Annotated in this window: 56 protein-coding genes (2 of these 56 only partly in view); 44 read left to right on the forward strand and 12 right to left on the reverse strand. The window is 70.1% G+C overall.

All coding sequences use genetic code 11. The features are described 5' to 3' along the window. Positions 1–152, forward strand: partial view of a proline--tRNA ligase gene (locus E2F48_RS07290; RefSeq protein ID WP_133403299.1) — the 3' end only. 1,648 nt of this gene lie to the left of the window's left edge; the window shows 152 of its 1,800 coding nt (coding positions 1,649–1,800); its start codon lies off the left edge, out of view; its stop codon occupies positions 150–152. 5 nt (positions 153–157) lie between these two features. Further along, complete coding sequence (locus tag E2F48_RS07295; RefSeq protein ID WP_133403300.1) at positions 158–967, forward strand: sulfite exporter TauE/SafE family protein; 810 nt, start codon at positions 158–160, stop codon at positions 965–967. Here E2F48_RS07295 and E2F48_RS07300 read toward each other — a convergent pair. Genes E2F48_RS07300 through E2F48_RS07310 form a run of 3 tightly spaced genes read right to left on the reverse strand, consistent with a single transcriptional unit; the run spans position 954 to position 3,790 of the window. Further along, positions 954–1,976 carry an aminoglycoside phosphotransferase family protein gene (locus E2F48_RS07300; RefSeq protein ID WP_133403301.1) on the reverse strand — a complete coding sequence of 341 codons (1,023 nt, stop codon included), beginning with the start codon at positions 1,974–1,976 and terminating at the stop codon, positions 954–956. The genes E2F48_RS07295 and E2F48_RS07300 overlap by 14 nt on opposite strands. A gap of 9 nt (positions 1,977–1,985) precedes the next feature. Continuing rightward, positions 1,986–2,708 carry a VIT1/CCC1 transporter family protein gene (locus tag E2F48_RS07305; RefSeq protein ID WP_133403302.1) on the reverse strand — a complete coding sequence of 241 codons (723 nt, stop codon included), beginning with the start codon at positions 2,706–2,708 and terminating at the stop codon, positions 1,986–1,988. After that, positions 2,705–3,790 (reverse strand): DUF4439 domain-containing protein, encoded by a 1,086-nt coding sequence (locus tag E2F48_RS07310; RefSeq protein ID WP_133403303.1) that lies wholly within the window; start codon positions 3,788–3,790, stop codon positions 2,705–2,707. The genes E2F48_RS07305 and E2F48_RS07310 overlap by 4 nt, the downstream gene beginning before the upstream one ends. A 72-nt stretch (positions 3,791–3,862) precedes the next feature. Here E2F48_RS07310 and E2F48_RS07315 point away from each other — a divergent pair, with 72 nt between their 5' ends. From E2F48_RS07315 to rbfA, 5 genes are all read left to right on the forward strand, one after another. Beyond that, positions 3,863–4,525, forward strand: a complete 663-nt coding sequence (locus tag E2F48_RS07315) for a ribosome maturation factor RimP (protein WP_246018564.1) — start codon at positions 3,863–3,865, stop codon at positions 4,523–4,525. Positions 4,526–4,536: 11 nt separating this feature from the next. Next, the gene (gene nusA, locus E2F48_RS07320; protein ID WP_133403304.1) at positions 4,537–5,517 is read left to right on the forward strand and encodes a transcription termination factor NusA; all 981 of its coding nucleotides are present in this window, start codon (positions 4,537–4,539) and stop codon (positions 5,515–5,517) included. Between the two features lie 154 nt (positions 5,518–5,671). Further along, on the forward strand, positions 5,672–5,929 hold the full coding sequence (locus E2F48_RS07325) for a YlxR family protein (protein ID WP_246018670.1): 258 nt from the start codon (positions 5,672–5,674) through the stop codon (positions 5,927–5,929). 152 nt (positions 5,930–6,081) lie between these two features. Further along, the gene (gene infB / locus E2F48_RS07330) at positions 6,082–9,054 is read left to right on the forward strand and encodes a translation initiation factor IF-2 (RefSeq protein WP_133403305.1); all 2,973 of its coding nucleotides are present in this window, start codon (positions 6,082–6,084) and stop codon (positions 9,052–9,054) included. A gap of 110 nt (positions 9,055–9,164) precedes the next feature. After that, the gene (rbfA, locus tag E2F48_RS07335) at positions 9,165–9,623 is read left to right on the forward strand and encodes a 30S ribosome-binding factor RbfA (RefSeq protein WP_133403306.1); all 459 of its coding nucleotides are present in this window, start codon (positions 9,165–9,167) and stop codon (positions 9,621–9,623) included. Positions 9,624–9,703: 80 nt separating this feature from the next. Here rbfA and E2F48_RS07340 read toward each other — a convergent pair whose 3' ends face one another. Next, positions 9,704–10,879 (reverse strand): pyridoxal phosphate-dependent aminotransferase, encoded by a 1,176-nt coding sequence (locus E2F48_RS07340; RefSeq protein WP_133403307.1) that lies wholly within the window; start codon positions 10,877–10,879, stop codon positions 9,704–9,706. Between the two features lie 85 nt (positions 10,880–10,964). On the opposite strand from E2F48_RS07340, the gene truB reads away from it, so the two are divergent. From truB to E2F48_RS07380, 8 genes are all read left to right on the forward strand, one after another. Continuing rightward, positions 10,965–11,867 (forward strand): tRNA pseudouridine(55) synthase TruB, encoded by a 903-nt coding sequence (truB, locus tag E2F48_RS07345; RefSeq protein ID WP_425455751.1) that lies wholly within the window; start codon positions 10,965–10,967, stop codon positions 11,865–11,867. Then, positions 11,867–12,235, forward strand: a complete 369-nt coding sequence (locus E2F48_RS07350) for a hypothetical protein (protein WP_133403309.1) — start codon at positions 11,867–11,869, stop codon at positions 12,233–12,235. Before truB ends, E2F48_RS07350 begins: the two co-directional genes overlap by 1 nt. Beyond that, positions 12,232–12,735 carry a hypothetical protein gene (locus E2F48_RS07355; protein WP_246018565.1) on the forward strand — a complete coding sequence of 168 codons (504 nt, stop codon included), beginning with the start codon at positions 12,232–12,234 and terminating at the stop codon, positions 12,733–12,735. Before E2F48_RS07350 ends, E2F48_RS07355 begins: the two co-directional genes overlap by 4 nt. Positions 12,736–12,876: 141 nt before the next feature. Beyond that, positions 12,877–13,572, forward strand: coding sequence for a DUF4345 domain-containing protein (locus E2F48_RS07360; RefSeq protein WP_133403310.1), 696 nt, complete (start codon positions 12,877–12,879; stop codon positions 13,570–13,572). Positions 13,573–13,714: 142 nt separating this feature from the next. Beyond that, on the forward strand, positions 13,715–14,710 hold the full coding sequence (locus tag E2F48_RS07365; protein WP_133403311.1) for a bifunctional riboflavin kinase/FAD synthetase: 996 nt from the start codon (positions 13,715–13,717) through the stop codon (positions 14,708–14,710). Between the two features lie 135 nt (positions 14,711–14,845). Continuing rightward, entirely contained in the window at positions 14,846–15,115 is a 270-nt protein-coding gene (gene rpsO / locus E2F48_RS07370; RefSeq protein WP_120166611.1) for a 30S ribosomal protein S15, read from the forward strand. Positions 15,116–15,383: 268 nt separating this feature from the next. Next, positions 15,384–17,642 carry a polyribonucleotide nucleotidyltransferase gene (locus E2F48_RS07375; protein WP_133403312.1) on the forward strand — a complete coding sequence of 753 codons (2,259 nt, stop codon included), beginning with the start codon at positions 15,384–15,386 and terminating at the stop codon, positions 17,640–17,642. Between the two features lie 101 nt (positions 17,643–17,743). After that, positions 17,744–19,114 (forward strand): M16 family metallopeptidase, encoded by a 1,371-nt coding sequence (locus E2F48_RS07380; RefSeq protein WP_133403313.1) that lies wholly within the window; start codon positions 17,744–17,746, stop codon positions 19,112–19,114. 70 nt (positions 19,115–19,184) lie between these two features. On the opposite strand, the gene E2F48_RS07385 is transcribed toward E2F48_RS07380, so the two are convergent. Together E2F48_RS07385 and moaA are read right to left on the reverse strand one after the other, a co-directional pair. Next, positions 19,185–19,439 (reverse strand): MoaD/ThiS family protein, encoded by a 255-nt coding sequence (locus tag E2F48_RS07385; protein ID WP_133403314.1) that lies wholly within the window; start codon positions 19,437–19,439, stop codon positions 19,185–19,187. Next, a complete protein-coding gene (moaA, locus tag E2F48_RS07390; protein WP_133403315.1) occupies positions 19,440–20,510 on the reverse strand; it encodes a GTP 3',8-cyclase MoaA in 1,071 nt (356 codons plus the stop codon). 172 nt (positions 20,511–20,682) lie between these two features. On the opposite strand from moaA, the gene E2F48_RS07395 reads away from it, so the two are divergent. The 6 genes from E2F48_RS07395 to E2F48_RS07420 are packed head-to-tail and all read left to right on the forward strand — an operon-like array spanning position 20,683 to position 24,643. Further along, the gene (locus tag E2F48_RS07395) at positions 20,683–22,014 is read left to right on the forward strand and encodes a molybdopterin molybdotransferase MoeA (RefSeq protein ID WP_133403316.1); all 1,332 of its coding nucleotides are present in this window, start codon (positions 20,683–20,685) and stop codon (positions 22,012–22,014) included. Then, entirely contained in the window at positions 22,011–22,502 is a 492-nt protein-coding gene (gene moaC, locus E2F48_RS07400; protein WP_133403317.1) for a cyclic pyranopterin monophosphate synthase MoaC, read from the forward strand. The genes E2F48_RS07395 and moaC overlap by 4 nt, the downstream gene beginning before the upstream one ends. After that, the gene (locus tag E2F48_RS07405; RefSeq protein ID WP_133403318.1) at positions 22,499–22,984 is read left to right on the forward strand and encodes a MogA/MoaB family molybdenum cofactor biosynthesis protein; all 486 of its coding nucleotides are present in this window, start codon (positions 22,499–22,501) and stop codon (positions 22,982–22,984) included. The genes moaC and E2F48_RS07405 overlap by 4 nt, the downstream gene beginning before the upstream one ends. Next, on the forward strand, positions 22,971–23,399 hold the full coding sequence (locus E2F48_RS07410) for a molybdenum cofactor biosynthesis protein MoaE (protein ID WP_133403319.1): 429 nt from the start codon (positions 22,971–22,973) through the stop codon (positions 23,397–23,399). The genes E2F48_RS07405 and E2F48_RS07410 overlap by 14 nt, the downstream gene beginning before the upstream one ends. A 19-nt stretch (positions 23,400–23,418) precedes the next feature. Continuing rightward, a complete protein-coding gene (dapB, locus tag E2F48_RS07415; protein WP_133403320.1) occupies positions 23,419–24,195 on the forward strand; it encodes a 4-hydroxy-tetrahydrodipicolinate reductase in 777 nt (258 codons plus the stop codon). Then, a complete protein-coding gene (locus tag E2F48_RS07420; RefSeq protein WP_120166591.1) occupies positions 24,188–24,643 on the forward strand; it encodes a tetratricopeptide repeat protein in 456 nt (151 codons plus the stop codon). The genes dapB and E2F48_RS07420 overlap by 8 nt, the downstream gene beginning before the upstream one ends. Positions 24,644–24,784: 141 nt before the next feature. On the opposite strand, the gene E2F48_RS07425 is transcribed toward E2F48_RS07420, so the two are convergent. Next, a complete protein-coding gene (locus tag E2F48_RS07425; RefSeq protein WP_133403321.1) occupies positions 24,785–25,978 on the reverse strand; it encodes a heparan-alpha-glucosaminide N-acetyltransferase domain-containing protein in 1,194 nt (397 codons plus the stop codon). 100 nt (positions 25,979–26,078) lie between these two features. On the opposite strand from E2F48_RS07425, the gene dapA reads away from it, so the two are divergent. The 6 genes from dapA (at position 26,079) to E2F48_RS07455 (ending at position 33,284) form a co-directional block, all read left to right on the forward strand. Further along, positions 26,079–27,020, forward strand: a complete 942-nt coding sequence (gene dapA / locus E2F48_RS07430; RefSeq protein ID WP_133403322.1) for a 4-hydroxy-tetrahydrodipicolinate synthase — start codon at positions 26,079–26,081, stop codon at positions 27,018–27,020. Continuing rightward, positions 27,017–28,702: a ribonuclease J gene (locus E2F48_RS07435; protein ID WP_133403323.1), complete on the forward strand. Its 1,686-nt coding sequence runs from the start codon at positions 27,017–27,019 to the stop codon at positions 28,700–28,702. Before dapA ends, E2F48_RS07435 begins: the two co-directional genes overlap by 4 nt. 106 nt (positions 28,703–28,808) lie before the next feature. Continuing rightward, a complete protein-coding gene (locus E2F48_RS07440; RefSeq protein WP_133403324.1) occupies positions 28,809–31,631 on the forward strand; it encodes an FtsK/SpoIIIE family DNA translocase in 2,823 nt (940 codons plus the stop codon). A 12-nt stretch (positions 31,632–31,643) separates the two neighbouring features. Next, positions 31,644–32,240: a CDP-diacylglycerol--glycerol-3-phosphate 3-phosphatidyltransferase gene (gene pgsA / locus E2F48_RS07445; protein WP_133403434.1), complete on the forward strand. Its 597-nt coding sequence runs from the start codon at positions 31,644–31,646 to the stop codon at positions 32,238–32,240. Further along, positions 32,237–32,710 carry a CinA family protein gene (locus E2F48_RS07450; protein ID WP_133403325.1) on the forward strand — a complete coding sequence of 158 codons (474 nt, stop codon included), beginning with the start codon at positions 32,237–32,239 and terminating at the stop codon, positions 32,708–32,710. The genes pgsA and E2F48_RS07450 overlap by 4 nt, the downstream gene beginning before the upstream one ends. 133 nt (positions 32,711–32,843) lie before the next feature. Beyond that, the gene (locus tag E2F48_RS07455; RefSeq protein ID WP_133403326.1) at positions 32,844–33,284 is read left to right on the forward strand and encodes a helix-turn-helix domain-containing protein; all 441 of its coding nucleotides are present in this window, start codon (positions 32,844–32,846) and stop codon (positions 33,282–33,284) included. 117 nt (positions 33,285–33,401) lie between these two features. Here the strand turns inward: E2F48_RS07455 and E2F48_RS07460 are convergent, their stop codons facing one another. Continuing rightward, positions 33,402–33,875: a MarR family winged helix-turn-helix transcriptional regulator gene (locus E2F48_RS07460; protein ID WP_133403327.1), complete on the reverse strand. Its 474-nt coding sequence runs from the start codon at positions 33,873–33,875 to the stop codon at positions 33,402–33,404. Positions 33,876–34,024: 149 nt separating this feature from the next. Between E2F48_RS07460 and E2F48_RS07465 the strand changes: the two genes are divergently transcribed. The 6 genes from E2F48_RS07465 (at position 34,025) to dapF (ending at position 40,310) form a co-directional block, all read left to right on the forward strand. Next, entirely contained in the window at positions 34,025–34,261 is a 237-nt protein-coding gene (locus E2F48_RS07465; RefSeq protein WP_120166575.1) for a DUF3046 domain-containing protein, read from the forward strand. A 195-nt stretch (positions 34,262–34,456) separates the two neighbouring features. Then, positions 34,457–35,506 (forward strand): recombinase RecA, encoded by a 1,050-nt coding sequence (recA, locus tag E2F48_RS07470; protein ID WP_133403328.1) that lies wholly within the window; start codon positions 34,457–34,459, stop codon positions 35,504–35,506. A gap of 728 nt (positions 35,507–36,234) precedes the next feature. Then, a complete protein-coding gene (locus E2F48_RS07475; protein WP_133403435.1) occupies positions 36,235–36,678 on the forward strand; it encodes a regulatory protein RecX in 444 nt (147 codons plus the stop codon). Positions 36,679–36,776: 98 nt separating this feature from the next. Next, on the forward strand, positions 36,777–38,336 hold the full coding sequence (gene miaB / locus E2F48_RS07480) for a tRNA (N6-isopentenyl adenosine(37)-C2)-methylthiotransferase MiaB (protein ID WP_133403329.1): 1,560 nt from the start codon (positions 36,777–36,779) through the stop codon (positions 38,334–38,336). A 104-nt stretch (positions 38,337–38,440) separates the two neighbouring features. Beyond that, positions 38,441–39,358 carry a tRNA (adenosine(37)-N6)-dimethylallyltransferase MiaA gene (gene miaA, locus E2F48_RS07485; RefSeq protein ID WP_246018566.1) on the forward strand — a complete coding sequence of 306 codons (918 nt, stop codon included), beginning with the start codon at positions 38,441–38,443 and terminating at the stop codon, positions 39,356–39,358. A gap of 4 nt (positions 39,359–39,362) precedes the next feature. Continuing rightward, complete coding sequence (dapF, locus tag E2F48_RS07490) at positions 39,363–40,310, forward strand: diaminopimelate epimerase (protein WP_133403330.1); 948 nt, start codon at positions 39,363–39,365, stop codon at positions 40,308–40,310. A 100-nt stretch (positions 40,311–40,410) separates the two neighbouring features. Here the strand turns inward: dapF and E2F48_RS07495 are convergent, their stop codons facing one another. Continuing rightward, positions 40,411–41,022 carry a class I SAM-dependent methyltransferase gene (locus E2F48_RS07495; RefSeq protein WP_133403331.1) on the reverse strand — a complete coding sequence of 204 codons (612 nt, stop codon included), beginning with the start codon at positions 41,020–41,022 and terminating at the stop codon, positions 40,411–40,413. A gap of 156 nt (positions 41,023–41,178) precedes the next feature. On the opposite strand from E2F48_RS07495, the gene hflX reads away from it, so the two are divergent. After that, positions 41,179–42,783 (forward strand): GTPase HflX, encoded by a 1,605-nt coding sequence (gene hflX, locus E2F48_RS07500; protein ID WP_425455753.1) that lies wholly within the window; start codon positions 41,179–41,181, stop codon positions 42,781–42,783. Then, positions 42,776–44,806, forward strand: a complete 2,031-nt coding sequence (locus tag E2F48_RS07505; RefSeq protein WP_133403332.1) for an ATP-dependent DNA helicase — start codon at positions 42,776–42,778, stop codon at positions 44,804–44,806. The genes hflX and E2F48_RS07505 overlap by 8 nt, the downstream gene beginning before the upstream one ends. Before the next feature lie 30 nt (positions 44,807–44,836). On the opposite strand, the gene E2F48_RS07510 is transcribed toward E2F48_RS07505, so the two are convergent. Further along, on the reverse strand, positions 44,837–45,982 hold the full coding sequence (locus tag E2F48_RS07510; protein ID WP_133403333.1) for a GGDEF domain-containing protein: 1,146 nt from the start codon (positions 45,980–45,982) through the stop codon (positions 44,837–44,839). Between the two features lie 199 nt (positions 45,983–46,181). Further along, on the reverse strand, positions 46,182–46,877 hold the full coding sequence (lexA, locus tag E2F48_RS07515) for a transcriptional repressor LexA (RefSeq protein WP_165968715.1): 696 nt from the start codon (positions 46,875–46,877) through the stop codon (positions 46,182–46,184). A 382-nt stretch (positions 46,878–47,259) separates the two neighbouring features. On the opposite strand from lexA, the gene E2F48_RS07520 reads away from it, so the two are divergent. The 8 genes from E2F48_RS07520 (at position 47,260) to E2F48_RS07550 (ending at position 53,425) form a co-directional block, all read left to right on the forward strand. Then, a complete protein-coding gene (locus E2F48_RS07520; protein WP_246018567.1) occupies positions 47,260–47,682 on the forward strand; it encodes a LysM peptidoglycan-binding domain-containing protein in 423 nt (140 codons plus the stop codon). Positions 47,683–47,760: 78 nt separating this feature from the next. Beyond that, positions 47,761–48,855, forward strand: coding sequence for a histidinol-phosphate transaminase (locus E2F48_RS07525; protein ID WP_133403334.1), 1,095 nt, complete (start codon positions 47,761–47,763; stop codon positions 48,853–48,855). Between the two features lie 92 nt (positions 48,856–48,947). Beyond that, a complete protein-coding gene (gene hisB / locus E2F48_RS07530) occupies positions 48,948–49,565 on the forward strand; it encodes an imidazoleglycerol-phosphate dehydratase HisB (protein WP_133403335.1) in 618 nt (205 codons plus the stop codon). After that, on the forward strand, positions 49,562–50,206 hold the full coding sequence (gene hisH, locus E2F48_RS07535; RefSeq protein ID WP_133403336.1) for an imidazole glycerol phosphate synthase subunit HisH: 645 nt from the start codon (positions 49,562–49,564) through the stop codon (positions 50,204–50,206). The genes hisB and hisH overlap by 4 nt, the downstream gene beginning before the upstream one ends. Continuing rightward, positions 50,203–50,358: a hypothetical protein gene (locus tag E2F48_RS17295; protein WP_165968711.1), complete on the forward strand. Its 156-nt coding sequence runs from the start codon at positions 50,203–50,205 to the stop codon at positions 50,356–50,358. The genes hisH and E2F48_RS17295 overlap by 4 nt, the downstream gene beginning before the upstream one ends. 134 nt (positions 50,359–50,492) lie before the next feature. Next, the gene (gene priA, locus E2F48_RS07540) at positions 50,493–51,251 is read left to right on the forward strand and encodes a bifunctional 1-(5-phosphoribosyl)-5-((5-phosphoribosylamino)methylideneamino)imidazole-4-carboxamide isomerase/phosphoribosylanthranilate isomerase PriA (protein ID WP_133403337.1); all 759 of its coding nucleotides are present in this window, start codon (positions 50,493–50,495) and stop codon (positions 51,249–51,251) included. After that, entirely contained in the window at positions 51,248–52,087 is an 840-nt protein-coding gene (locus E2F48_RS07545; protein ID WP_133403338.1) for an SseB family protein, read from the forward strand. The genes priA and E2F48_RS07545 overlap by 4 nt, the downstream gene beginning before the upstream one ends. Positions 52,088–52,117: 30 nt before the next feature. After that, entirely contained in the window at positions 52,118–53,425 is a 1,308-nt protein-coding gene (locus tag E2F48_RS07550) for an MFS transporter (RefSeq protein ID WP_133403339.1), read from the forward strand. 140 nt (positions 53,426–53,565) lie between these two features. Here E2F48_RS07550 and E2F48_RS07555 read toward each other — a convergent pair whose 3' ends face one another. Then, positions 53,566–54,021, reverse strand: a complete 456-nt coding sequence (locus E2F48_RS07555) for a DUF1844 domain-containing protein (protein WP_133403340.1) — start codon at positions 54,019–54,021, stop codon at positions 53,566–53,568. Between the two features lie 348 nt (positions 54,022–54,369). Here E2F48_RS07555 and infC point away from each other — a divergent pair, with 348 nt between their 5' ends. Next, positions 54,370–55,442 carry the 5' portion of a translation initiation factor IF-3 gene (gene infC / locus E2F48_RS07560; protein WP_246018568.1) on the forward strand. The gene runs 4 nt beyond the window's last position, so 1,073 of the gene's 1,077 nt are visible here — the first part of the coding sequence; its start codon is at positions 54,370–54,372; its stop codon lies beyond the right edge, outside the window.

Below are 55,442 nucleotides of genomic sequence, written 5' to 3' on the forward strand. Positions count from 1 at the left end.
ACGCCGAACTGATCGGCGTCCCCACGATCGTCGTAGTGGGCCGCGGCCTGGCCGACGGCGTGATCGAGGTGAAGGACCGGCGGACCGGAGAGGCCACAACGGTCGCCGTCGGCGAGGCGCTGGAGCACCTGCGCACCGTCCTGAACGGCTAGCCCAGGTGGTCTCAGGGCTCGAGGAGATCGAGCTGGCGACGGTCCTCCTGGTGCTCGTCGCCGGCCTGGCCGCCGGCTGGATCGACGCCGTTGTCGGCGGGGGAGGGCTGCTCCAACTGCCGGCGCTGCTCCTGGTGCCGGGCATCACGCCCGTCCAGGCGCTGGCGACGAACAAGATGGGCTCGATCTTCGGCACCACGACGAGCGCCATCACCTACTACCGCCGTGCCCACCCCGACCTGCGCACCGCCGTTCCCATGGCGCTGATCGCGCTGGCGGGCAGCTTCGGCGGGGCGGTGCTGGCGGCCTCGCTGCCCTCGTCGGTGTTCAAGCCGATCATCGTCGCGGCCCTGATCGCCGTCGCGGTCTTCACCGCCCTGCGGCCCACCGTCGGAACCCTGACGAAGCTTAAGTATTCGGGCCGGCGGCACTACGGAACCGCGGGGGCCATCGGCGGGGTAATCGGGTTCTATGACGGACTGATCGGCCCGGGCACCGGCTCCTTCCTCGTTATCGCGATGGTGACGCTGCTCGGCTACAGCTTCCTGGGCGCGAGCGCGAAGGCCAAGATCGTCAACATGGCCACCAACTTCGGCGCCCTGGTGTTCTTCCTGCCGCACGGCTCGATCCTGTGGGGCCTCGGGCTCCTGCTGGGGGCGGCCAATATGGTCGGCGGGTATCTCGGCTCCCGGATGGCCATCACCCAGGGGAGCCGGTTCATCCGCATCATTTTCCTCGTCGTGGTCGGCGCCCTGATCGTGAAGCTCGGCTACGACGTGTGGATCGAAAACGTCAGGCCGTTCACGGAGCGCTGAGCAGGTGCGCCGGCGGCAGGTCCGGCAGCGTCCGGCCCAGCAGCGAACTTGCCACCCACAGGGACCGCCTCGCGTCGCCCGGCGAGCCGGTCTCAAGGTAGTAGAGGGCGTTGCGCACTTCCCGCACCACTGCCCAGTCGCGGGCCAGTTCCGGATCCAGGCCGGCCGCTGCGGCCAGCGCGGCGCACCGCAGGCGCAGCTGCCCGGGCGCATCGGCGGCGGGGAGGTCACCGATCCGGTTCCACAGCATGGGTGCGACGGCGTACTCGGCGTCCCCGAGCAGGGGCTTGGGATCGATGGCCACGAAGCCGCCGGCCGACGGCTGCTCCGCTACATCCCCGGCCTCCGGCGTGGGGCGGGCCAGGATGTTCCCGTAGTGAAGGTCCGAATGCACCAGCACGTCCCGCGCCGAGCGCCGGCCCACGGCTCCACGCACCTGGCAGGTTTCGAGGGCGTGCTCGAGCAGCCACCGCGGGAACGGCCTGCCGGCGGCCTCCCAGTCCGCGGGCAGGGTATCGGTCCAGGTCTCGGCCTCGGGGGCGAGCGCGGGGATTTGTGCCCACTCGCTCCGCCCGTCCGGGCGCAGGGACAACCGCCGCACCAGCGCACCCCAGATGGCAGTGGTCTGCTCCAACGGGAGCGACCCGAGCGGGCGGCGCGCATCGAGGCGCTCCAGCAGCAGCACGGAGTCCGCGGCGTTGAAGGCGAGCAGCCGCACGGCCCCCGCGCCGTCCCACAGCGTGAGCGCCTCGGGCTCGGTACGGGACTCCTCGTGCGGGACGCCGATCTTCAGTGCGGCCTCTCCGCCGTTCGAGCTGCGTACGGGCAGGACCACCGAGCACTGTCCGGACCACGGCCGCCGGCCGGAGGGAAGGTCGAGGGTCAGCTCCCACGCTTCGAGGTACCGCTGGAGGATGCCGGGCCAGTTCCGCAGCCAGGCGCTTCCGCCGGGGAGCTGCCGCGCGGCGCGCTTCAGCCCCTCGGGGAGCTCGACTGCGAAACCTGTCATTCCAGCACGCTATACGAGATTCGTGGCCCCGAGCAGATTTCCGATCAGGAAGGTGGCCGAGAGGGCGAGGAACCCTCCGACAACGACCCTCAGCGCGGCGCGCAGCTTCGACCCGCCGCCCACCTGTGCTCCGAGGCCGCCGGTCAGGGCAAGGGCCACGAGGACGGCGGCGAAGGTGACAGGAACCCGCAGCCCGGTCGGGGGAAGCATGATGGCGATCAGCGGCAGCAGGGCTCCGACAGTGAAGGCCACGGCCGAGGCGAAGGCGGCGTGCCACGGGCTGACGACGTCGTCCTCTTCGATACCGAGCTCCGCCGAAAGGTGTGCGCCGAGCGCGTCCCTTTCGGTGAGTTCGACCGCCACCGTCATCGCGGTCTCAGCGCTGAGGCCCTTCGCCTGGTAGAGGCCGGCCAGCTCGAGCAGTTCCTCCTCCGGCTCCTCCTCAAGCTCACGGCGTTCCTTCTCGATCAGGGCCCGCTGGCTGTCACTCTGGCTGCTCACCGACACGTACTCGCCAAGGGCCATTGAGAGGGCTCCGCCGACGAGGGCCGCCACACCGGCGGTGAGGATGGGCCCGGAGGCGGTGGTCACCCCGGCGACTCCGACGACGACGGCGGCCACCGAGACGATGCCGTCGTTTGCCCCGAGGACTCCCGCCCGCAGGCGGTTCAGCCGTTGGGCGAGTGCGCCCCGGTGCGGTTCGCCGTCGTGGAAGGCATCATTTCCGCTCATGGTTTCCCAGTATCCTCCGCATTGGGTTCCTCGGTGCTTCCCGCCGTGGGCAGTGCCTGCTCCTCGACGGGAATGCCGGGGAAGGGCTCCGCGACGCCGTCCAGGGCGAAGCTGCGCTGGACGGCGGTGGTGAGCCGCCCGACCGCCCAGCCACGGAGCGCCGGCCCGCCCGCGCCGACCACCGAACCATAGAAGACGCTCAACTCCTGCTCCAGCCGCGCGATGCCTGCCGCGGGGTCGGCGAGGAACTCCGGGGCCAGTGCATACGCCGGGGGAAGCGGCGCCGGTGCGGCGCAGAGCGCGGCCAGTGCCGAGGAGGCCGCCGCGGCGACCGCCGCATGCTCCCGGGAGGCCGCCAGCAGCGGCTCCGGATCGGGCAGCCGTGCCGCGGCCACCTCATAGGCGTAGACGGCCCGGTCCTCGGTGCGGACGGCCGACAGTAGTGCGCGGCGCTGTCCGGCACTGCCCCGGGGTTCATCCGTGCACGCCGGACCGTCGGCTGCGTCAAGGCCGGCCGCAGCGGGAGCCTCGACCGGCAGGCCCAGCAGGGTGCGCAGGGAGGCCGCCTGCTGCCACTGGCTGCTGCCGACCGATGCGAGAAGCCTCGCGATTCCCGGCTCGGCCTTGACCGCGTCGGAGAGGTTATCACCGGCCGACGCCGCGAGGTCCTCCAGGAACCCTGCAGGTGTCACTGGCGTGGAGGTGCCCTCAGCGGCGGTCGCCTCCGGAGCGCCGGACCGGGTGCCGGAAGAGGAGCCCTGGGCGCTCTCCGGGCCGGCGGGGGCGAGGCCGTGCGCCTGCGCCGCAAGCAGCTCCGCGGCCTCGGCGTAACCGGCCGCGGGCGCGGAGCGGGCGAGTACGGCGGCGTCGGCGGCGAGGTCCCGGGCGCGGTCGGCGGCGGCCTGCTGGGCCCGTTCCGTGAAGGTCGGTTCCGGCCCGCCGCGCGGGGTCAGGGCGGTGACACCGGCGCCGGTCACCAGCAGGAAAACCAGCACCGGCACCAGGAGCCCGGCCATCCGGGAACCCACCGGAGGGGTGCCCTTTTTCCCGGTGCTGCGCTGGCGGGGCGGGGGTGTCGTCACAGGAAGAGATCATGTCATGATCGAGCCGGTTTGAGCCGCCGATACATCTGCGCCTGATGAAAGTCGGTACTCTTGGAGCACAACATCATCGAGTGGGAGGCAGCTATGGCGGTTCGGTCCGGCCAGGGAAATCCGTCGTCGCCGCGCAAAGCGGCCCGAGATGCCGAGCTGCAGGCGGAAGCGCAGAGACTCCGGGATCTGCTCCAGCCGGTCGTCGAGAAGCACGACCTCTACCTCGAGGACATCGACATCAAGACCGCCGGCGTGCAGCGCACCGTCCACGTCATCGTCGATCTCCCGGAGGACCGGCAGGGCGGCATCGGCCTCGACGTCATCTCGAGTGTCTCCCTGGACCTTTCCGAGGCGATGGACAACGACCCCCACGACGACGGCAGGCCGTACAGCCTCGAAATTTCCTCCCCCGGCGTTTCCCGGCCCCTGACCGAGCCGCGGCACTGGCGCAGGAACCTCGGCCGGCTCGTCGAGGTGACGCCGACCAGCGGCGACAACGTCGTGGGGCGGCTGCTTGAGGTCTCCGCCGACGGCATCCGGCTGCTTCCGCAGCTGCCCGTCAAGAAGGGGATGAAACCCCGCCAGGGCGAACCGATGACCCTTGAATTTTCCCGGATCCTCAAAGGCACGGTGCAGGTCGAATTTGCACACGCCGAGGATGAACACCACGAAGACAACGCTGCCGACGGTCCGGGCGACCCCGGTCCGGCGCACCCAGCATAAGGAGTCCCCCAATGGATATTGATATGAGCGCGCTGAGGCTGCTCGAGCGCGAACGGGAGATCCCGCTTGACCTGCTGATCCCCACGATCGAACAGGCATTGCTCGTGGCCTACCACCGCAGCCCCGGCGCCGTGGAGAAGGCGCGGGCCGAACTCGACCGCAAGAACGGGCACGTGACCATCTGGGCGACCGAGGTGGACGACGACGGCGAGCCTGTCGGCGAGTTCGATGACACGCCCAGCGGTTTCGGGCGCATCGCCGCGAGCACCGCCCGGCAGATCATCCTGCAGCGGCTGCGCGACGCCGAGGACGACAACATCCTCGGCGAGTTCCGCGGCAAGGAGGGCGAACTCGTCGCGGGCATGATCCAGCAGGGCAGCAACCCCCACATGATCCAGGTCAACCTCGGCTCGGTCGAGGCAGTGCTGCCGCCGCCCGAGCAGGTGCCGGGGGAGAAGTACCTTCACGGCACCCGGCTGCGTGCCTTCGTCGTCGACGTCCACCGCGGCATGAAGGGCCCCTCGATCACCCTGTCCCGCTCGCACCCGGGCCTGGTGCGGAAGCTCTTCGAACTCGAAGTTCCCGAGATCGCGGACAAGACCGTCGAGATTGTGGCACTTGCCCGCGAGGCAGGTCACCGCACGAAAATCGCCGTCAAGGCCAATGTCCCCGGCGTCAACGCCAAGGGCGCGTGCATCGGAGAGATGGGCTCGCGCGTGCGGGCGGTCATGAGTGAGCTCAACGACGAAAAGATCGACATCGTCGACTACAGCGACGATGCCGCCACCTTCATCGCCAGCTCGCTGTCGCCGTCGCGGGTGTCCTCGGTGACGATCACCGACGAGACGACCCGCTCAGCCCGCGTCGTCGTCCCCGACTACCAGCTCTCCCTTGCCATCGGCAAGGAGGGCCAGAACGCGCGCCTCGCCGCCAAGCTCACCGGTTGGCGCATCGACATCGTTTCGGACGCCGCCCAGCCCGCGAAGGCCTGAGCGGGGCGCGGGTAACAACATCGTTCGCGGAAGCGGTAGAATGAAAGGGACTGAGGATTTCATGCGCCTCGGCGGACCGGGCACGACGGACACGGGATTGCATCCCATCCGGACCTGCGTTGGCTGCCGGAAGCGCGGGAACCAGTCGGCACTAATGCGGGTGGTGGCCCAGGCAGGCGACGAAGGTAAGGTCGCCGTGCTCGACGCGCACCGCCGGCTGTCCGGTCGGGGCGCATGGCTGCACCCGGATCCGGCCTGTATGGAAACGGCTCTTCGACGCAAGGCATTTCACCGTGCTTTTCGGGGCGCTGTCGAGACCGGGCAACTGGCGCTTCAATTCCATGCAGTCACTGGGACCTCCAACGGCCCCAGGCAAGAAACCGTCCTCCCTGAAAGCGGGTCAGAAAACTGATGGAAACCCGATGAGTACCCAGCGATGAGTGCCCAACGATGAACAATCCGTTGAGCTCTGCATTCAGCTTCCCGGCTGCCCCGGCAGGCGGGTTCTGCAGTAGGAATTAGACGGTTCGTACCTGACTCGGTGCGGACCGAGACAGGAGAAATGTGGCCAAGGTCCGCGTACACGAACTCGCAAAAGAGCTCGGTATTACCTCGAAAGATGCAGTAGCAAAACTGCAGGAACTGGGCGAATTCGTCCGTTCCGCCTCCTCAACCATTGAGGCCCCCGTCGTGAAGAAACTTCGCGGCGCCTTCCCCGCCAACGGTGCATCCAAGACCGCCGCGGCCGCTTCGGCGCCCAAGGCTTCTGCGCCGGCACCAGCAGCGCCGGCCAGCGCGGAGCCAGCCCCGGCGGCTCCGTCACCGGAGCCCTCCACCCCCGCAGTTCCCGGCCCCGGCGCCCAGCCGAAGCCGGCAGACGCCGGGCAGGCCCCGGCACAGCAGGCCCAGGTTCCCGCGCAGGAGCAGGCTCCCGCTGCCAGCCCCTCACCGTTCTCCGAGCCGGCCGCCGCGCAGGCACCGGCCGGCGACGGCAGCCCGGCCGGAAACTCCCCGGCCGCCAAGCCCGGTGCCCGTCCGGCACCGCGCACCGCTGCAACCCCTCCTGCGGCAGGAGCGGCCCGTCCCGGCAGCACCCGCCCCGGTGGCGCACCGCGTCCGGGCAACAACCCTTTCGCCCCCTCACAGGGCATGGGCTCCCGGCGCGGCGACGGCGATCGTCCGGCCGACCGCACGGGCGACCGTCCCGGTGGTGGACCGCGTCCGGGCAACAACCCGTTCGCTCCCTCCCAGGGCATGCCCCGTCCGGGTGGACGCCGTGAGGACGAGCGCGGACCCCGCCCGGCGGCAGGTCCGGGCGGTCCCCGTCCGGCAGCAGGTGCAGGCGGACCCCGCCCGGCAGCAGGCGCCGGTGGACCCCGTCCGGGCGCTCCGCGTCCGGGTGCGCCCCGTCCCGCCGGTCCCGGCGGAAACCGTCCCACCCCCGGCATGATGCCGAACCGCACCGAGCGTCCCGCAGCCCCCGGCCGCGGCGCGCCCGGAGCGGGTGCAGGACCGCGTCGCGGTCCCGGTGGAGCCCCGGCCAGCCCCGGTGGAGCCCCCGCAGGCGGCGGTTTCGGCAAGGGCGGCCGCGGACGCGGCGGCACGGCCGGAGCCTTCGGTAAGGGAGGTGCCGGCCGCGGCAAGCAGCGCAAGTCGAAGCGTGCCAAGCGGCAGGAACTCGAGCAGATGTCGGCTCCCTCGCTGGGCGGCGTCAGCGTTCCCCGCGGCGACGGAAACACCGTCGTCCGCCTGCGCCGCGGTGCGTCGATCACCGACTTCGCCGACAAGATCGAGGCGAACCCGGCGGCCCTGGTCACCGTGCTCTTCCACCTCGGCGAAATGGCGACGGCAACCCAGTCACTCGACGAGGACACCTTCCAGGTGCTCGGAACCGAGCTGGGCTACCTGATCCAGGTCGTTTCCCCCGAGGACGAAGAGCGCGAGCTGCTCAGCAGCTTCGACATCGATTTCGATGCCGAGCTTGAGGCCGAAGGCGACGAGCAGCTTGAGGCCCGTCCTCCGGTCGTCACCGTCATGGGCCACGTCGACCACGGTAAGACGCGTCTCCTCGATGCCATCCGCAACACCAAGGTTGTCGAGGGCGAGCACGGCGGGATCACCCAGCACATCGGTGCCTACCAGATCCAGCACGAGATGGAGGACTCGGAACGCGCGATCACCTTCATCGACACCCCCGGTCACGAGGCGTTCACCGCCATGCGTGCCCGTGGTGCCAGCGTCACCGACATCGCGGTGCTGGTTGTCGCAGCGGACGACGGCGTCATGCCGCAGACCGTTGAGGCGCTCAACCACGCCCAGGCGGCCAACGTGCCGATCGTCGTCGCAGTGAACAAGATGGATAAGGAAGGCGCGAACCCCGACAAGGTCAAGGGTCAGCTGACCGAATACGGCCTGGTGCCCGAGGAGTACGGCGGCGACACCATGTTCGTCCACGTCTCGGCGCTCAAGGGCGACGGCATCGACGAGCTGCTCGAAGCGGTCCTGCTGACCGCTGACGCGGCGCTCGACATGCGGGCCAACCCGAACAAGGACGCCCGCGGCATCGCCATCGAGGCAAACCTCGACAAGGGCCGCGGTGCCGTTGCCACGGTGCTGGTCCAGTCGGGAACGCTGCGCGTCGGAGACACCATTGTCGCCGGAACGGCCCACGGACGCGTCCGTGCCATGTTCAATGAAAACGGCGATGTGGTCACTACGGCCGGACCGTCGCGGCCCGTCCAGGTGCTCGGTCTTTCCACAGTGCCCAGGGCAGGCGACACGTTCTTCGTCACCGACGACGAGCGCACCGCCCGCCAGATCGCCGAGAAGCGTGAGACCGCTGACCGCAACGCCGCCCTGGCGAAGCGCCGCAAGCGCATCAGCCTCGAGGACTTCGACCAGGCCGTGGCCGAGGGCAAGGTTGACACCCTCAACCTCATCCTCAAGGGTGACGTCTCCGGTGCTGTTGAGGCGCTCGAGGACTCGCTCCTCAAGATCGACGTCGGCGAAGGCGTGCAGCTGCGCGTCATCCACCGCGGCGTCGGCGCCATCACGCAGAACGACGTCAACCTGGCGACCGTGGACAACGCGATCATCATCGGCTTCAACGTCAAGCCCGCCGAGCGCGTGGCCGACCTGGCCGAGCGTGAAGGCGTGGACATGCGCTTCTACTCCGTCATCTATGCAGCCATCGATGACATTGAGCTCGCCCTCAAGGGCATGCTCAAGCCGGAGTACGAGGAGGTCCAGCTCGGCACCGCCGAAGTCCGCGAAGTCTTCCGTTCCTCGAAGTTCGGAAACATCGCAGGCTCGATCGTCCGCTCGGGGATCATCCGCCGCAACACCAAGGCCCGCGTCCTGCGCGAGGGCAAGGTTATCGGCGAGGGCCTCACCGTCGACTCGCTCAAGCGGTTCAAGGACGACGTCACCGAGGTCCGCACGGACTTCGAGTGCGGTATCGGCCTTGGGTCCTTCAACGACATCAAGGAAGGCGACACCATCGAGACCTTCGAAATGCGGGAGAAGCCCCGCGTCTAGCAGGTAGCACAGCACAGGCGCTCCGGGATCCGGGGCGCCTGTGCTGTCCGCCGGCCGTTCCGCGGCCGGCTCCACACTTTCAGCAGACCAGAGCAACAGGAGGAAGAGTAATGGCAGATCCGGCACGCGCTGCGCGGCTTGCACAGCGGATCAAGGTGATTGTCGCCGAGGCTCTCCGCCGCAGGGTCAAGGATCCACGGCTCGAAGCAGTGACCCTGACCGATGCACGCGTCACCAACGACCTCCAGCACGCCACCCTCTACTACACGGTGCTCGGTGACGAGGACGAGCAGCAGGCCACCCGGGCGGCCCTCGAATCCGCCCGCGGCATCCTGCGCGCCGAAGTCGGCAGGAACATCACGGCCCGGCTCACGCCGACGCTCGAGTTCGTTCCCGACGAGATTCCGGTGAACGCCGGCCACCTCGAGGAGCTCCTCCGGAAGGCGCGCGAACGCGACGCCGAGGTGGCGGCCATCGCCCAGGGCGCCGAGTTCGCCGGCGACGCCGACCCGTACCGCACCGCCGAGGAGCGCGACGAGGAGTCAAGCGAGGCTCCGCGCGGGCTTTAGGTTCGACTCCACCCGGCCGAACCGGTGCCCGCCTCCGGAGCACAGAAGGAACATGCGCAGAAGAAGCAGTTGACCGCTGGTCAGCTGCTTTTTCTGTGGGGGAGGCGGCTGAGGCCCTCAACGAGGGCGTCGGTATCGGTGCACAGGGCAATCCGGACCCAGCCCTCACCCCCGGAACCGAACGCCGTTCCCGGGGCCAGCGCCACCCCGCGGGTCTCCAGCAGGGAAGCGACCCACGCCCGGACATCGCCGCCGGAGGCGTGGGAGACATCGGCCCACAGGTAGAACGCCCCCTGCGCCGGCAGGTACGGAATATTGAGCTTCCGGAGCACCGCCGTGGCCGCGTCCCGGTTCTTCCGGTAGTGCGCCAGGGCATCGGTCACGTAGTCCTGCGGTCCGCTCAGCGCGGCGAGGGCGCCGTACTGGGACGGCGCAGAGACGCAGGAGACGGTGGCCTCCATGATGTTGTTCAGCAGCGGCTCCATGCCGGGCGGGGTGACCAGGGCGCCGATCCGCAGCCCCGTGAGGCCGTAGGTCTTCGACAGGGTCAGGGAGGTGAAGACCCTCGGGCTGCCGGCCTCCGCGGGGGCTCCGGGGCCGCCGGCGTCGAAGCGTGCCGGGCTCACATGCCCGACGTCGAAGGTGAACGCCTCGTAGCACTCATCGGAGAGGATCCACAGGTCCTGCCGCCGCGCGAGGTCCACCAGCGCCCGGGTCAGGTCGGCGTCGAACACGGCGCCGAGCGGGTTCGACGGCGAGTTGAGGACGAGCATCCGGGTGCGCGGGGTCACCAGCGCCTCGAGGTCTTCGATGCGCGGCTGGAAGCCGTTGTCCGGCAGCAGCGGGTAGGGGACGGCGACGGCGTGCACCAGCCCCGCCGTCATCGGATAGGTGGGATAGCCGGGGTTGGGGATGAGCACCTCGTCGCCGGGCCCGAGGAGGGTGCTCATCGCCAGGTGCAGCCCCTGCTGGGCGCCGGCGGTCACATAGACCTGCGAGGGGTCCACGGCCACGCCGTTGTGCTCAAGGAACCGGGCGGCAAAGGCTTCCCTCAGCGGGGCGATGCCCGCGTTGGGCGTGTAGTTCGTCTCGTCGCGGTCCAGCGCCGCCATCGAGGCCTCCAGGACGTGCCGGGCGACGGGGAACCCTGGCTCGCCGATGCTGAGCACGATGGAGTGCGGGGTGGCCCACGCGGCCTGGGTGATCTCGCGGATCTGGTTGACCGGAACTCGGCGGGCGTGGGCGGCGGGAAGCATAGGGGAATGCTATCGCCTGCCCCGCGCCGCGCGGGCGGCACCGGCCGGCGGGGAGCGCCCCGGGCTTCGCCCTATACTGGGAGGCGTGAATTCCGGGCAGGTCCACTCAGGGCTGATAATCGTGGACAAGCCCCAGGGCTGGACCAGCCATGACGTCGTCGGACGCATGCGCCGGCTGGCGGGCACCCGCAAGGTCGGCCACGCCGGCACCCTCGACCCGATGGCGACCGGAGTGCTGGTGATCGGCGTCAACCGCGCCACCCGGCTGCTCACCTACATCGTGGGCACCGACAAGACCTACACCGCCACCATCCGGCTGGGCCAGTCGACGATCACCGACGACGCCGAGGGAGAGATCACCGGAGGCAGCATCGCGGCCGCCGTCACCCCCGAAGACATCTCCGCCGGCGTGCGCGCCCTCACCGGGACGATCTCCCAGGTGCCCAGCAGCGTCAGCGCCATCAAGGTCAAGGGCCAGCGGGCCTACGCCCGGGTGCGCTCCGGGGAGGACGTCCAGCTCGAGGCCCGGTCCGTCACGATCTCCCGGTTCGAGGTCCACGACATCCGCCGCGTCAACGGCGGACGGCAGCAGGACGTCGACGTCACCGTCGAGTGCAGCTCCGGCACCTACATCCGGGCCCTCGCCCGGGACCTTGGGGAGGCCCTCGGGGTGGGCGGGCACCTCACCGCGCTGCGGCGCACCCGGGTGGGCCCCTACACCATCGAGGGGGCCTCCACCCTTGACCAGCTTGCCGAAAAGCTGACGCTGCTTGAGCTCGACGACGCCGGGCGCGCCCTGTTCCCGGTGCGGGAGCTCAGCGCCGCCGAGGCCGACGACGTCTCCCACGGCCGGAAGATCGCCGCCGGGCAGGAGGCCGGGCCGGTGGCGGCCTACTCGCCCGAAGGCACCCTTGTCGCCCTGCTCGAGAACCGCGGCCAGGATGCCCGGGCCCTCCTGGTCTTCGCGCCCGGAAACGGTCCGGCGTGATGGACGGATTCCTCCTGGCGGGCTCGGTGATCGGCATTGTCTCCGCCCTGCTGTGCATCGGGGCCGCGCTGCTGCGCCAGCCCCCGAACGACATCACCATCCTCTCCGTGGCCGCCGTCGAGCTGTTCCTGCTCGTCTATGCCGTGGTGGCCGGAGTGCGGCAGGCCGGGGGAGAGCCGGTACTTGGCGAGGCGTGGGAGTTCTGGGGCTACCTCCTGACGGCCCTCGTCCTCCCGGTCGGCGCCTTCTGGTGGGCCATCCTCGAGCGCAGCCGCTGGAGCAATCTCGTCCTGGCCGCCGCCGGGCTCGCCGTGTTTGTCATGCTGGTTCGAATGGAGCAGATCTGGGACGGAGTGGCAGGACTGTGAAGCACACCGGAGACGGCGGCGCCGGCGGCCCCGGCAACGCAGGCACACCCTCCGGCGGCGGGGCCAACCCAGCCGGCCGTTCCGACCGGGGAGGGGAGGCCCGGCGGACGCACGGCCCGGGCCGGCTGCTGATTGCCGTCTACGGGATCTTCGCCCTGGCCGCCTCCGCACGGGCCGCCTTCCAGATCGCCACCAAGTTCTCGGAGGCACCGCTGGCCTACCTGCTGACCGCCGGCGCGGCCGCCGTCTACGTCCTGGCGACCGTCTCGCTGGCCCGGCCCGGTGCCCGCTGGTATCGAATCTCCGTCGCCGCCGTCAGCGTCGAACTCATCGGCGTGCTGGGCGTGGGCAGCTTCAGCCTCCTCGACCCGCAGGCCTTCCCCGCCGACACCGTGTGGTCCGCCTTCGGCCAGGGCTACGGCTACGTCCCCCTGATCCTTCCGGTCCTCGGTCTGGCCTGGCTGTACCGCAACAGGCCTGCGGCCCCCGTCCCCGCCTAGAGTCCAGCGCCCTCTGCCCGGCCTCTGCCCGGCCCCGTGTGCCGCGGCCCGACCCGCCGGGCGCCCCAAGATCGCCCTTTCCGGTCCCTGTGCCGCGTGAGAGTATTGCGGCAGGAGCAGCAAGGACAGCGAGGAAGCGCCATGAGCACGAACATCCCGGACCCGCACGGCCGGCCAGGGACCAACACCCCGGGCTCGGCGGCTTCAGCATCCAGCACGGGATCGACCGGCAGCGGTCCCGTCAGCGGCGGAACCGGCATCGGCCAAGCCGGAACCCCACCCGCCGCCCGACCGCCCTCCACGCCTGCGCCGTCCCGCACAGCAGCCGGTCCGGCCACGGAGGGGACCACCAAGGACGGGACCACCAAGGGCCGGACCAAGGGCAGGGAGGGGACAAAATCCAGCGAGGGGATCGGCGGCAGCGACTGGAGCATGTTCCGCACCGTCGTCGTCCTCGTGGGCCTGATCCTCGCCGGCTTCGGCGCCTACTACCTGATCCTCGGCACCGCCGGCCTTCCCGACACCGACGCCCGGCCGGTCAACCCGACCCTTGAGAACCAGTTCCGCTTCTTCTCCGCCATGATGGTCGGCGTGGGCGCCGCCTTCGTCACCATCGCCGTGAAATTCCAGTGGGCCAACATGCTCTGGCTGGTCTGCCTCATGGTCTTCGCCGGCGGCATCGGCAGGGTGCTGTCCTGGGCGTTCTCGGGCACCCCCCACTACCTGCTGATCATCCTCATGGTCGTGGAGCTCGCCTTCCCGGCCGCCCTGCTGGTGTGGCACAAGTACATCACCAAGACCACCCAAATGCGGAAGGACTTCAGCTCCCGCAGCTGATGCCCCGCCGCGGTTTCTCCGAAGCTTTTCTCCGGCAAACGTGAAACGGCGGAGTGCGTATCGGCAATAATGGACAGTGGCGCTGCAGGGAACCGGACGCTCCGGCCCGCGCCGCGGAAAGCCGCAACGGCGAAGGAGATGCGTGTTCTACTGGAGAGACCTTGCCGATGTGCCCCACGATTTCGGCCCGTCGGTCCTCACGCTCGGAAACTTCGACGGTGTCCACCGGGGCCACCAGCGCGTGCTGGAGCACCTTGTGGAGGCAGCGCGGAAGCGCGACGCCGCAGCCGTCGCCATCTCCTTCGACCCGCACCCCGCCCAGGTCCACCGCCCCGACAGCGCACCTGCCCTGATCATGGGGCTCGAGGACCGGGTGCACACGCTGGCCGAGACCGGCATCGACGGCGTCCTGATGATGCACTACACCCTCGACCTCGCCTCCCACACCCCCGAGGAGTTCGTCGAGAAGGTCCTTGTGAACGCGCTCCACGCCTGCGCCGTCGTCATCGGCCATGACGTACGTTTTGGGCGCGGCAACAGCGGCGACCTCGAGACAATGCGCGCCCTCGGCCACCGGTTCGGCTTCGAGGTCCTCGCCATCGACGACTTCGCGGCGAGCGTCCCCCTGGCCACCGGTGACGGTGAGGCAACGCGCCGCTGTTCCTCGACCTGGGTGCGGGAATCACTTGAGGCCGGTGACGTGGAAACCGCGGCCCGGATCCTCGGACGCCCGCACCGGATGCGCGGCGAGGTCGTCCACGGGGCGAAACGGGGGCGCGAGATGGGCTTCCCGACGGCCAACCTCTCGAACGACGCCGAGGGCTACGTGCCGGCCGACGGCATCTATGCCGGCTGGCTCCTCGACGGATCGGGGACCCGGTGGCCCGCGGCCATCTCCGTCGGATCGAACCCGACCTTCGAAGGCGTCAGCCGGCAGGTCGAGGCGCACGTCATCAACCGTCCGGAGGAGGAGATTTCGGCCTTCAACCTGTACGGGCAGAGGATCGTCGTCGAGTTCGTCCAGCGGCTCCGGGGCCAGATCACCTACACCGGACCGGAAGCCCTGGCCGAGCAGATGTGGCTCGACGTGGACCGCTCGCGGCAGGTGCTTTCGACAGATCTGCAGGCCAGCGGCTAAACTGGAGGCTGAGATCCGGCTGCAGTCCGTGGTGGCTGGATTTTTGTGTGTCAGGCCTTCGTGCGGTCCGCTCCGGCGGACAGTCCGGCAGCCGGCCGAAACCTCTTATTCACGGTACAACTCTAGGAGTTACACGTGGCCCTTGACGCCGCTATCAAGCAGGAAATCATCAAAGAGTACGCCACCTCCGAGGGGGACACCGGTTCCCCCGAGGTGCAGATCGCGATGCTTTCCCGCCGCATCCTCGACCTGACCGAACACCTGAAGATGCACAAGCATGACCACCACACCCGTCGTGGCCTGCTTCTTCTGGTCGGACGCCGCCGTCGCCTGCTGGACTACCTGCGCGACACCGACATCACGCGTTACCGGACGCTCATCGAGCGCCTCGGCCTGCGCCGATAGGTTGCATGGAAGGCGGCGCCATCTCCTTAGGAGACGGAGCCGCCTTCCGCTTATGCCCGGTAGGTCCGGGTACACCACCGCAAGATAAACACTGGAGCCAGCAGGCACCGCGCATTCGCGGTCCTCGGTAGTGATCTCCGGGAGGCGGGCCGCAGAGGCTGCCGTCCCGTGGATCTCGATCGAAGACCGGGTGCACAGGCGGCCCACGAGGGGCCGCCCGACAATGGTGCCGACCGCCCCCACCACTAAGAAACGGAGGTGACTCTCTATGGAGGGTCCCGAAATCCAATTTGCTGAAGCCGTCATCGACAATGGCCGCTTCGGAACACGCACCGTCCGCTTCGAGACCGGCCGCCTTGCCCAGCAGGCCGCCGGTGCAGCGATGGTCTACATCGACGAAGACACCGCGCTCCTTTCGGCAACCACCGCCGGAAGCTCCCCGCGCGAGGGCTTCGACTTCTTCCCACTGACCGTCGACGTCGAAGAGCGCATGTACGGCGCCGGGCGCATCCCGGGCTCGTTCTTCCGCCGCGAGGGACGCCCCTCCACCGAGGCGATCCTCGCCTGCCGCCTGATGGACCGTCCGCTGCGGCCGGCCTTCGTCAAGGGCCTGCGCAATGAGGTCCAGATCGTCGTCACCGTGCTGGCGATCAACCCCGACGTCCGCTACGACGTCGTCGCCATCAATGCGGCCTCGATGTCCACCCAGCTCTCCGGGCTTCCCTTCTCCGGCCCGATCGGCGGCGTCCGCGTTGCGCTCGTCTCCGACGGCAGCGGAAGCGACCAGTGGATCGCCTTCCCGAAGCACTCGGAGCTCGAGAACTCCGTCTTCGACATGGTCGTTGCAGGCCGCGTCGTCGGTGACGACGTCGCCATCATGATGGTCGAGGCCGAAGCGACCGACAACTCCTGGAACCTCATCAAGGAAAACGGCGCCACGGCACCGACCGAGGAGATCGTCGCAGAGGGCCTGGAAGCGGCAAAGCCGTTCATCCGTGCCCTGTGCGAAGCGCAGTCGGACCTGGCCTCGCGTGCGGCCAAGCCGACCGTCGAGTTCCCCGTGTTCCTCGACTACCAGGACGACGTCTACGCCGCCGTCGAGTCGGCCGCCGCGCAGAAGCTCGCCGAGGTCTTCCAGATCGCCGACAAGCAGGAACGCAACACCGCCTCCGACGCCCTCAAGGCCGAGGTCCTCGAGTCCCTCGCCGGGTCCTTCGAGGGGCGCGAGAAAGAGCTTTCGGCAGCCTTCCGCTCGGTCACCAAGGCCGTCGTGCGCCAGCGCATCCTCAAGGACCAGGTCCGTATCGACGGCCGTGGCCTTTCCGACATCCGCAAGCTCACCGCCGAGGTCGAGGTCCTGCCCCGCGTCCACGGTTCGGCCATCTTCGAGCGCGGCGAGACCCAGATCCTGGGTGTCACCACGCTGAACATGCTCAAGATGGAACAGCAGATCGACTCGCTGTCCCCGGTGACGCGCAAGCGCTACATGCACCACTACAACTTCCCGCCGTACTCCACCGGTGAGACCGGCCGCGTGGGTTCGCCCAAGCGCCGTGAAATTGGCCACGGCGCCCTGGCCGAGCGTGCCATCGCCCCGGTCCTGCCGAGCCGTGAGGAATTCCCCTACGCGATCCGGCAGGTCTCCGAGGCGCTGAGCTCCAACGGCTCCACCTCGATGGGCTCGGTCTGCGCCTCGACGCTGTCCCTGCTCAACGCCGGTGTCCCGCTGCGGGCACCTGTCGCGGGCATCGCCATGGGCCTCGTTTCCGATGAGGTCGACGGTCAGACCCGCTATGCGGCGCTCACCGACATCCTTGGAGCCGAGGACGCCTTCGGTGACATGGACTTCAAGGTCGCCGGTACCTCCGAGTTCGTCACCGCCATCCAGCTCGACACCAAGCTCGACGGCATTCCCGCCTCCGTGCTGGCCGCCGCGCTGAAGCAGGCCCGCGAGGCCCGCCTCCACATCCTCGGCGTGCTCGAAGCCGCGATCGACGCCCCGGACGAGCTCTCCGAGTTCGCGCCGCGGATCATCTCGGTCAAGATCCCCGTTGACAAGATCGGCGAGGTCATCGGCCCCAAGGGCAAGATGATCAACCAGATCCAGGAGGACACCGGCGCCGACATCTCCATCGAGGATGACGGCACCGTGCTGATCGGCGCGACCGACGGCGGCTCGGCCGAGGCCGCCCGCGCGGCGGTCAACGCCATCGCAAACCCCCAGGTTCCCGAGATCGGCGAGCGCTACCTGGGCACCGTCGTCAAGACGACGACCTTCGGCGCGTTCGTCTCCCTCACCCCGGGCAAGGACGGCCTGCTTCACATCTCCGAGCTGCGCAAGCTCTCGGGAGGCAAGCGCGTCGACAACGTCGACGACGTCGTCGCGGTGGGCCAGAAGGTCCAGGTCGAGATCACCAAGATCGACGACCGCGGAAAGCTCTCGCTGTCGCCGGTGGTTGCCGAAGAGGCTTCCGACGACGCCGGCATCGAGCTCCCTGAGGTGCCCGCCGAGGACACCGTCAGCTAGGTGCCCGCAGTTCCGCCGCCGACGGCCCCGCCGTGGACTCCAGAGTCCACGGCGGGGCCGTTGGCCGTTTCCCGATCGACGCTCAACCCTGAGAGACCCCGATGTCACTGCCTTCAGCTGTTTCCCTTCCGCTGCTCCCCACGCCGCTTGCCGACGGTGAGAGCGGCGACCCGACGTTCGTAGCCGGCGACCCCGGCGGGGCCGTGGTCCGCCGCTCGGTGCTGCCCGGCGGCGTGCGCGTACTGACCGAGGCGATGCCCGGGCAGCGCTCGGCCACCATCGGGTTCTGGGTCGGGGTCGGCTCACGGGACGAGGCCGAGGGCGAGCACGGCTCCACCCACTTCCTTGAGCACCTGCTGTTCAAGGGCACCCGGAAGCGCTCCGCCCTGGAGATCGCCTCCGCCTTTGACGAGGTCGGGGGCGAATCAAACGCGGCGACGGCCAAGGAAAACACCTGCTACTACGCCCGGGTGCTCGACACGGACCTGCCCCTGGCCATCGACGTGATCGCCGATATGGTCACCTCGGCCGTCCTCGACCCCGAGGAACTCGAGCAGGAGCGCGACGTGATCCTCGAGGAAATTGCGATGGACAGCGATGACCCGGCCGACGTCGCGCACGAGGAGTTCGTCTCGGCCGTCCTCGGCGGCCACCCCCTGGGGCGCCCCATCGGCGGCACTCCCGAGGCCATCCGCGCCATCCCGCGCGACGCGGTGCTGGCACACTACCGCCGGTATTACACGCCCGCCGAACTCGTCGTCACCGCCGCCGGCGGCCTCGACCATGACACCGTCTGCCGGCAGGTGCAGGGGGCCCTCGAGGAGGCCGGCTGGGTCCTCGAGGAGGGCGCCGTGCCGGTGCCCCGGCGCCCGGGCAAGCCGGTCGAGATCTCCGGTGCGCCCGGGGTGCACGTGATCCGGCGCGCGGTCGAACAGGCCAACATCCTGATCGGCTGCCCCTCCCTGGTGGCCACGGACGAGCGCCGTTTCGTCATGAGCGTGCTGAACGCCGTGCTCGGCGGCGGCATGTCCTCGCGGCTGTTCCAGGAGATCCGGGAGAAGCGGGGCCTCGTGTACTCCACCTACTCCTTCTCGGCCTCCTACGCCGACGCCGGCTACTTCGCCATGTACGCGGGGTGCTCACCGGCCAAGACGGGACAGGTGATCGCCCTTCTGGGGGAGGAGCTTGACCGCCTTGCCCGCGACGGCATCAGCGAGGAGGAGCTGCGCAAGGCCGTGGGTCAGCTTTCCGGCGGCCTGGTGCTCGCCCTCGAGGACAGCAGCTCGCGGATGTCGCGCCTCGGCCGCTCCGAACTCGTCTCGGGGGAGTTCATCGACCTCGATGAGTCCCTCGCTCGGGTCCGTGCCGTCACCCCGGCCGAGGTCCAGGAACTGGCCGCGGAGCTTGCCGCCGCGCCGCGCACCACGATGGTCGTCGGACCCTTCGACGGTCCCGGGGACTTCGGGCTGTAGCCAGCCGGAGGCGATGCGCCCGGCGCGGGCGCGCTGGCCTGACCGCTGCGGCGGCCCGTGGAGCTGCCGGTCAGCCGCCGGCGAAGGGCGGCAGGACGTCGAGGATGTCCTGCTCGGCCAGGACCCGGCCGCGGTCGCGCAGCGCCACCTCGTTCAGCAGGAAGCTGCTGCGCCGCAGGACCTGCTCCATCGACGGGCTTTGGGTTCCGGCATAGCGGTCGCCGATAAGGGCCAGGATGTCGTCAACGGTGGCCCCGGCGCCGTCGAGGGTTTCCTCGGAGGTGCCCGCTGCCGCGCGGGCCGCACCGAAATAGCGGATCAGCATTCAGCCACCGATCGCGCTCATCGAGCGGTCGGGCTGGACGAAGCCCTCGGCACCGAGCCCGGTGCGGGCCATCCCATGCGCCTTGGGCTTGGCCCACATCGCCTCCTGCCACCGCCGGGCGATCGCGGCGTCGTCAGCGCCGGACCGCAGCAGTTCCCGCAGGTCCGTCTCCTCGCGGGAGAACAGGCAGCTCATCACCTTTCCCTCGGCGGTGATCCGGGTCCTGCGGCAGTCGGCGCAGAACGGCTCCGTGACCGAGGCGATGATGCCCACCGAGCCCACGACCGTCTCCGGTGCGCTGCGCCGCCGCACCTCCCACCGCTCGGCCGGTGCGCCGTCGCGGCTGCGAGGGTCGGCGGTCAGGACGAAGGCCGGTTCGAGCAGCGCGCGCATCTCGGCGGCCGTGATCATGCCGTCCCGGGTCCAGCCATGGTCGGCGTCAAGGGGCATCTGCTCGATGAACCGCAGCTCGAATCCGCGCGAGACGGCCCATTCGAGCAGGTCCGGGGCTTCGGAGTCATTGATGCCGCGCATCAGCACCGCATTGATCTTGACCAGACCCAGCCCCACCTCGGCAGCGGCCTCGATGCCGCGCAGCACCCGGTCGAGGAACGGACGCCGGGTCAGCTGGGCGAAGGTGTCGGGGTGCAGGGAGTCCATCGAGACGTTGATGCGGGTGAGTCCCGCCTCCTTCAGCCGGGCGGCCTTCTTGTCGAGCCCGAGCCCGTTGGTCGTCAGCGAAATCGGCAGACCGGGGTGGGCGGTGCGCAGGTCCGAGATGATCTCCACGAGGTCCGCCCGCACCAGGGGTTCCCCGCCGGTCAGGCGGAGCTCGCGCACCCCGAGGAGGTCGACGCCGATCCGCACCAGGCGCACGATTTCGGCGCGGGAGAGCACCTGGTCCTTCTGCAGCCAGTTGAGGCCCTCCGCCGGCATGCAGTAGGTGCAGCGCAGGTTGCACTTGTCGGTCAGCGACACCCGCAGATCGGTGGCGCGGCGCCCGAAGGTGTCGAGCAGGCCTCCGCCCGGATCCGTGGGTGCCGGGCCCGGCAGCCCGAGAGATATTCCCATAGTGAGAGGTTACGCCTTTTCCTATCCGCTCCAAGGGCGAATATGGAGCGCGGGGCGGAAGAGGCGAGTGGCTGGTCTTTCTTCAGGCCCGCCGGGAGGCCGGGGAGGCCCCCGGCGGACTAGGGTTGAAGCACCGCAGCACCCGCCCACCGGGCGCCGCCGAAAGGACGTCATGACCCGCAGCGTTTCCGAGCACCAGTTGGCGGTCGAACAGCTTCTTGGCGCCGGCGGCTACGCCCGCGCCGGGCGCGGAGGCGGTGCCGCGGAGTCCCTTCCGCTCACCGCGGCCCTCGGCCGGGTTCTGGCCGCGGACGTCCATGCACCGGTGGCCCTTCCTCCCTTCGATAACTCGCAGATGGACGGATACGCGGTGCATCTGCGCGATCTGGGGGACGGCCCGGCCGCGGCGGGAAATGGGGAGCCCGAGGGCCACCTGCGGCTGCACGTGGGGGCGCCCGTTCCCGCGGGCAGCTCCCCGCCGCCGCTCGAGCCCGGCACGGCCGTGCCGATCATGACCGGGGCGATGGTTCCCGCCGGCACCGGCGCCGTGGTGCCGATCGAGCGCGCAGACCCGCCGCGGTTCCCCGCCCTGTCCACGGGCGACGGCGGGCAACCCGTGGTGCAGCTGCCTGCCGGAACCCCTGCCGGCACTTTCATCCGGCGTGCCGGCAGCGACATCGCCGCCGGGGACCTGGCCCTGGAGGCCGGGACCCTGCTGGGCCCGGCGCAGCTGGGGTTGCTGGCTGCCTGCGGCCTGGCCGAGGTCGCCGTCCGCACGCCGTTCCGTGTCCTCCTGCTGTCCACCGGGGACGAAGTGACCGAGCCCGGCGGGCCGCTCGGGGACGGCCGGATCTACGACGCCAACACCACCCTGCTGGAGGCCGCCCTGCGGGACGCAGGCGCCGAGGTCCTCCGGACCCGGGTCCTCTCCGACGACCCGGAGAAGCTGCGCGAGGCACTCGACACCCCGCCCGCGGCGGAGATCCACCTGATCCTGACCTCCGGCGGCATCAGCCAGGGCGCCTACGAGGTGGTGAAGCAGGCCCTGTCCGGCAGCGGCGTCGAGTTCCCCGGAGTGGCGCTGCAGCCCGGCGGGCCGCAGGCCATCGGCACGCTCGGCGGGGTCCCGTTCCTCGGCTTTCCCGGCAACCCCGTCAGCGCCCTGGTGTCCTTCGAAATGTTCCTCCGCCCGGCACTGACGGCCCTGACCGGCGCACCCGCGCCGCGGGTTGCGCTTCCGGCGAGGCTCACTGCACCGGCGTCGTCCCCGGCCGCCAAGCACCAGGTCCGGCGCGGCCTGTACCGGGACGGGCGGGTCGAACTCATCGGAGGCCCCGGATCCCATCTGCTCAACGCCCTCGCCGGCTCCAACGCCCTCGTCCACTTCCCGGTCGGCCTCTCTGAGGCGGCCGCCGGTGACGAAGTGACCGTCTGGCTGATCGGCCCCGTCCCGCCGCCGGCACCCCCCGTGCCGGCCCCAACCCACCAGGAGCTGCCCTCATGACATCCAACGAACCCGCCGACGCGCCCGCGTTGTCCCATGTCCGGGCCGACGGCACCGCCCACATGGTCGATGTCTCCGCCAAGGCCGTGACGGCCCGCCAGGCGGTGGCGCAGTCGGTCCTTGAGACCAGCTCCCGGGTGGTCGCCATGATCACCGACGGGTCGCTGCCCAAGGGCGACGCCCTCGCCGTCGCCCGCGTCGCCGGGATTCTGGCCGCCAAGCAGACCTCCACCCTGATCCCGCTGTGCCACCCGCTGCCGATCAGCCGCGTCTCCGTCGACTTCACCGCCGACGCGGGGACCGTCACGGTGACGGCGCTGGTGAAGACGACCTCGGTGACCGGGGTCGAGATGGAGGCGCTGACCGCCGCCTCCATCGCCGCCCTGACCCTCTACGACATGATCAAGGCCGTCGACCCGCGCGCCGTGATCCGGGAGACGAAGGTGCTTTCGAAGACCGGTGGGAAGAGCGGAGACTGGAGCGTATGACCCCGCTGAGGAACGCCGCGGTGATTATCGCCTCGACCCGCGCCGCCGCCGGCACCTACCAGGACGAATGCGGCCCCCTCGTGGCCGGCTGGCTCCTCGAGCACGGCTTCGCCGTGCAGGACGCCGAGGTGGTGCCCGACGGGGAGGCCGTGGGCGCGGCGATCGGCCGGGCGCTGGCTGCCGGGCCGGCCGTGCTCATCACCAGCGGGGGCACCGGCCTGAGCGCCGACGACGCCACGCCGGAGCAGACCCTGCCCTACCTCGACCGGCAGCTGCCGGGCATCATGGAGGCGGCGCGCCGGGCGGGGGCCGACATGGTGCCCACCGCGGCCCTGAGCCGCGGGCTGGCCGGCACCGCGGGGCGCACCTTCGTGATCAACCTTCCTGGCTCACCCGGGGGAGTACGTGACGGCCTCGCCGTCCTCGAACCGCTCATCGGCCACATCTGTGCCCAGCTGGAAGGATTCCATGACCACCAGTGAAGTCGTCCGGGCCTACGTCTCGGACACGCCCATCACCCCCGAAGAGGCCCTGGCGGCCGTCGACTCCCCGCGGTGCGGCGCCGCGGTGTCCTTCAGCGGCGTCGTGAGGAACCACGACGGCGGGCGGGAGGTCACGTCGCTGAGCTACACCTCCCACCCCAGCGCCGAGCGGGTCATCGCCGAGGTCGCGGCCGAAATCGCCGCCCGGCACGACGGCGTCCGCCTCTGGGTGGCGCACCGGATCGGCCCGCTCGAAATCGGCGACCAGGCCCTCGTGGCTGCCGTCGCCGCCGCCCACCGCGGGGCGGCCTTCGCGGCCTGCTCGGAGCTCGTGGACGCCGTCAAGGAGCGCGTGCCGGTCTGGAAGGAACAGTTCTTCACCGACGGCACCGTGGAATGGGTCGGCGCCGGGTAGGAACAGTAGGCTGGGAGGCATGACGCAGGAACTCCCGGTTGCAGTGCTCGGCGCCTCGGGGCGCATGGGCTCCGAGGCGGTCGCCGCCATCCAGGCCGCGGAGGATCTCTCCCTCGTGGCGGCACTGGGCCGGGGGGATGACCTTGCCACCCTGGTCTCCTCCGGCGCCCGGGTGGTGCTCGACCTGACCGTGCCCGAAGCGACCTACGACAATGTCTGCTTCGCCGTCGAGCACGGCCTCCACGCCGTCGTCGGAACCACCGGCTGGACCCCCGAACGGCTCGACGGGCTGGGCGCCCTGCTCGAGCGCACCCCGTCCACCGGTGTGCTGATCGCCCCGAACTTCGCCCTTGGGTCGGTGCTGGCCACGGCGTTTGCCGCCCAGGCCGCCCGGTACTTCGAATCCGTCGAGATCATCGAACTCCACCACCCCGACAAGGTGGACGCCCCCTCGGGGACGGCCCTGCGCACCGCACAGCTCATCAGCGCCGCGCGCAGCGCGGCCGGAGTGCCCGCCGCCCCCGATGCGACCGCCGGCGGCCTCGCCGGGGCGCGGGGCGCGGACGCCGACGGCATCCCCGTCCACTCGGTGCGCCTGCGCGGGCTCACGGCCCACCAGGAGGTGCTGCTGGGCAGCCCGGGGGAGCAGCTGACCATCCGCCACGACTCCTTCGACCGCGCCTCCTTCATGCCGGGCGTCCTGCTCGGGCTTCGGAGCGTGGCCTCCCATCCCGGCCTCACGGTCGGCCTCGAGGGCTACCTCGACCTCGCAACCAACAAGGACCCCCATGCTTGAGACCTTCCGCCGTCACCGGGTAAAGATCGGCGTCGTTTTCGTCACCCTCCTGCTGGTGCTCTGGCTGGCCGTCACGTTCCAGCGCGGCGTCCTGCTGCTCGGCGACCCCTCACCGGTGGCTAAGGCCCTGGGCGCGGGGTACCTGTTCCTGCCGATCATCGGGGCCTGGGCCCTGATCCGCGAACTGCTCTTCGGCGCCCAGACGGAGCGCATGGCGAAGGTCCTCGAGGCCGAGGGCGGACTGCCCGTGGACGACCTGCCGCGCACCCCGGCCGGACGGATTGTCCGCGCCGCAGCCGACGAGCGCTTCCCGCAGTACCAGGCGGAGGTCGAGAACGACCCGGAGAACTGGCGCAGCTGGTTCCGGCTCTCCTGCGCCTACGATGCCGCCGGCGACCGCACGCGCGCCCGGAAGGCAATGCGCGACGCCGCCCGCCTGTTCCGCTGAGCCCGGGGGCCGGTCCGGCGCCGGGAAGGGGGGCAGGCCGGGCGACGCGCGCCCGGCGGCAACAGCACCTCCGGCGGCTTCGACGGGCCAGCGGCTGCCGGCCGCCCGGACCCCCCTTGACGCCCTGGGGCCCGCGGTGGGTCAGCGCCGGTCCGGACGCGACGCCGGATGCCCGCCGCTCCGGGCGGCCTGCGCTGCTCCCGAGGCGATCAGCTCGAGGGGGCCGCGGGCGTGGATCCGGTGGAACAGGATGCCCAGAGCCACGGCCACCAGTGCCTGGAACCAGAACACCGGAGCGGGATCAATCACGGGCTCCTGCTGATCGACCCAGCTCATGACGCAGATGTGGAGCGAATACAGGGTCAGGGTCATCGCCCCCGGCGCCGAGAGCGGAAGAAGCAGCTGCCGGTAGCGTCGGGTGACCAGCAGGCAGATCCCGGTCACCGCGGCGGCGGTCCCGGCCGTGTGCAGCAGGTCGAAGGGCGTCCCGGAATGCGGGGTGCTGACGGCCAGCCACCACCACGACCCGGTCTGGTCGAGGCGGCGCACACTTACCTGCAGCATCGCCTCAAGGGGATACCGGGCGCCATCCGGGGTCTGCAGCAGCGCGTCGAGGCCGCCGGCGGGGCCGAGCAGGTAACCGCTGGCCGCTTTCGCGGCAACGGCCGCGGCGGCCCCACCGAGGATCAACGCGGCCTGGACGCCCAGCCGGGCGAGGTCGAGGCGTCCGATCACCACGCCGATGAGGAGATAGCTCAGCCACTGCAGCGCCGGGTAGTACCCGGTGACGAAGACATCCGCCAGCAGGGCCGCCGGCTCAAGGAAGTGCTCCCAGACCGGATTCCCGTCGAGGGAGGGCGGATTGAGCGTCCCCTCGATCCAGGGGCGCAGGAGGAAGGCCGCGACGGGGGAGAGCAGCAGCCAGCCCGCCGCCCAGGCCGCAAGCACCGGCACCCGCAGGCCCAGGAAGGGAAGGGCCAGCAGGAACAGGATCCCGTAGTGGAAGAGGATGATGGCGATGTTCGTCTCCACGCCGCCGAGCACGAGCCCGACGCTGGCGATGATGAGGGCGCGCACGGCGATCCCGCGGCGGTCCTGCGAAAGGACCCCCGCCCGGTGCGGAGCGCTTCCGCCCGTCAGCAGGGCGAGCCCGATGCCGGCAACGACGGCGAACAGGGCGGAGGCCCGCCCGGTGAAGAGCAGCGCGATCCACGACGGTTCGGCCGTCCCGGGGACGTACAGGGGAAAGATGTGGGTACTCATCATTCCAAAAAGAGCAATGCCGCGGGCTGCATCGAGACCGGTCAGACGCCGTACGGCCGGGGAGGACACCATGCCACGATGGTCTCACAGCAGCCCGCCGCGTCGGGCATGCCTGCCGCGGCGGCGGGGGCCCGCCCTGCACCGCGCGGCCCGAGCAGGTAACGTTTTACCCATGGTTGAAACCCTCCCCTCAAACCCGTTCGGCACCCTGGTCACCGCAATGGTCACCCCGTTCACAGCCGATGGGGCGGTGGACCTCGACGGCGCCGCCGCCCTGGCATCGCGGCTCGTCGACGACGGCTGCGACGGCCTCGTCGTCTCCGGCACCACGGGAGAGACCTCAACCCTTGAGGACTCGGAGAAGGAGGACCTGTTCCGGGTCGTCGCCCAGGCCGTCGGCGGGCGGGCCCGGGTGATCGCCGGAACCGGCACCAACCACACTTCGCACTCGGTGGAGATGGCCCACCGCGCCGTCCGTGCCGGCGCCGACGCCCAGCTGGTCGTGACCCCTTATTACAACAAGCCGACCCAGGCCGGGGTCCTCGCGCACTTCACCGCCGTCGCCGACGCGACGGACCTGCCCATCATGGTCTACGACATCCCGGGCCGTTCCGGCATCCCCATTGCCACCGAGACGATGATCCGGCTGGCCGACCACCCGGCGGTCCTCGCACTTAAGGACGCCAAGGCCGACTTCGGCGAGGTGACGAGGGTGCTGGCCAACACGGACCTCGCCGTCTACTCGGGCGATGACGGCCTCACCCTGCCCTGGATGGTGGCCGGCGCCGTCGGCGTCGTCAGCGTCACCGCGCACGTGGCCACCGCGCAGTTTCGAGCGCTCGTGGACGCCGCCGCGGCCGGGGACTTCGCCACCGCCCGGCGGATTCACTTCGAGCTCGACCCGGTGATCCGCGCCGTGATGACCCACCTTCCCGGGGCGATCTCCGCCAAGGAGATCCTCCACCGCCAGGGCACCCTCGCGGGCACCGCCGTGCGCCTGCCGCTTGTGGCTCCGACTCAGGCGGAGCTTGAGCCGGTGTTCGCTGACCTCGCCGAGGCCGGGTGGGACCTCCCGCCGGCCGCGCCCTCGCAGGCCGCGGGAGCGCGCGCATGAGCCCCACCGCACCGCTGGTCCCGGTGCCCGCGCTGGCCGAGGGAACCCTCCGGATCGTCGCTCTCGGAGGCCTCGGGGAGATCGGCCGCAACATGACCGTGTTCGAACTGAACGGCAAGCTGCTCATCGTCGACTGCGGGGTGCTCTTCCCGGAGGAGCACCAGCCCGGCGTCGACCTGATCCTGCCGGACTTCTCCTACCTCGAGGGCCGGCTGGACGACGTCGTCGGCCTCGTCCTGACCCACGGCCACGAGGACCACATCGGGGCGGTGCCCTACCTGTTGCGGCTCAAGGAGGACATCCCGCTCATCGGGTCCCAGCTCACCCTGGCCCTGATCGAGGCGAAGCTGCAGGAACACCGCATCCGCCCCTACACCCTCACGGTGTCCGAGGGGCAGATCGAGCAGTTCGGCCCCTTCGAGTGCGAGTTCGTCGCGGTGAACCACTCAATCCCCGACGCGCTGGCAGTGTTCATCCGCACCGGGGCCGGGAACGTGCTTCACACCGGCGACTTCAAGATGGACCAGCTTCCCCTCGACGGGCGCATCACCGACCTGCGCGCCTTCTCCCGCCTGGGGGAGGAAGGCGTCGACCTGTTCCTCGTCGACTCGACCAACGCCGACGTGCCCGGATTCACCGCCGCTGAGCGGGAGATCGGGCCGGTCCTCGAGCGGCTGTTCGCCGACGTCCGCAAGCGGATCATCGTGGCCTCCTTCTCCTCCCACGTGCACCGGGTCCAGCAGGTCCTCGACGCCGCACAAGCCCACGGACGCTTCGTCTGCTTCGCCGGGCGCTCCATGGTGCGCAATATGGGCATCGCCGCCCGGCTGGGCTACCTCCGGGTGCCCGAGGGCATCCTCGTCGACCTCAAGGACGTCGATAACCTGCCCGACGACAAGGTGGTGCTGATGTCCACCGGATCCCAGGGCGAGCCCATGGCGGCCCTGTCCCGGATGGCCAACGGCGACCACCGCATCACAGTGGGCCCGGGCGACACGGTGATCCTTGCGTCCTCCCTCATTCCCGGCAACGAAAACGCGGTCTTCCGGGTCATCAACGGTTTGCTGAAACTCGGCGCGGACGTTGTCCACAAGGGCAACGCCCGGGTCCACGTCTCCGGCCACGCGGCGGCTGGTGAGCTGCTCTACTGCTACAACATCCTGAAGCCGCGCAACGTGATGCCGGTCCACGGGGAGACCCGCCACCTCATCGCCAACGGCCGGCTCGCCGAGCTGACCGGGGTGCCGGCGGAAAACGTCCTCCTGGCCGACAACGGCTCCGTCATCGACCTCGTCGATGGGAAGGCCCTCACGGTCGGCGCCGTGGAGTGCGGCTTTGTGTATGTCGACGGGTCCAGCGTCGGTGAGATCACCGACGCCGACCTCAAGGACCGCCGCATCCTCGGCGAGGAGGGGTTCATCTCCATCGTGGCCGTCGTCAACCGCACCACCGGCAAGATCGTCTCCGGCCCCGACATCCACGCCCGCGGCTTCGCCGAGGACGACTCGGTGTTCGACGAGATCACCGGCAAGCTCAACGCCGCCCTGGAAGAGGCGGTGCGCAGCAATATCGACCACACCACCTACCAGCTCCAGCAGGTGGTGCGCCGGGTCATCGGCACCTGGGTGAATCGCCGGTACCGCCGCCGCCCGATGATCATTCCGGTGGTTCTGGAGGCCTGACCCGGCGCAAGGTCCCGCTCCGCGGCCGCGGCGCCGGGGGTCCCTGCCTGACCCAAAAACCGCGTATATTCCGGGAAACGCGGGCCCCGTCCGGTACCGTAGCAGTATGGCGACTCGTACTTCCCCTGCCCCGCGGGGCCCCCAGCGGTCGCGCGGCAAGGCCGCACCCGCAGGACGCTCAACGTCGGGCCGGGGTTCCTCCAGCGCCAGGACGCAGACCACCAAGGCTCTCGCGGTACCGGAGGATGACCGGCCGCCGCTTCCCGTGCGCGCCGTGCGCGGGGCCTGGCTGGGCGTCGCCCGGATGACCGGCGCGGGCGTCCGGAAGTTCGGCCACGAGGTCCACCCGGAGCGCGAACTGCGCCGGGACGGCACCGGATTCTTCCTGCTCCTGCTGGCCGTGGCCGTCGCCGCCGTCGAGTGGTGGGCACTCAAGGGCCCGGTCGCTGACGTCATCCATGCCGTCGCCGGCGGAACCTTCGGCTGGATGGCGCTGCTGATCCCCTTCCTGCTCGGGATCGGCGCGGTGCGCCTTTTCCGCTACCCCGAGGCGCACCGGGCCAACAACCGGATCGCCATCGGCCTGCTGATCCTCCTGTTCGCCGGTTCGGGCATCTCCCACCTCGTCGGCGGACAGCCGGGCCTCTCCGCGGGCCTGCCGCTGCTCTGGCGTGCCGGGGGAGTCGTCGGCTTCCTGGTGGCCGGTCCGCTCAGCTCCGTGCTCACACCCTGGCCGGTGGGCGTCCTGCTTGGTTTCGCCGTCTTCGTGAGTCTGCTGATTATCACCGCCACGCCCTTCCGCCACATCCCCGACCGGCTCCGGAGCCTGTACGAGCACCTGATGGGCCAGGACCTGATCGACGCCGCCGACCGTGACGGCCACGACCAGAGTTACCTCTACGAGGCGCACGGCTCGACTGCCGTCAAGCCGAAATCGAAGCGCAAGGACCGCCAGACCAGGAACCGGGGCGACGATCCGGCCGACGATCCCTCCTCCGACGGATTCGTCGGCGACGAGGCGTTCGAGCGCGCCCTGATCGAGGACGAGGAACGCAAGGCCCGCGAGGCCGAGCGGCAGATCCCCGCCGGCGTGCGCCGCCCCACCCAGCAGGAACTCGCAACCGAAAAGATCAAGCGCGCCCAGGGCCTGGGAGACGAGCCCGCGGGCGAACCCGCCACCGAGGCGATCGACGTCGTGCCGGCCGCCAAGGCCCTGATCGTCCCCTCCACCCCCGTCCAGCCGCAGACCCCGCCCTCGCCGATCCCGCAGCGCACCGAGCAGCTCCAGCTGGCCGGGGACGTCGCCTACACCCTGCCCCCCTCGGACTACCTCCCGGCGGGCACCCCGCCCAAGGAGCGCTCGGAGGCCAACGACGCCGTCGTCGCCGCCCTGACGCACACCCTCGAGCAGTTCAACGTCGACGCGAAGGTCACCGGCTTCTCCCGCGGCCCCACGGTCACCCGGTACGAGATCGAACTCGCCTCGGGCACCAAGGTGGAGCGGGTGACCGCCCTGTCGAAGAACATCTCCTATGCCGTCGCCAGCTCGGACGTGCGCATCCTGTCGCCGATCCCCGGCAAGTCGGCGATCGGCATCGAGATCCCGAACACCGACCGCGAGACCGTCTCCCTCGGGGACGTGCTGCGCTCGGGAAACGCCCGCAAGACCGAACACCCGATGGTGATGGGCGTGGGCAAGGACGTCGAGGGCGGCTTCGTCGTCGCGAACCTCGCCAAGATGCCCCACCTGCTCGTCGCCGGCGCCACCGGCGCGGGCAAGTCCTCCTTCGTGAACTCCATGATCACCTCGATCCTGATGCGGGCCACCCCCGACGAGGTGCGCATGGTCATGGTCGACCCCAAACGCGTCGAGCTCACCGCCTACGAGGGCGTGCCGCACCTGATCACCCCGATCATCACCAACCCCAAGAAGGCCGCCGAGGCCCTGCAGTGGGTGGTCCGCGAGATGGACACCCGCTACGACGACCTCGCCAACTACGGGTTCAAGCACATCGACGACTTCAACAAGGCCGTCCGCAACGGCAAGGTCCTCCCGCCCGAGGGCTCCAAGCGCGTGGTGCGTCCCTACCCGTACCTGCTCGTGATCGTGGATGAGCTCGCCGACCTGATGATGGTCGCCCCGCGCGACGTCGAAGACTCAATCGTGCGCATCACCCAGCTGGCCCGCGCCGCCGGCATCCACCTGGTCCTCGCCACCCAGCGGCCCTCCGTCGACGTCGTCACCGGCCTGATCAAGGCGAACGTGCCGTCGAGGATGGCGTTCGCCACCTCCTCGGTCACCGACTCCCGCGTGGTGCTCGACCAGCCCGGCGCCGAGAAGCTCATCGGCCAGGGCGACGCCCTGTTCCTGCCGATGGGGGCCTCCAAGCCGATGCGCGTCCAGGGTGCCTGGGTGACGGAGTCCGAAATCCACCGCGTGGTGGAGCACGTCAAGGGCCAGCTCGGGGCGGTGTACCGGGAGGACGTCGCCGTCGAGGCGCCCAAGAAGCAGATCGACGACGACATCGGAGACGACCTCGAGGTGCTGCTGCAGGCCACCGAGCTGGTGGTGACGACCCAGTTCGGGTCGACCTCGATGCTCCAGCGCAAGCTGCGGGTCGGCTTCGCCAAGGCAGGCCGGCTCATGGATCTGCTCGAGTCCCGCGGCGTCGTGGGCCCCTCGGAGGGCTCCAAGGCCCGCGACGTGCTCGTCAAACCGGACGACCTCGCCCCGGTGCTCGCCGCCATGCGCGGCGATGAAGGCGCCGCCGTGCCGCAGGCGCCCGCTCCCGCTCCCGCACCGGCCGCGTCCCCCGTCGACCTCGTGGCCGACGACCTCGCAGCGCGCTCCCAGGCGGTCGAATGGAACGACGGAATCGACGATGCCGACGAGGACGGCGAAGACGCCTGGAGCCTCACGGGAAGGTAGCCTTATCGCGTGATGAACACCCCAGCCAAAGAAGTGCCCGTTCTGAATATCGCGAACATCCTCACCGTCGTGCGGATCGTGCTCGTCCCCTTCTTCGTCTGGTTCCTCGCCGCCGATGAAAGCACGGGCGGGCTGTTCCGCTGGCTTGCTGTGATCACCTTCGCCGTGGCGATCTACACCGACAAGCTCGACGGTGACCTCGCGCGCAGCCGCGGGCTGATCACCGACTTCGGGAAGATCGCCGACCCGATCGCCGACAAGCTGCTGATCGGCTCGGCGCTGATCATGCTCTCGATCCTCGGCGAGCTCTGGTGGTGGGTCACCATCGTGATCCTCGCCCGCGAAGTGGGCATCACCCTGCTGCGTTTCGCCGTGATCCGCTACGGCGTCATGCCGGCCTCGCGCGGGGGCAAGCTCAAGACCGTCGTCCAGACAGCGGCCATCCTGGTCTTCCTCCTCCCATTCGCCAGCACCCCCGGCGCCTGGGGCTGGTGGATCGCAGCGGCCTTCATGGCGGCGGCCCTGGTGATCACCGTGGTGACCGGCCTCGACTACATCCGGCAGGCCGTACAGCTGCGTGCCACGGCCCGCTCCAACGGTCAGCAGTGAACGCTGTCGACGTCGTCGCGGCCGCCCTGGCCGCCCGCGTCACCGTCGGGACCGCCGAGTCCCTGACCGCCGGGCAGGTGGCGGCGGCATTGGCCGACGTGCCGGGAGCGTCCGGAGCGCTGCGCGGCGGGATCGTCGCCTACGCCAACGGCGTCAAGCGGGACGTGCTCGGAGTCGATGCGGCGCTCCTTGAGTCCGTTGGCTCCGTGGATCCGGCCGTCGCCGCCCAGATGGCCGAGGGGGCCCGCCGGGTGCTCGACGTGGATGCCGCCGTCTCCACCACCGGAGTGGCGGGGCCCGCCCCGCACGACGGCCAGCCGGTGGGCACCGTTTTCATCGCCGTGGCTACCGCGGGCGGGACCGAGGTGCGACGGTTCGGCTTCCCCGGCGGGAGGGACTCCGTCCGGGCGGCGTCATGCGGGGCCGCCCTGGAACTGCTCGGCGGGGCCATCCTAAGGGAACAAATGTGAAGACACACTAGTTATCAATACAGCGAGCCGTTGATAAGGTTGACGACTCAGGCCCAAGAAGCTCGGGCCGGACCGACTATGCATTCTCCGCTTCCCGGCGGGTCCGCATTTATGAGGGAGCAAGGCGATACAGATGGTAAGACAACCCGTATCCGTAAACGGCGTGGTCCGTTGGCGCGATGTGGGGTTGGCAGATGACGCACAACGCAAGCCTAAGGAGCGCAAAATGGTCGTACTACGCCATGAGATCGGAGACGTCCTCCGGGACGTCCGCCAGCGCCAGGGCCGTACGCTGCGTGAAGTCTCCCACAGTGCGAGGGTTTCCCTGGGTTACCTGAGCGAAGTGGAGCGCGGCCAGAAGGAAGCGTCATCTGAACTCCTCTCATCAATCTGCAGCGCGCTGGACGTACCACTGTCCACGATGCTGCGGGAGGTCAGCGACCGGCTCGCGGAGGCGGAAGGTGTTTCGGTACCGGACACCGTCCCGCAGGAATTCTCCCGCGAGTTCGAGAACAACATCCCCGACGATTTCACCGAAAACTTCCGCAGGGGCCTGGCGGCGACGAACCGCTAGGCAGCAGCGATCCCCCCAAGGACCCGCCCACCGGCGGGTCCTGCTGCTTTTAAGGCGCGGTGGCAGTCCGCCGGAATGCGGCCCTTCCCGGGGCCGCGGCCGCCTGCGCGCAGGGACCTACCAGTTGTCCTTGGCGTAGGTCGCGTTGAGCTGGGCGATCAGATGGCCGAGCTGTTGAAGGTCCGAAACGTCCCAGTCGGCCATCAGCTCGTGGAAGGCCTGCTTGCGGGCGGTTTGGGCGTTCACCAGCTGCTGCGTGCCCGCCGGCGTCAGCGAAATGGCCTGCGCGCGGCCGTCGAGCGGATCCGCCTCCTTGTGCACGAGGCCGAGCTGTTCGAGCATGGCGATCTGCCGGCTGACCGACGGTTTGCCCACTCCGACGCTCGCGGCGATGTCGGTGAGCCGCATCGAGCCTTCCTGCTGCAGGATGACAAGGAGACCGTAGGCGGCCGGCTCCATCTCAGGGTGCACCCGGCGGGCCACCTTGTAGGAGTTGGACCGGGCGCGCCTCCAGAGCATACTGAGTTGCTGCTCAAGCGCCACGATGGCGGAATCCACTGCGGCGTCGGTACTGCTGAGGTCAGGGGTCATACCGCTTATTCTATGGTTCGCGGTCCCTCAAGCCGCCCCGCAGTGGGTAACGGATCGGAAACCTCCCGCTTCTGCACACCGGAAATCCGGATGCATCCGCCTGCCCGGTTGGGGCATCCTGTAGGAACAGCAACGACAAAGGATAGAAAATGCGGCTCAGCGACTTCTGGCGGCTGATGGACGACGAGTTCGGCGCCCACTACTCACGGAGCCTGGCGGGTGATCTCGTGATCGGCGAATTGGGGGACCGGACCGCCCTCGACGCACTGCGTGCGGGCATCGACCCCCGGCGGGTATGGGAGGCGGTCTGCACGGTGCAGGACGTACCGCGCGAGCGGTGGCTGGGGCGCGATCTCAAGCCTCGAGCCCGCAGCCGGGCCGAATAGGACACGCCGGCAGTCCACCCAATTCATTCGAATATCTGTTCGGATGGAGATATGCTTGGAGGACGGGTCCTGCCGGTTTTTTCACATACCGGGCGGCCTCCCAAGACTGTCAGAGCCGGCCGGTAGGGTCGGAACGAACATGCAAACAGCCCGCGGGGTTTCGCAAGCCCAGGGCACAATCAACCGAGGTGAACAATGGCTGCACCAGCCGATCGTGAGAAGGCCCTCCAGGCTGCCCTCGCGCAGATTGACAAGCAGTACGGCAAGGGCTCCGTCATGCGGCTTGGCGATGAGATCCGGGCGCCGATCGAAACGATTTCCACCAGCTCGATCGCCCTTGATGCCGCACTCGGCATCGGCGGACTGCCCCGCGGCCGCGTCGTCGAGATCTACGGGCCCGAGTCCTCGGGTAAGACCACGGTTGCCCTGCACGCGGTGGCCAGCGCCCAGCGCAACGGCGGCATCGCGGCCTTCATCGACGCCGAGCACGCCCTCGACCCCGAGTACGCGAAGAAGCTGGGGGTGGACACCGATGCACTCCTGGTGTCCCAGCCCGACACCGGCGAGCAGGCGCTCGAGATCATGGACATGCTCGTTGGATCCGGATCCATCGACATCGTGGTCATCGACTCCGTGGCGGCACTGGTTCCCCGCGCGGAAATCGAAGGCGAGATGGGCGACAGCCACGTGGGCCTCCAGGCCCGGCTCATGAGCCAGGCCCTCCGCAAGATCACGGGCCGGCTGAGCCAGACCAAGACCACCGCCATCTTCATCAACCAGCTCCGCGAGAAGATCGGCGTGTTCTTCGGCAGCCCCGAAACAACCACCGGCGGCAAGGCTCTGAAGTTCTACGCCTCGGTCCGCATCGATGTCCGCCGGATCGAAACCCTCAAGGAGGGCGTCAACCCCGTCGGTAACCGCACCCGCGCCAAGATCGTCAAGAACAAGATGGCCCCGCCCTTCAAGCAGGCCGAGTTCGACATTCTCTACGGACACGGCATCTCCCGTGAGGGCGGACTGATCGATGTGGGCGTCGAGAACGGGCTGGTCAAGAAGTCCGGCGCCTGGTTCACCTACGACGGCGACCAGCTGGGCCAGGGCAAGGAAAATGCCCGCAAGTTCCTTATCGACAATCCGGACCTCGCCGATGAGCTGGAGCGGAAGATCCGCGTCAAGCTCGGGATCGACGAGCAGCCCGAAGAGCATGAGGACGGACCCAAGCTGAAGGCCGTCGGCGGAGAGTAGCCGCCGTGGCAGGACGTGGATCCTGGGGGCGGCCGGCCGACGGTTCGCCGCCCTCAGGTGAGTCCTCGTTCGGGTCCTCGTCCGGTAGGTCCTCGTTGGGTAAGTCGTCATTTGGGTCTTCGTCGGGTAAGTCGTCGTTCGGGTCCTCCTCGGGTAAGTCGCCATTTAAGTCTTCGTCGGGTAGGTCGTCATTTGGGTCTTCGTCGGGCAAGTCGTCGTTCGGGTCTTCGTCGGGTAAGTCCTCGTTCGGGTCCTCCTCGGGTAAGTCCTCGTTCGGGTCCCCGACCGGCGAGCCGTCTTTCGGCGGGCAAGGGGCACGGCCGCGCCGCCGGCGGAAGGCTGAGCGGGAGGCCGAGGACGCGGCCTTCGGACCCGTCGTCGGCCGCTCCGCCGACCTCCCGCCCGAACCGGACGAACACACACCCGGCTCGTGGGACACCCCTGGTCCCGGGTACGCCGACGGCGCACCCGGTGAAGCCGGCGGGTCCAGAACCGGCAGAGCGGGGCCCGGCAGGGCCACCACCGGTGGCCGCGGACGTTCGCGGCGCCCCCGCACCGGAGGAGGCGCGGCCGGGGAGCCGTCATTCGACGACCCCGCGGTTGAACCGCCCTCGTCCGGGGAGTCCACGCCGGCAGAACCCGCGCCGGGGGAGAGCCGGTCCGGGCATTCTCCCGATGCGTCGGACCCGCTCGCCCTGGCACGCTCGATCGTGCTGCGCCAGCTCACCATGGGCCCCCGCAGCCGTCACCAGCTGGCCGTGAAGCTCGCCGAGCGGGGCGTGCCCGAGGAATCCGCCACCGCGGTCCTTGACCGCTTCGAAGAGGTCCAGCTCATCGACGACGCCGAGTTCGCCCGGATGTGGGTCCGCAGCCGCTCCGCCACCCGTTCACTGGCCCGATCCGCGCTGAAACGGGAACTCGCCGAGAAGGGAGTCGACCCGGCCCTCGCCGAGGACGCCCTCGCCCAGGTTAGTGACGACGACGAGCGCGACGCCGCACGCGAACTGATCCACCGGAAGATGCGGCAGGGAGTCGACCTCTCGGACCGCTCCGCGCGGGACAAGGAGGTCCGCAGGCTCGTCTCAATGCTCGCGCGGAAGGGCTACGCACCCGGCCTGGCCTTCGCCCTGGTCAAGGACGCCCTCGACGGGCAGGACACCGCCTTCGGATAACGCCGCCAGGGCGTCCTCCTGTGCCCCTCCCGCCGGGTGAACCCTGTCCGCCGGCGCGGGATTGTGGGCCGGCGGCGGGGCGGTCGTACCCTTAAGCCGTGAGTATTACAGTCCCCGCACCCTCCTCCGCTGAACCGTCGGCCACGCTGGCGCCGGCGGCTCCCGCCGGCACGCAGCGCACCTACGAGGTGCGCACCTTCGGATGCCAGATGAACGTCCACGACTCCGAGCGGATTTCGGGTCTGCTCGAGGGCGCGGGACTCGCCCCGGCCGCCGGAGGACAGGCCGACGTCGTCGTCTTCAACACCTGCGCCGTCCGGGAGAACGCCGACAACAAGCTCTACGGCAACCTTGGCATGCTCGCCCCGGTCAAGGAGGCCAACCCGGGCATGCAGATCGCCGTCGGCGGCTGCCTGGCGCAGAAGGACCGCGACACCATCCTGCGCAAGGCGCCCTGGGTCGACGCCGTCTTCGGCACCCACAACATCGGGGCGCTGCCGGCCCTGCTTGAACGCGCGCGGCACAACGACGAGGCCCAGCTCGAAATCCTCGAAGCCTTGGACGTCTTCCCCTCGACCCTGCCCACCAAGCGGGACTCGGTGTACGCCGGGTGGGTCTCCATCTCGGTCGGATGCAACAACACCTGCACGTTCTGCATCGTGCCCTCCCTCCGCGGGAAGGAGCGCGACCGCCGGCCAGGGGAGATCCTTGCCGAAATCGAGGCCCTCGTGGCCGACGGCGCCATCGAGGTGACGCTGCTCGGGCAGAACGTGAATTCCTACGGGGTCGAATTCGGCGACCGGGGCGCCTTCGCGAAACTGCTCCGGGCCTGCGGCAGCATTGAAGGACTTGAGCGGGTCCGTTTCACCAGTCCGCACCCGGCCGCATTCACCGACGACGTCATCGACGCCATGGCCGAGACCCCCAACGTCATGCCGCAGCTCCACATGCCGCTGCAGTCCGGCTCCGACCGCATCCTCAAGGCGATGCGCCGCTCGTACCGGTCGGCGAAGTTCCTGGGCATCCTCGACCGCGTGCGTGAGCGGATGCCGTCCGCCGCGATCTCCACCGACATCATCGTCGGCTTCCCCGGCGAGACCGAGGAGGACTTCCAGGCCACGCTCGACGTCGTCGAGAAGTCCCGCTTCGCCACGGCCTTCACCTTCCAGTACTCGCGACGGCCGGGAACCCCCGCAGCGGACCTCCCGGACCAGCTGCCCAAGCACGTGGTGCAGGAACGCTTCGAGCGCCTCACCGCGCTGCAGGACCGCATCGCCGAAGAGGAAAACGCCCGCCAGGTGGGCCGGTCCGTCGAGGTGATGGTCACGGCGAACCAGGGCCGGAAAGCCGGGGAGACCCACCGCCTGACCGGACGCGCGCAGGACCAGCGGCTGGTGCACTTCAGCGTCCCGGCCGGCGCCGAGGTGCCGCGGCCCGGCGACCTCGTCACCGTTCCGGTGACCCACGCCGCACCCTTCCACCTGCTGTCCGATCCCACCGCCGCGGAATACTCGGTGCGGCGCTCCCGTGCCGGGGACGCCTGGGACCGCAGCCAGGCCGACTCGTGCGGGGCGCCGGTTCCCGGCGGTCCCGGCGCCGCAGCTGCGGGCGTGTCCCTGGGCATGCCGTCGCTTCCCCCGCGCCGCTCCACCCCTTGATGCCGCCCGTCGGGCGCACGGGACCCGTCAGCGGAGCCGCTACAGGCGGAACGGGTCCGGGCGAGCAGGATCCCGGGCCGGAAGCGGCCACGGGCGGGCCCGCGGTGAGCGTCCAGCCGCCCATTGTTGCGGTCGTCGGTCCCACCGGCACGGGCAAGTCCGACCTCGCCATCGCCCTCGCCCTCGAACTCGGTGGTGAGGTCATCAACGCCGACGCGCTCCAGTTCTACCGCGGGATGGACATCGGGACGGCCAAGATCCCGCCCGAAGAGCGGCGCGGCGTTCCGCACCACCTGCTCGACATCCTCGACATCCGCGAGGAGGCGAGCGTCGCCGCCTACCAGGCCGAGGCCCGGCAGGCCATCGATGCCGTCCGGGCCCGCGGCAGGGTCCCCGTGCTCGTCGGCGGGTCGGGGCTCTATGTCCGTGCCGTCCTCGACCGGCTCGAGTTTCCCGGCACCGATCCGGCCCTCCGGGAACGCCTCGAGGCCGAACTCGCTGCCGGAGGGTCGGCCGCCCTCCGCGTCCGGCTCGCCGCGGTGGATCCGGTGTCGGCGGCCCGGATTGCCGATGACAGACGGCTGGTCCGGGCACTCGAAGTGGCCGAGCTCACCGGGCGCCCGTTCAGCTCCTTCATGCCCGACCGGCAGTACTACGCGCCGGCGGTCCAGATCGGTCTTGCCGTCAACCCGGATGAGCTCCAGACGCGGCTCGCGGAGCGGGTGCACACGATGGTCCGCAGCGGCCTGCTCGAGGAGGTCCGGTCCCTCGACGCCCGCGGCCTCCGCGACGGCCGCACCGCCTCGCGCGCCCTGGGCTACTCCCAGTTCCTTTCGGTCCTCGACGGCACCCTCAGTGAGTCCGCGGCCATCGAGGACACCGTCACCGCGACCCGGCAGTTCGCCAAGCGCCAGCGCACCTGGTTCCGCGGCGACCCGCGGGTGCAGTGGCTGCCCTGGCGGGCCCCGGACCTGATCGACCGCGCACTCCTCCTCGCCCGCGGCTCCGGGCCCCTATCCTAGAAGGGTGAGCACAGCACCCGCCCGGCAGGTCCCGACCGTATCGCCCCTCACCGGCGTGCCCTTCACCAAGGGCCATGGCACGGGCAACGACTTTCTCCTCCTCCTCGACCCCGAGGCGGCGCTCGACCTTCGCGCCGACGCCGTCGCCGCCGCGTGCGACCGCCATCTCGGCGTCGGCGCCGACGGACTGATCCGCGCTGTGCGCTCGGAGCACCTCCCCGAGGGGCGTGAGCTGCTCGCCGGACACCCGGAGGCCGAGTGGTTCATGGACTACCGCAACGCCGACGGATCCGTCTCCGAGATGTGCGGCAACGGCGTTCGGGTCTTCGTGCACTACCTGATCAGCCGGGGCGTGCTCGCCCTCGCCGAGGGAACCTCGGTGTCAGTGGCCACCCGCGCCGGCGTGAAGGTGGTCTCACGGTCGGCCGACGGGTACTCGGTGGACATGGGCCCCTGGGAGTTCATCCATCCGGAGGACGCCGCCGCCCGGGCGACGGACTCGACGGTGGAGGCGGCGGGCCTCGGCGTGCCGCGCCCGGGCCTCTCGGTGAGCATGGGCAACCCGCACACCGTCGTCGCGCTTGCGGGGCTCGACGAGCTCGCCGCGCCCCCGCTGGCCGAGGCCCCGGTGGTCATGCCCGTGCCGCCGTACGGAACCAATGTCGAATTCGTCGTCCCGGCCGAGCCCCTCGTGGAGGGCGGCGTCGGCAGGCTCACCATGCGGGTCCACGAGCGCGGGGTGGGAGAGACCTGGTCCTGCGGCACCGGGGCGTGCGCCGCGGCCGTCGCCACCCGCTACTGGGCCGGCCCGGAGTCTCCCTCGCGCTGGGCGGTCCAGGTGCCCGGGGGCGTGCTTGGCGTTGTCTTCCGCACCGGCGCGGACGGGCGTGAGCACGTCGACCTCAGCGGGCCGGCGGTGCTCGTCGCTGAAGGGACCCTGCTCGGGGCCTGAACAGAATCCCGGTCCGGCGGACCGGGCCGGCGGTCTGCGGAACGCCCGCGCCGGTCGGGGCGGGCCCGTCGGGCGCCACGGCGCTGCCGGGCGCGCGCCGTCAGTCCGCCGGGCGGGTGATGTGGAGAATCCGGAAGGACTTCGCGCTGTCAGCGCGGCGCACGGTGAAGCCGGGGGGAAGGGAAGCGGTGAGCCAGCGCTGAAGTGAATCGGCGCCGAGGTTCTTCTGCACCACCAGCCAGGCCTCCCCACCCGGGGCGAGCCGCGGCAGCCAGCGCAGCAGCAGGGCGTGAAGCTCCGCCTTGCCGATCCGGATCGGAGGATTCGACCAGATGGTGTCGAACTCCAGCGAGGGGTCGACGTCGTCCGGCGTCCCGGCAGAGACATTCGCCAGGCCGAGGCGGGCCGCGTTGTCCCGGGTCAGGGCGATGCACCGCTCATTGACGTCCACGGCGTACACCTGGGCGGCCGGGGCCTTCAGCGCAAGGGTCAGGGCCAGCGGACCCCACCCGCTGCCCACGTCGAGCAGGCGGGTGCCTCGCGGCTCGGGAACGGAGCCGAGCAGGATCGCCGTGCCCTTGTCGATTCCATCGGGGCTGAACAGGCCCGACGACGTCACGAGGTCGCGCTGCTCCCCGTCGAGGACAACCGACAGCGGCCGCCGGACGCCCGGGCCTGCGGGCTGGGAGCTGAAGTAGTGCTGGGATTCCATAACCGTCAAGCCTAGTGCCCCGCCGGGCGGCCACCGGGCGTGGACCCCCGGTGGCCGGTGCGCCAGGAGGGCCGGCCGGGCGGGCGCAAGCCCTGTTGCGCGGAGAGTGAATTCGCTGTGCTGGTGGTTTTCGTGCTACTAGCATTGAAGGACGCAATGACAAAGGAGAACATGACCACGAACCACGAAGGATCGACCGGAGCCGAGATGGGACCCGCGGAGATCCAGGCTGTCATCGACCGGATTCTCGCCCACGACGAGGCGGTCGAGTCCAAATCGGCGGCAGCCAAGCCCCCGGCCGGCGATGGATCGACCGGCGGTGCCCCGGCGACATGGCGCTCACGCGCCCAGGCACTTTCCGCTTCCGCACAGGAGCACTCGGAATTCGACGGTGACCAGGAGGACCTCGCCGAGCGGCACGCGCTGCGCCGCGTCGCGGGCCTCTCGACCGAGCTTGAGGACGTCACCGAGGTCGAGTACCGGCAGCTGCGCCTTGAGCGCGTCGTCCTCGCCGGCCTGTGGAGCGACGGCACGGCGCAGGACGCCGAGAACTCGCTCCAGGAGCTCGCCGCCCTCGCTGAGACAGCCGGCTCGGAGGTACTCGATGGAATGGTCCAGCGGCGCCTGAAGCCGGACCCGGCCACCTTCCTCGGCTCCGGCAAGGCCCAGGAACTCAAGGACGTGGTGGCGGCCGTCGGCGCCGACACCGTCATCGTCGACAGTGAGCTTTCCCCCTCCCAGCGCAGGGGCCTCGAGGACATTGTGAAGGTCAAGGTCATCGACCGGACCGCCCTGATCCTCGACATTTTCGCCCAGCACGCCCAGTCCCGCGAGGGCAAGGCCCAGGTTGAACTTGCCCAGCTCGAATACCTCCTGCCGCGGCTTCGCGGCTGGGGCGAATCGATGTCACGGCAGGCCGGTGGCCAGGTCGGCAGCGCCGGTGCAGGAATGGGCTCCCGCGGTCCGGGTGAGACGAAGATCGAACTCGACCGCCGGAAGATCCGCACCCGCATGGCGAAGCTCCGCCGCGAGATCGCCGGCATGAAGCCGGCCCGGGAGACCAAGCGCTCGAACCGGCGCCGCAACCAGGTGCCGTCGGTGGCCATTGCCGGCTACACCAATGCCGGGAAGTCATCGCTGCTGAACCGGCTCACCGACGCAGGGGTGCTGGTGGAGAACGCCCTGTTCGCGACCCTCGACCCGACGGTGCGCCGGGCCGAGACAACCGACGGCCTCGGATACACCCTCGTGGACACCGTCGGCTTCGTCCGGTCCCTGCCCACCCAGCTCGTCGAGGCCTTCCGGTCAACCCTCGAGGAAGTGGCGGACGCCGACCTGATCCTCCACGTCGTCGACGCCTCCCACCCCGACCCCGAAGGGCAGATCGCCGCCGTGCGCACGGTCCTCGCGGAGGTCGACGCACGGAACATCCCCGAGATCATCGTGCTCAACAAGGCCGACGCCGCCGACCCGTTCGTCCTGGAACGGCTCCGCCAGCGGGAGCCGCGCCACGTCGTCGTCTCGGCCCGCACCGGCCAGGGCATCGACGAACTGCGCATGCAGATCAGCACCTCCATCCCGAGGCCCGGGGTGCGGATGTCCCTGCTGGTTCCCTACGACCACGGGGAGATCATCAGCCGGCTCCACGAGGAGGACGCGGAGATCCTCTCCCTCGATCACGCCGAGGAGGGAACCCTGCTCGAGGTGATGGTGAGGGAGGGCCTCGCCGCGGAGCTCGAGCCGTACCTGAGGCATGAGTAAAGGGCAGGAGCCCGACGCGCTGAACCTGCTGGACGCCGCCGTTGCGGCAATGGGCGGTGAAAGCCGCGCCGGTCAGCATGAGATGACGCGCCGGGTGAGCGAGGCCATCGACACCGGGGAGCACCTTCTCGTCCAGGCCGGTACCGGAACGGGAAAGTCTCTGGCCTACCTGCTGCCGCTGATCGCGCACGCCATGGAGAGCGAGAAGCCCTCGATCGTGTCGACGGCGACCCTGGCCCTGCAGGCGCAGATCGTGGGCCGGGACCTTCCCCGGCTGCTGACGGCCGTTCAGCCGCACCTTCCCCGGCCCGTCGACGTCGCCCTCCTCAAGGGGCGGTCGAACTATGTGTGCCTGCACAAGACCGCGGGCGGATTCCCGGAGGAGGACGCCCCCGACGCCCTGTTCAGCCTCGGCGAGGACGCCGTCCAGCACCCCGGCGCGCCACCGGCCGCGCCGGGCAGCGCGCTCGGGCGCGAGGTGGTGCGCCTGCGCGAATGGGCCGAGGACACCGAGACTGGTGACCGCGACGAACTGCTGCCGGGGGTCAGCGACCGGGCCTGGCGCCAGGTGTCGGTCAGCAGCCTCGAGTGCCTCGGCGCCCAGCGGTGCCCGGTGGCCAAGGAGTGCTTCAGCGAACGTGCCCGGGAGGCCGCCGCGACCGCCGACATCGTGATCACGAACCACGCGATGCTCGCCATCAGCGCCTTCGAGGGCCTGGCCGTGCTCCCGGACTACGACGTCGTCGTCATCGACGAGGCCCACGAACTCCATGACCGGGTCACCGGGGCCGTGTCGGGGCAGCTATCGGCGGCAATGGTTTCCGCCGCCGCGACCGCTGTGCGCCGGCACGCCTCGCTGCGCACCGACGCACTCGACTCCGCGGGCAAGGCACTCGAGGAGGCCTGCGCGCTCCTGCCGTCGGGGCTGATGCCCGGGCGGCTTCCCGAGGAGCTCGAATCCGCCCTTGAACAGGTCCGCGACGCCTCGCGTGCGGCCCTCTCGGACACCAAGACCGATGGCAAGGCCGACGGCCCGGGGGACGCCGACGGCGGCCGGCAGCAGGCGCGCGGGCGGCTCGGGCTGGTCTTCGAGGTGGCCGAGCGGCTCCTCGCCGCCGGTGAGGCCAGCGAGGTGGTCTGGACCTCCCGGCCCAGCACCTTCACCCCGGGTGCCGGCTACTCAATGGCCGACGAGAGCGCTCCGGCCATCCTGAACGTGGCACCGCTGTCCGTTGCCGGGCGGCTCCGCGAGGGATTGTTCGAAGACCACACGGTCGTCCTGACCTCGGCGACCCTCGCGATCGGGGCCGAATTCGGCCCCGTCGCCGGATCGCTCGGGCTGACCGGGGCGGGCGCACCGTCCTGGACCGGGGTCGACGTCGGAAGTCCCTTCGACTACCCGCGCCAGGGGGTGCTGTATGTGGCCAAGGACCTCCCCAAACCGGAACGGGGAACCTCCGAGGCCCAACTGGCCGAGCTCGCCGCACTCCTGAAGGCCTCCCGCGGCGGCGCCCTCGGACTGTTCTCCTCCCGCCGGGCGGCGGAGGAGGCAGCCGAGGCGCTGCGGCCGCTCGTCGACTTCGAGATCCTGTGCCAGGGCGAGGCGTCGCTTCCCTCGCTCGTGCAGCAGTTCGCCGAGGATCCGGACACCTGCCTGTTCGGGACGATGTCCCTGTGGCAGGGAGTCGATGTGCCCGGGCAGTCCTGCCGGCTCGTGGTGATCGACCGGATCCCCTTTCCCCGCCCGGACGATCCGCTGATGACCGCCCGGACCCGGGCGGTGGCCCGCGCCGGCGGCAACGGGTTCATGAGTGTCTCAGCCACGCACGCCGCAGTGCGGCTGGCCCAGGGGGCGGGGCGCCTGATCCGGGCCTCCGGCGACCGCGGAGTCGTCGCGGTCCTCGACTCGCGTCTGGCCACTGCGCGCTATGGGTCGTTCCTGCGGGCCGCCCTGCCGCCGTTCTGGCATACGACCGATCGAACGACGGTGCTGGGCATCCTCGAGCGGGTCGCCGCCGGGTAGGAGCCGGGGGAGCAGCCGGCTGGCAGCGGGCTACACGGCGGCCCGGACCGCCCGGTTCCGGCCCTGCGACTTCGCTGCGTACAGCGCGGCGTCGGCCGCGGCGATGACCGCCTCCAGACCGCGGCCCGCCGCCCCGGCCTCGGCGATGCCATAGCTGACCGTGGGCAGTGGAAATCCCTGCGCCGTCGGTGTTCCCTGCAGCACCCGGCTGATCTCCGCGCTGACCGCCTCGGCGCGCCCCCCGTCGGCGCCGCTGAGCAGGATGATGAACTCCTCCCCGCCGTAGCGTCCCACCAGGTCGGTGGAGCGCACAGACCGCGAGCACGCCTCCGCGAACGCCCGCAGCGCCGTATCGCCCGCTGCATGGCCGTAGGTGTCGTTGACCTGCTTGAAGCGGTCAAGGTCAGCAAGGATCAGCGCGCCCGGGATGCCGGCTGCGGTGAGGCGCATGAGCTCGCGGTCCGCCCGGTCGAGGAACCCGGAGCGGTTGAGCAGCCCGGTCAGCCCGTCCCGTGCTGCCCGGTGCCGCAGGTCCCGGGTGACCTGGTCGTTGCTCAGGGCGGCCATGGTGAAGGAGACCACGACGAGCAGGGTCAGGGTGATCAGGGTGGTCACCGCCGACCCGAAGTAGGTGGTGAAAACGAACCCGTCGACGCCGTCAACGACGAACGCGACGCCGCGGCCGAGGTAGAAGAGCGAGAGCAACCAAGAGGCGACGGCCAGCGGGACCTGGGTCCGCACCCGGTGGGGTACGGGCCGCCACACCTCGCGGGCGGCGAGGCCGAACAGCAGGGACATCATCCCCAGGAACACCGGCCCGCCCGACCAGGCGTTGACTCCGGGGTTATCGGCGGCCGAGGCGAGAGCCGTGAGCAGGGGCGGTGCGGCGAGCTGCGCCACGCGCGGGCGCCCCCGGTGGAGCGAACGGGCCGCCGCCCAGACGGCCGCGGAACCGGCCACGAGCAGGGTGTTCCCCAGCGGGTTGGCCCAGACCTGGTGGGAGGTGCCGTCGAGGAGGAACGCCGCGGAGCCGGCAAGGAACAGGCCGATGGCTGCGCACCACCAGGCGCTGTAGGCCGACCGGGTGCGGCGGAAGGTCACAAGGTAGAACAGCACGAGCTGGATGAGCGCGACGACGCCGAAGGCGACCCTCAGGGTAGAGGTATCAAGCGGCATCCGGCGAACCGTCCCTTCCGAGCGACATGCCGCCAGTATTGCATCGGGCACCGACTTTTGCGTCCGCGCCCCGCGTCTGGCGTGGCCGGCACGGCCGGTCCCGTTATCCACAACCGACGCGGCCGGCCCGCTGGCGTGACGCCCACGATCCATGCAGCGGGTCCGCCGGCGCGTCCCGAACTGGCGGCGGGCCGGGAGCCTACAGGGCGCGCATCACCGAGACAACCTTGCCCATGATGCTCGCGTGGTCGCCCAGAATCGGTTCGTACCGGGTGTTCTGCGGAAGCAGCCAGGTATGTCCGTCACGCTGCCGGAAGGTCTTGACGGTCGCTTCGTCATCGAGGAGCGCGGCGACGATGTCACCGTTCTGGGCGCTCTGCTGGCGCCGGACCACCACCCAGTCACCGTCGCAGATGGCGGCGTCGATCATCGAGTCTCCTGAAACCCGAAGCATGAAGAGCTCGCCGTGGCCGACGAGCTGCCGCGGCAGCGGCATGACGTCCTCAACGACCTGATCGGCCAGGATCGGACCGCCCGCGGCAATCCGCCCGACCATGGGCACCATTGCAGTGTCCACGGCGCCGCTGAGTTCGTGGGCGGGGCCCGTACCCGACCGGCCCTGCTCGGGCGCCGGGGCGTCCGCCAGGGTCAGCGGCAGCAAGATCTCCATCGCCCGCGGCCGCTTGGGGTCCCTGCGGATATACCCGAGCCGTTCCAGCTGGGACAGCTGGTGGGTGACACTTGAGAGGCTCGCGAGCCCCACCGTGTCTCCGATCTCACGCATCGACGGGGGGTACCCGTTGGCGCCGATCGACCGTTGGATCGTCTCGAGGATCTTCATCTGCCGCGCGGTGAGCCCCTTGGGAACGCTCCGGCCCCGCGGACGCCCACGCATGGGTGCGCTGGCGGACACCACTGCGGCTGCCTCTCCCACCGGGACGGCCGGAACCGCCCGAGCCTCTTCCGCTGCCCGCTCTGCCACTGGTTTGTCCCTTCGCTGCGCCGCCACCTGCGCCGGACCCGTCCGCGGATCGTTTTGTCGGTGGCAGATGGTGTTGTCAGGTTGTCGCCGTCCGGTAGTGAATCCCCGGAACCCGCGCCTTCCTCTGAATCCAACGGTAGGCGAGCGCGGGAGTGTTTTCAAACATATGTTCGAGCGAGTCTCGACAAAGCTCGATAACAGATGCTAAGAATAAGCAGGACGAAATAGAAAACATGTTCGAATATCGTGTTCGAACGGGTTGAACTTATTCGAAACTCCAGAAGAGGTACACGTCATGACCGCAATGCCAGGCCCGCTCAGTGCCACCGCAGGTTCCGCCGTGGCGGGTGGTCTCCGGTCCTCCGGTCCGAAGGGTAGCCGTCTTCCCAGTCAGCGGGATGCGGATCTGCCTCCGCTGCGGCTCACACGGCGCGGGCGGGTGCTGCTGGTCGGCGTGCCGCTGGTGCTGCTGGTGGCCGCCCTGGTGTTCCTTGCCGCCTCCACGACCGCGCCGGCCCGGGCCGGCGGCGACGCGGTCGGGCCGACCGAGACTCTGGACGTCAATGTGGCACCGGGGGAGACCCTCTGGTCCCTGGCGGGCGAATTCGCTCCCGAGCGGGATCCGCGCGAGGTGGTCTCGGAGATCGTCGAGCTCAATGGGCTGGGGTCATCGACGGTGCAGGCGGGCCAGGTCGTCGCGATCCCCGTCTCCCGGTAACCTTTACACGCCTGTGCTGGTTGGCCGTTGTCCCGCCTCGATTCCGCGCCCGGACGGACTGTCGCTTAAGCTCGAGAGGTGAGGAACCGCCTTGAGTCCCTGTCCCGCCTTCCGCTGCGTGAGAACCTTGTGGGGCTATCTCCCTACGGTGCACCGCAGATTGACGTACCGATCCTGCTCAACGTCAATGAGAACACCCATGGGGTGCCCGCCGAGGTTCACCGGGCCATCGTGGACGCGGTGCAGGCAGCAGCCCTGGGCCTGAACCGGTATCCCGACCGCGAATTCACCGAACTGCGGGGAAACCTGGCCCGCTACCTCGGCGGAGGGGTCACCGCCGATCAGGTGTGGGCCGCCAACGGCTCCAACGAGGTGCTCCAGCAGATCCTGCAGGCCTTCGGCGGCCCGGGGCGCACCGCGATCGGATTCCCGCCCACCTATTCCATGTATCCGCTGCTGGCCAGCGCCACGGACACCCGCTATGTCACTGCTCCGCGGGACGCCTCGTTCCGGCTCGAGGCCGGGTACGTCGCCGAGGAGGTGTCCTCCTCTGGAGCCAACATCGTCTTCCTCTGCTCGCCGAACAATCCGACGGGGACCGCGTTGGGGCTCGACGTCGTTGAAGCCGCCTACGAGGCCGGTGCTGCGGCCCGCGCCATCATCATCGTCGACGAGGCCTACGCGGAGTTCTCGCACGCTGGAACGCCCAGCGCAATCACCCTGCTGCCGGGCCGGGAACGGCTCATCGTCTCGCGCACCATGAGCAAGGCCTTCGCCCTGGCCGGCGCCCGGCTGGGGTACCTCGCGGCGGCCCCGGAGGTCGCCGACGCACTCCGTCTGGTCCGCCTGCCGTACCACCTTTCGGCCATCACCCAGGCCGCCGCCAACGCCGCACTGACCCACTCCGCCACACTTCTGGCGAACGTCGAGGCGATCAAGGTCCAGCGCGACCGCATTGTCACCGAGCTCGCGGCACTGGGCCTGAACCCGGCCCCTTCCGATGCCAACTTCGTCCTGTTCGGCGGGCTGGCGGATCCGCAGCGGGTCTGGCGGGGCCTGCTCGAGGCCGGCGTGTTGATCCGCGACGTTGGAATTCCCGGCCATCTGCGCGTGACGGCCGGCACGGAGAGCGAAACCACAGTGTTCCTTGAGTCACTGAAGCGCCTCCTCTGACCGGCGTCTTCTAGACTGGAGGGGAACGTGCGCCGCCCCTGAACCTCCGGATGCAGGCAGCACCGACGCGAAGCCCCTAGCGAAGGACACCAATGACCGTGGAGATCTCCGCCGTCCGCACTGCGCGGATCGAGCGGACCACCAGCGAATCCAGCGTGTACCTCGAGGTCAACCTCGACGGCACGGGTATTTCGGACATCAGCACCTCCGTGCCGTTCTATGACCATATGCTCACCGCTCTCTCCAAGCATTCGCTGATCGACCTGACGGTTCGGGCCACGGGTGATACGCACATCGATGTCCACCACACCGTCGAAGACACAGCGATCGCCTTCGGGGAGGCCCTCCGCGAGGCGCTCGGCACCAAGGCCGGCATCCGGCGCTTCGGCGAGGCGACCGTTCCCCTCGACGAGGCCCTTGCCAATGCCGTGGTCGACATCTCCGGACGCCCCTTCCTCGTTCACGGCGGCGAACCGGCAGGTCAGGAGTACCACCTCATCGGCGGACACTTCACCGGCTCGCTGACCCGCCACGTCTTCGAAGCCATCGCGCTTCACGCCGGGATCTGCCTGCACCTGAACGTGCTCGCCGGCCGCGATCCCCACCACATTGTCGAGGCGCAGTTCAAGGCCTTCGCACGGGCCCTCCGTGCCGCCGTCGAGTCCGACCCGCGGGTCGAAGGCATCCCGTCGACGAAGGGGGCGCTGTGAGCGCGCCGAAGGTGACCGTGCTCGACTACGGATCGGGCAACGTCCGCTCCGTGGTGCGGGCCCTTGAGCACGTCGGCGCCGAGGTCACCCTGAGCGCCAAGTCGCAGGACGTCCTCAACGCCGATGGGCTGGTGGTGCCCGGCGTGGGTGCCTTCGCGGCCGTCATGAAGGGCCTGAAGGATGTCGATGCGCTGCGCCTGATCGGACGCCGCGTGGCCGGGGGCCGTCCCGTCCTCGGCATCTGCGTGGGCCTGCAGATCCTCTTCGACGAAGGGGTCGAGCACGGCGTGCGCACCGCCGGGATGGGGGAGTGGCCCGGCAAGGTCGAGCGCCTCCAGGCCGAAGTGGTGCCCCACATGGGATGGAACACGGTAAGCCCGCCCGAGGACTCGGTGCTGTTCAACGGCATCGAGGACGAGCGGTTCTACTTCGTCCACTCCTACGGAGTGCAGCACTGGGACTTCGACGTCAGCCAGCCCATGATGAAACCCCCTCAGGTGACCTGGTCCGACCACGGCGGGCGGTTCATCGCCGCCGTCGAGAACGGACCGCTCTCGGCCACCCAGTTCCACCCGGAAAAATCAGGCGACGCCGGAGCCCAGCTCCTGCGCAACTGGATCGGCAGGCTGGGAAAACCATGATCAGCGTCATCCTGATGGGGGTTGCCGGCCTGCTGATCGGCGGGGCGTTGTCCTTCCGCTCGCAGGGGTTTCCCAAGGCGCTGATCATCAGTTTCTGGATCCTCGCCGGCATGGCCCTGCTCGGGGCGTACCTCTTCACCCTGGACGCCTAGGCAGGCGCAGCACGGCACGACGGGGACACCTTCCACCACCGTCCCGCTCCCGCCCTGCCCTCCAGCCTTGCACCCCCGCCAACTGCGCACCCATTCCCGCGGCCCCTCCGGCCCACGTCGACCGAAAGAAGCCCATGAGCCCGTTCACCGACTCTCCCAACCTGGAACTCCTCCCCGCCGTGGACGTCGCCGACGGCCAGGCCGTCCGCCTCGTCCAGGGGGCCGCCGGCAGCGAAACCAGCTACGGCGACCCCGTCGACGCGGCGCTGGCCTGGCAGGAGGACGGCGCGGAGTGGGTCCACCTCGTCGACCTCGATGCCGCGTTCGGCCGCGGGTCGAACCGGCCGCTCCTCGAAAAAGTCGTCCGGAAGCTCGACATCAAGGTCGAGCTCTCCGGCGGGATCCGCGACGACGAATCACTCGACGCCGCCCTCTCGCTCGGGGCCACCCGGGTGAACCTTGGAACGGCCGCCCTCGAGAACCCCGAGTGGACCGCCAGCGCCATCGCCCGCTACGGCGACGCGATCGCCGTCGGCCTCGATGTCCGCGGCACCACCCTGGCCGCCCGGGGGTGGACCCAGGAGGGCGGGGACCTTTGGGAGGTGCTGCAGCGCCTCGAGGACGCCGGCTGCGCCCGCTATGTCGTCACCGACGTCACCAAGGACGGCACCCTTCAGGGGCCGAACCTCGACCTGCTGAAGCAGGTGATCGAGCGCACCAGCCGGCCCGTGGTGGCATCCGGCGGTATCTCGACCCTCGATGACCTCGCGGCACTGCGCCAGCTGGTGCCCAGCGGCCTCGAAGGAGCGATCGTCGGCAAGGCCCTCTACGCCGGGGCGTTCACCCTTCCCCAGGCGCTGGACGTGGCCGGCCACCCGGCGCCCCGGGAATGAGCAGGGAACTCCCGGCGCACATCGCCGCCGCGCTGGCGGGAAACACCACGGACTCGGCGGGACGGCCCTGGGCCGGACGGGACCTCTCCGGTGACGGGAACCCCCTCCATAACTTCGACGACGACGACGGACAGGCCGACCCCGGCTACTCGGCTGCCGTCCGGGCCCTGATCGAGGGAACCGGCGGCGAGGAGCAGGTGATCCAGGCACTGGCGACGGCTCGGGTATTCATCCCCATCGTGGCCCAGCTCGCCGCCGCCGGGGAGGGCGTCGACGGAATCGAGGCCGACAAGGAAGCCGACATGGCCCTGGTGACCCTGCGCGCGCCCGACGGGCGGGCGGCGCTGCCTGTGTTCACCTCGGCAGACCGGCTCGCGGCCTGGCATCCCGGCGCCCGTCCCGTGGCCGCCTACGCGGCGCGGGCGGCCCTGGCCGGCGTGGCGGAGAAGGCCGAACTGCTGGTCGTCGACCCGGGCGCTGACTTCACGTTCGTCGTGCGCCGCCCGGCGGTCTGGGCGCTTGCCCAGCAGGAGCCTTGGACCCCGTGCTACCGCGACCCCGGCCTCCGCGGCATCGTCGCGCCGATCAGCGCGGCCGAGGAGGCAATCCTCGACGTCGTCCTTGAGCCGGGCTCCGGGGTGGCCGCCCGGACCGCTGGCGGTAGTCTTGTTTCCGGCGGCGGAGCCGGGCCTGAACTGAAGATGAGCGTCCGGCTGCAGCCCGGGCTGAGCCCCACCGCCGTCCGGGACCTGGTGGAGCGCCTGCGGGCCTCGCTCCAGGCCCGCCGGGAGTTCGTCGAACGGGTCGACTCCCTGGAGATCCGAATAACCCGCTGACCGCGAAGGATCAGCAAGAGAGATGCCGCCGTGAACTTTGCCGTCTACCTGGAACTGCTGCGCATCGTTCCGGTCCGGAGGCTGCTGCTCGTCGGCATGGTCGCCCGGTTCCCCCACTCCGCCGCGGGGGTCCTCCTGACCCTTCATGTCGTCCAGACCCTCGACCGCGGCTACGCCGCCGCCGGGACCGTGGCGGCGCTGGTGACCATCGGCATCGCCGTCGGCGCACCCTGGCGGGGCCGTCGGGTCGACAGCGTCGGCCTGCGCAGGGCGCTGATCCCCTCGATCATCGCCGAGGCCGTCATCTGGTCGATCGCCCCGCGGCTGCCCTACGAGTGGCTCCTGCTCGCGGCGCTTGTGGGCGGGCTGTTCACCCTCCCGGTCTTCTCCGTGGTGCGCCAGTCCCTCGGTGTGCTGGTCGAGGGGCAGTCCCGGCGCACGGCCTTCACCCTTGACGCCATCTCCACCGAAACGATCTTCATGGTGGGCCCGGCCGTCGGCATCGTGCTCGCCACCCAGGTGTCGACGGTGCTCGGCCTCACTCTCGTGGGCTTCGCCACCGCCGCTGCGGGCATCCTGCTGATGATCTACAACCCGCCCACCCGCACCGGGCAGCCCGGGGCGCTTCCCGCGCCGAGCGACGCGGAGGACTCGGCGATGGCGGTCGAATCCGTGGTGGCCGCCGCACCCGCCCGGGTCAACGAGGCATCGGCGGAACTGATGCCGCGCGCGGCGGTGCCGATGCTGCGGCGGATGGGAGGCCGCGTCGGTTCCCGGTTCGTCTGGGTCACCATCCCGCTGGCCGTCGTCATGGCGGTCGCCGCCGGGGCGGGCCTCGCACTCTCCGGGACCGAGGTCGGCATCATCGCCACCCTGGAGCACACCGGCCGGGAGGATCAGCTCGGCCTGGTGTTCGCCGCCTGGTGCGCCGCCTCGATCGTCGGAGGGCTGCTCTACGGTGCCCTGCACAAGCCGATCTCGCCCCTGGTGCTCCTGCTCGGAATGGGGGTGCTGACCATCCCGATGGCCTTCGCCACCGACACCCTGTCCCTGAGCCTGCTCTCCATCGCCCCTGGCCTGCTCTGCGCGCCGGTGCTCTCCGCCGCTTCGGAAAAGGTCGCCGACCTCGTACCGGAGAAGCGCAGGGGAGAGGCCATGGGCTGGTACGGCTCGGCCCTGACCTCCGGCGTCGCCGTCGGGGCTCCGCTCGCCGGGTTGCTGATCGACACGGCCGGCCCGTGGGGAGGCTTCATCGCCGTGGGCGGCGCAGCGGCGCTCATCGGCACCGCAGGGCTCGTCGCCCAGCAGTTCCGGCGCCGCCGGGCGCCCGTCGGCTGAGGGCGGTTACCCCCCCCCCCCCCCCCGCCGGAGAGCCGGACCGGCACACCCGGGCGGCTGACCGAGGCCGTTAAACGCAGCGGCGGCCGGCCCTTTTGGAGGCCGGCCGCCGTCGATCGGCGCCCGGTGGCGCGGCGGTGCTAGTTGACGGGGCCTGTGAACTTCTCGCCGGGACCCTTGCCCGGAGCGTCGGGGATCACCGACGCCTCCCGGAAGGCCAGCTGCAGCGAACGCAGGCCGTCACGCAACGGGCCGGCATGCTGGCTGCCGATCTCGGGGGCGGCTGCCGTGACGAACCCGGCGAGGGCGGTGATCAGCTTCCGGGCCTCGTCGAGGTCCTTAAGCTCCTCCGCGTCGTCGCCGGCGGCCAGGCCGCATTTGACGGCGGCGGCGCTCATCAGGTGGACGGCCGAGGTGGTGATGACCTCCACGGCGGCCACCTCCGCGATGTCGCGCATGTGCTGCTGGACCGACCCGTCGGAGCCGTGCTCCGGCGCCGCCTCCTCCGCGAAGCTGCGGCGGGTCGGAGAGGGATCGGAGGCGGAAGCGGGGGCCTCGGGCCCGGTTTCGGCGGGATTGCTGTTCGGAGTGCTCATACTGGTAAGCTTGTCACAGACCAACTGAACGTCGTTACATCCAGCGCCCCCTGCGGGTATGGGAAATAACACGTCCAGGATGCAAGCGGAGTCCTCTCCCACCCGCGATTGCCTGGTGCTTCTTTGGGAAGCGCTTCAGGCAGCCGGGTCCAGGTCGGTGCAGCAGGCGCAACCCGCGCCTGAGCACACGCCGGTATCTGCCGGACGTGTACGCACTGATACCCGAGGCCTTCAATTGCGCATGCGATTGGAGGCCTTCTCCATGTGCAGGCGGTCTCCCCGGTTTTCAACAATCAGGAGCTACACATTAGCGAGCCAAGAATCAATGATCGTATCCGCGTTTCCGAGGTGCGGTTGGTTGGGCCTGCCGGCGAACAGGTAGGAATTGTCCGTATCGAGGACGCACTTCGACTTGCCGCCGAGTCCGACCTTGATCTTGTTGAGGTTGCACCGCAGGCCAAGCCTCCGGTTGCCAAGCTGATGGATTTTGGCAAGTACAAGTACGAAGCCGCGGTCAAGGCGCGTGAGGCACGGAAGAACCAGACCAACACGGTCCTCAAGGAAATCCGCTTCCGCCTGAAGATCGACACCCACGACTACGAGACCAAGCGCGGGCACGCCATCCGGTTCCTCGGCGCGGGCGACAAGGTCAAGGCCATGATCCAGTTCCGCGGCCGCGAACAGCAGCGCCCCGAAATGGGCATCCGGCTGCTGCAGCGCTTCGCCGAGGATGTCGCCGAGGTCGGCGTCGTCGAGTCCTCACCGAGGATCGACGGACGCAACATGGTCATGGTGATCGGCCCGGTCAAGAACAAGGCCGAGGCGAAGGCTGAAGCACGCCGCGCCACGCAGCGCGCCGATGCCAAGGCGGCGAACGAGGCGGCCAAGGCCGGTACGCCCCGCGTCGATGTCTCCGGAGCCAGCGGCGCGCCGCTGACGCAGACCCTCGCCGACCTGCTGCCCGAGGGCTACTCGATCACCGGCAGCCAGCCGGAGGAGGCAACGGCTCCCGCCGAGGCCGCACCGGAAGCGTCCGAGCAGGCAGCACCCGCCCAGGAGACGGCCCCGGCCGTCGTAGAGCAGGCAGCCCCCGCCGCCGAGCAGGCAGCCCCCGCCGCTCAGCCGGCCAAGGCTCCGGCACCCCGGCAGGCACCCGCCCGGGCCGCTCGACCGGCAGCCGCGGCATCAAAGCCCGCAGCCGCCCGGCCGGCAGCGGCGGCGTCCAAGCCTGCCGAGGCCAGGCCCGCCGCCGAGACGGCACCGGCAGCACCGGTGGCCGCGCCCAAGCCCATGGCGGCACCGAAGCCCGGTGGCGCTCCGAAGCCGATGGCGGTTCCCAAGCCCGCCGCCGCCCCCAAGCCCGCCGGAAGGACGGCTCCCTCGAAGAGCCCGTCGAGCCGGCCGAAGCCTGGAAGCTCCGA

It is taken from the genome of Arthrobacter crusticola (genome assembly GCF_004357995.1).
GTDB lineage: Bacteria > Actinomycetota > Actinomycetes > Actinomycetales > Micrococcaceae > Arthrobacter_D > Arthrobacter_D crusticola.

What these genes read in the sequence shown, in the direction of transcription:
- nusA (WP_133403304.1), top strand. Translation starts at nt 4,537, where the DNA reads ATGGATATTGATATGAGCGCGCTGAGGCTGCTCGAGCGCGAACGGGAG.
- E2F48_RS07510 (WP_133403333.1), bottom strand. Translation starts at nt 45,982, where the DNA reads ATGCCGCTTGATACCTCTACCCTGAGGGTCGCCTTCGGCGTCGTCGCG.
- E2F48_RS07375 (WP_133403312.1), top strand. Translation starts at nt 15,384, where the DNA reads ATGGAGGGTCCCGAAATCCAATTTGCTGAAGCCGTCATCGACAATGGC.
- E2F48_RS07420 (WP_120166591.1), top strand. Translation starts at nt 24,188, where the DNA reads ATGCTTGAGACCTTCCGCCGTCACCGGGTAAAGATCGGCGTCGTTTTC.
- lexA (WP_165968715.1), bottom strand. Translation starts at nt 46,877, where the DNA reads ATGCGTGGGCGTCCGCGGGGCCGGAGCGTTCCCAAGGGGCTCACCGCG.
- E2F48_RS07305 (WP_133403302.1), bottom strand. Translation starts at nt 2,708, where the DNA reads ATGAGCGGAAATGATGCCTTCCACGACGGCGAACCGCACCGGGGCGCA.
- E2F48_RS07505 (WP_133403332.1), top strand. Translation starts at nt 42,776, where the DNA reads ATGAGTAAAGGGCAGGAGCCCGACGCGCTGAACCTGCTGGACGCCGCC.
- E2F48_RS07520 (WP_246018567.1), top strand. Translation starts at nt 47,260, where the DNA reads ATGACCGCAATGCCAGGCCCGCTCAGTGCCACCGCAGGTTCCGCCGTG.
- E2F48_RS07475 (WP_133403435.1), top strand. Translation starts at nt 36,235, where the DNA reads ATGGGCCCCCGCAGCCGTCACCAGCTGGCCGTGAAGCTCGCCGAGCGG.
- E2F48_RS07340 (WP_133403307.1), bottom strand. Translation starts at nt 10,879, where the DNA reads ATGCTTCCCGCCGCCCACGCCCGCCGAGTTCCGGTCAACCAGATCCGC.
- rbfA (WP_133403306.1), top strand. Translation starts at nt 9,165, where the DNA reads ATGGCAGATCCGGCACGCGCTGCGCGGCTTGCACAGCGGATCAAGGTG.
- E2F48_RS07440 (WP_133403324.1), top strand. Translation starts at nt 28,809, where the DNA reads ATGGCGACTCGTACTTCCCCTGCCCCGCGGGGCCCCCAGCGGTCGCGC.
- E2F48_RS07380 (WP_133403313.1), top strand. Translation starts at nt 17,744, where the DNA reads ATGTCACTGCCTTCAGCTGTTTCCCTTCCGCTGCTCCCCACGCCGCTT.
- priA (WP_133403337.1), top strand. Translation starts at nt 50,493, where the DNA reads ATGAGCCCGTTCACCGACTCTCCCAACCTGGAACTCCTCCCCGCCGTG.
- E2F48_RS07325 (WP_246018670.1), top strand. Translation starts at nt 5,672, where the DNA reads ATGCGGGTGGTGGCCCAGGCAGGCGACGAAGGTAAGGTCGCCGTGCTC.
- dapA (WP_133403322.1), top strand. Translation starts at nt 26,079, where the DNA reads ATGGTTGAAACCCTCCCCTCAAACCCGTTCGGCACCCTGGTCACCGCA.
- E2F48_RS07435 (WP_133403323.1), top strand. Translation starts at nt 27,017, where the DNA reads ATGAGCCCCACCGCACCGCTGGTCCCGGTGCCCGCGCTGGCCGAGGGA.
- E2F48_RS07410 (WP_133403319.1), top strand. Translation starts at nt 22,971, where the DNA reads ATGACCACCAGTGAAGTCGTCCGGGCCTACGTCTCGGACACGCCCATC.
- E2F48_RS07460 (WP_133403327.1), bottom strand. Translation starts at nt 33,875, where the DNA reads ATGACCCCTGACCTCAGCAGTACCGACGCCGCAGTGGATTCCGCCATC.
- pgsA (WP_133403434.1), top strand. Translation starts at nt 31,644, where the DNA reads ATGAACACCCCAGCCAAAGAAGTGCCCGTTCTGAATATCGCGAACATC.
- moaC (WP_133403317.1), top strand. Translation starts at nt 22,011, where the DNA reads ATGACATCCAACGAACCCGCCGACGCGCCCGCGTTGTCCCATGTCCGG.
- hflX (WP_425455753.1), top strand. Translation starts at nt 41,179, where the DNA reads ATGACAAAGGAGAACATGACCACGAACCACGAAGGATCGACCGGAGCC.
- dapB (WP_133403320.1), top strand. Translation starts at nt 23,419, where the DNA reads ATGACGCAGGAACTCCCGGTTGCAGTGCTCGGCGCCTCGGGGCGCATG.
- E2F48_RS07385 (WP_133403314.1), bottom strand. Translation starts at nt 19,439, where the DNA reads ATGCTGATCCGCTATTTCGGTGCGGCCCGCGCGGCAGCGGGCACCTCC.
- moaA (WP_133403315.1), bottom strand. Translation starts at nt 20,510, where the DNA reads ATGGGAATATCTCTCGGGCTGCCGGGCCCGGCACCCACGGATCCGGGC.
- recA (WP_133403328.1), top strand. Translation starts at nt 34,457, where the DNA reads ATGGCTGCACCAGCCGATCGTGAGAAGGCCCTCCAGGCTGCCCTCGCG.
- E2F48_RS07555 (WP_133403340.1), bottom strand. Translation starts at nt 54,021, where the DNA reads ATGAGCACTCCGAACAGCAATCCCGCCGAAACCGGGCCCGAGGCCCCC.
- E2F48_RS07495 (WP_133403331.1), bottom strand. Translation starts at nt 41,022, where the DNA reads ATGGAATCCCAGCACTACTTCAGCTCCCAGCCCGCAGGCCCGGGCGTC.
- E2F48_RS07395 (WP_133403316.1), top strand. Translation starts at nt 20,683, where the DNA reads ATGACCCGCAGCGTTTCCGAGCACCAGTTGGCGGTCGAACAGCTTCTT.
- E2F48_RS17295 (WP_165968711.1), top strand. Translation starts at nt 50,203, where the DNA reads ATGATCAGCGTCATCCTGATGGGGGTTGCCGGCCTGCTGATCGGCGGG.
- E2F48_RS07360 (WP_133403310.1), top strand. Translation starts at nt 12,877, where the DNA reads ATGAGCACGAACATCCCGGACCCGCACGGCCGGCCAGGGACCAACACC.
- E2F48_RS07545 (WP_133403338.1), top strand. Translation starts at nt 51,248, where the DNA reads ATGAGCAGGGAACTCCCGGCGCACATCGCCGCCGCGCTGGCGGGAAAC.
- E2F48_RS07350 (WP_133403309.1), top strand. Translation starts at nt 11,867, where the DNA reads ATGGACGGATTCCTCCTGGCGGGCTCGGTGATCGGCATTGTCTCCGCC.
- E2F48_RS07405 (WP_133403318.1), top strand. Translation starts at nt 22,499, where the DNA reads ATGACCCCGCTGAGGAACGCCGCGGTGATTATCGCCTCGACCCGCGCC.
- E2F48_RS07425 (WP_133403321.1), bottom strand. Translation starts at nt 25,978, where the DNA reads ATGGTGTCCTCCCCGGCCGTACGGCGTCTGACCGGTCTCGATGCAGCC.
- E2F48_RS07465 (WP_120166575.1), top strand. Translation starts at nt 34,025, where the DNA reads ATGCGGCTCAGCGACTTCTGGCGGCTGATGGACGACGAGTTCGGCGCC.
- E2F48_RS07300 (WP_133403301.1), bottom strand. Translation starts at nt 1,976, where the DNA reads ATGACAGGTTTCGCAGTCGAGCTCCCCGAGGGGCTGAAGCGCGCCGCG.
- hisB (WP_133403335.1), top strand. Translation starts at nt 48,948, where the DNA reads ATGACCGTGGAGATCTCCGCCGTCCGCACTGCGCGGATCGAGCGGACC.
- E2F48_RS07455 (WP_133403326.1), top strand. Translation starts at nt 32,844, where the DNA reads ATGGTAAGACAACCCGTATCCGTAAACGGCGTGGTCCGTTGGCGCGAT.